The organism is Gracilibacillus kekensis (assembly GCF_900143085.1).
In the GTDB taxonomy this organism is placed as follows: domain Bacteria; phylum Bacillota; class Bacilli; order Bacillales; family Amphibacillaceae; genus Gracilibacillus; species Gracilibacillus kekensis.
Window position 1 is genome coordinate 173,015 of sequence record NZ_FRCZ01000005.1, and the last position, 57,671, is coordinate 230,685.

The window sequence follows — 57,671 nt, forward strand, 5'->3', positions numbered from 1 at the left end:
GACTTCAATTAGTGAGCTTTTTGATCCCCCACCGAGCTTTTTTACCTTTTAGGCTATTACTGACGTTCAGCGCTGTGATAAATAAATTGATTAATCACTTCTTTGGTCAGTTCCCATTCACGACACTTTTCCTGATAATATAGCAATCCTGTTTCGGTAATATTGTAATAGGTTCTTTTTTTTCCGAAAGTTTGCTCTTTATGAAAAGATTCAATGTAGCCCTTCTTTAACAGTCTATTAAAGGCTGAGTATAAAGTTGTTTCCTTGATGACATACTTTCCATCAGATAGCTCTTTAATTCTTTTGGAAATCTCGTAACCATAGGATGCTTTTTCTAATAGTAAATAAAGAATGATTGTATCATTGTAACCACGAATTACATCGCTACTTATCACAAAAAAATCCTCCCTCCTAAACCTCTACAAAATTTACTTCATCTGTCGTAGTAATTCAAGAGTAACATAATTACTACGACAGGTGAAGTAAATTTTTCAAAAAAAAAAGAAGCATCGTTAACATGAGCGTTCTCAATTATAAGAAGAACCCTAAGAATCAACTGGATAGCGAGACAGTTGAACAGGTTATTCGGCCCTTTTATCACAGCGATAATCGTCTGTATGCCTCCCATTTCAAGCTTCAAATAATGCAAGGAATAAGTAAAGGGTAAACAGATGCTAACACCCTGATAAGTTTCACTAATGATCAGTGGAGGTAAAAAAAACCCACTGATCATAGTCTCACTTTATTGTATTCTTTTTCTACTATGGCTTGTGATTAGATATGTGATAAGTCCCAGAAATAAGAGAATCCCACTTATTATTAACCAATTGTAGGTATTAGTCGCAGTAGCAGGCAATTGCTCTTCTGGCTTTTCATTCTCCATAGCTGTTTTTTCCGTTGAATCCATTTCGATCGTATCAGATTGTTTCTTTTCTGTTGTTACAGTTAACACCTCTTCCGTTTGATTGCCCAACTCATCAACAGCTATCACAGTATAGCTATATGAAGTCTTTTGGTCTAACCCTTCATCAACGAAAGACCTTTCACCATCCGAAAGAGTTGCAACCTTTTCTCCATCTCTATAAAGGATGTATTCAGCTATACCAGAAGGGTCCTGAGCTGAAAAAGAAAGCGTTATACTATTATGGGTACGACCATCCTCGGTAACTTCCAAGTTTATCGGCCCTTTTGTATCAGTAAATACACCGTAAGTTGAGAAGTCGCTTACCTCTGTAGTAATTCTCTGACCTTCAATACTTCCCACTCCGCCATCCAACTCCCATAATTCTGCTGCTTCATTAAAGTGGTAAATGGCGGTTTTCTCTTCGTCAACAACGTTATCCGTTCCCATAATTAATTGGAAAGTTCCGGTATAATCATCAAAACCTTCTGGATAAGTGAATTGAAAATCAAACAGTTCTCCTGCTTTTTGCAGTTCATTTGCTTGGGTAGTTGCTTCTATTACTTGAACAGTTGTTCCTTCTGGTAAATCTTCTGGCATTTTAATATACGTTTCCGATCCTTGTAACCAGAATAAATCCTTCGCTTGCACTTCCACCGTTGTATCGATCTCGCTATATTCATCTACAACCCGTAATGAAAACGATTGTTGCACACCGCCATAAGCTACGTCAACTGTCACAGGATTTACTTGTGCTTTCTCTCCAGTAATCTCTCCATCATTAACATGAAGAGCGTTTCCGTCATTTAATTGATACTTTGCATCCTGCGTAACATCTCGAGTTGTTCCATCTGAATAGGTGATCGTTACGTTAATTTCTGATGAATCTTCTCCTACTCTTACTGCAATTGGCAATTGTTCCAGGTGCATCGATTCCACAGATACCACATTTACATCTCGTTTCACTTGTGTTTCATTACCAGAACTATCCTGCACTTTGTACGTTAAAGAATACAAACCTTCATTAGCCGAATCGACTTCTCCTTCTATCTGAATGTCAGCTAATAAATCGTCATCATAGTTATCTGTAACGGTCACTCCTGGGTCTATATACGTTTTCCCTATTTCCCATCGCAGTGGGTTTTCCCCATTAAGTTCTATCCTTGGGGCGATCGAATCAACAACAGATACGGTGCGCACCTTTTCAACAGCTTCATTACCTTCTGAATCAGTTATATTATATGTCACTTCGTAGGTTCCAATTGTGGACGTATCTACTTCTCCTACAATCTCCAATTCATCTGATATGTTTCCGTCAAGGTTATCGGTTGCTTCTGCGCCAGTCTCTACGTACTGATCACCGACTTCTATTGTTAATTCTTTTTCTCCATTTAACGTGATCACTGGTTGCTCGGTGTCTACGACATAAACTTTTCGAGTTACGGTTGCTACATTGCCTGAGCTATCCTCAACAGAATAGATAATCTCGTATGTCCCCAATTGGGATATATCTACTTCTCCACTTACTTCCACATCCTCTGTTAGAATTTCCCCGGAATTATCGCTTACCTTTTTTACACCCGGATCTTCAAAAGGATATCCAGCCTCTATTGTCATTTTATTGTCTCCGTTCAAGTCAATTTCCGGTGCAATCACATCAGATATTTTGTATATACTTGATGCTTCGACATCCCCGACTTTTCCGGTAATTTCCACATCTTCAAATGAATTTGGTGCAATAAAAGTTAACTGGTAGTTCCCTGATTGATCAGTAATAACCTTAGTTTGCTTTAAGGTTCCTGCGGTGGTGTTAAAATGGATCGCCGCTCCAGTAACAGGTATTCCATTTTCGCTAGTGATTTGTCCCGATATCGTTAATATTTCATCTGGAAGTAACGAACCGTTAGTAGGGTTTAATGTCAAAAGGTGTGGTTTGTATAACATAGGGGCCGTTTCTGGATAGCTCGTTTGAACATCTACACTAGTAGATACTCCAAATTGCTTGGGAAGAGTAGCTTCCTGATTAGGGTTTGTTACATCCTGTAATTCGACTGTAACCGATGAATCGGCATTGATGTCTACAGGAGTAGTGATTATTAATACATTATCATTCCTTTGGATCTGATTAACCTCTTCACCATTTACACGATATGCTGTTTCATTTTCTGCAAATTGGGTAGCTTCTGGTGCGTGGATTGTTATCGTATCATTATCACCTTCTAATGAACCATTTAGGCTTGTAGTAAATGAAGTAGTCCAGTTGGCTGTGGCACCGGTTGCATTGACATCTGTTTTAATATCAATATTATTTACCATTGGTAATTGCTTAATCCAGACATCTTCAAAAACGAATATAAACTGTTTTCGATTACGATCAAATGCTATAGGTATATTTTTACCGGCAACACTGCTCGCATCAATGGGTAAAGTATCATCAACTTTACTCCATGAGTTTCCGTCCCATTTCCACCTATCATTTAATCTTGAACCACCAAAAACCTGCATACTGGTTCCATCATATATACTTCCCATATAACTTCTCTCCACTGGATTAACGTCTAGCGTTTTCTCTTTCCAATCGCTCCCATCCCATATCCAAGTATCATTAAAATTTTCAGATAAAGTTCCACCCCCAAAGAGAACAACCTCTTGATTTAATTCATCATAGACCATGCCCGATGCTTGACGATTACTAGGAGCATTAGCAGGATTTTCCTTGGTCCAATTTTCTCCATTCCACGTCCATGTCTCGTTAATGGTGTCTTCATTCTCAATCATCCCACCAAACAGAACAACCTCCTGATTGGCTGCATCATACGTAATGGATGCACTGTCTACTGGGGTCGGACTATCTACTGGATTTAATTGTTCCCACGTCTCCCCATCCCAGATCCATGTATCATCCAATCGATTATCATCATTATCAAGCCCGCCAAACATCAATACATAACCATTGGCTTGGTCATAGACTACACTAGGGTATGCGCGTACAGCAGGCCATTCTTCATCCGTACTTTTTGTCTTCTCTTCCCACGTATTTCCATCCCAAACCCACATGTCGTTAACGCAATCACCTTCACAAAGTGGAGAGCCAGAAGATCCTCCAAACAATACAACTTGTCCATTTTTTTCATCATAAACAATGCCTGGATATGCTCGGTCTGGAGGGATTGTATCAGATACTTTTTCCCAATCGAATGTTTGTCCATATCCACTAGCATTTACTTGGATTGGTACTATGCTAAATACCAATAGAAAGATTAGCAAAATCACAAAGAAACTACGATTTTTTATTTTCACTACTTTTACTTCCCCTTTCTTTTTATATTAATAGAAAGGAAGCTACTCTAAGTTGGTATGACAGTATTTCTATATACATTTATACTATCAATTCCTCCATCGGGTGAATAGTAACGAATAGTCATAAATAATTAATTTTATAAAGACAATTCGTAACTTAACTTAATAAAATTTAATAATTATTTTATAATTGTATATAGATGGAATACTTTTGTTCCTTGATAAGGCGCTCTATTAAGACCAGCTTTAACATAGCTAAATCTTCCTCGCCATCCTCTGTAAAAAAGTGCTACCTCTTTCTAAATTTATAGCCTAGCTAATTATGAAAAAATCTAATTTAGAGTTTAACAAATTGTGAGGAAGGAATAGGAATAATGCGAAAGAAAAAGAGTCTTCTTACAACAAAATACTAGTAGTGAGAATCATTATAAAAATTAATTTTAAGAGGAGTGTTTGTAAATGAGTAAAAATAATGGTATGAGCGATAAGATAAAGGGTGCTGTAAGTAAAGCGAAGGGCGAAGCAAAAGACCAAATAGGAAACGCAACTAACGATCCTAAAATGCAAGCCGAGGGTAAACTGGATAAAAAGAAAGGAAAAGTTCAAGACAACATTGGGGAAAGTAAAAATAAAGAAGATGAGCAGCATAGACATTAAAAGTTTATAAATAGCCCATTTGGTAATGCATATAAAATCGCATTGCGAAATGGGCTATTTTTTTGAGGTAACATAAGTATATGGATTAAGTGAAATGATTTTATAAGTTAAAACCACTTAGCTTCTTTGCAAAAGCTTAAATCTTTTCGCCTAAGATATCACCGCGGTAAACCTAATTTATTTATGGTTACATTAAAGGGATTTTCGTTATATATATAGAAATAACTATTAATCAAACTTTGGAAAGTAGGTTAAATAAAATGTGCTACACTAATCCAAACTGGAGAAATTCTTTCTTAGTTACTATTGACACACAAAATGACTTTACCTTACCAAATGCACCAGCCAAAATTGAAGGAACACTAAATATCCTTCCTAAAATGAAAAAATTATTAAATATTTATCGAAAATATGAATTACCTATCATACATGTTATTCGTTTATATAAACCAGATGGCTCAAACGTTGATATTTGTCGCAGAGAAGCAATCAAAAGCGGTTTACGTTTTGTCACACCTGATACAGAAGGTGCTGAATTAGTTGCTGAAATCACCCCTAATACTAGAACCAAAATAAACTCAGAGTTATTGTTACAAAATCAATTTCAACTTATTGGAAAGAATGAATGGGTTATGTATAAACCTCGTTGGGGCGCATTTTATAATACCAACTTGGAACACTTTTTGCGTAATAAAAAAGTGGATACTATTGTGTTTTCTGGTTGTAATTTCCCTAATTGTCCTAGAACTTCTATTTATCAGGCAAGCGAAAGAGACTTTCGAATAGTGATGGTAAAGGATGCAATGTCTCAAGTGTATGAAAAAGGTATAGAAGAAATGAAAAATATAGGAGTAAATATTTTAGAAGTGAATGAAATACAAGACAAATTACAAGAACAAGAAAGGCCATCGTACTAATGAAATTAAAGTACTGTGTTAGCGGTTGTATTCTAAACTATTACAAAAAGACTATCAGTAGGAGTGATAGATAGTAAAACTTACTTGGGTGTTAGCGTGAGTTTCTATCCACTTGAATCTTTTTGTTAAGGGTATTTCGGACGGTTTGTGTTAGATAATTGCTGAACCGCTTCCTCAATTCGACGTTTAGTTATTTTAAAATGTGATGTGTCCCACAGAATTTGCTGTTTGTCTATTAGCAAAATCTGTGGCGATTTATGAGGAATTTCTGTATCTTTAGCAATCTGATTGGATACTGGTCTATTTTCAATAACCTTCACGGTATAGCAATCTATTATATCTTCTTCCTGAAATGCTTCCACCTGCTTCAATGCTCTAGCACTAATCATACAGGAAGTACTGTGTTTATAAATTATTATCGGTGTCGTCATTGAATGCTTCCATATTTCGGACCATTGTTCAAGCGTTGTCAGTTCATTGATCATCTTCATTTTCCCCTCTCCATTCTACTTTAATCTACTGATTACGCTTATCTAAGATGACCCCAATGACTAAGCCCAACACAATGCCCAATGGAAGACTCATTGCTATTTGATCAGTGGCTACACCGACACTAGTGCCTATTGCGGCACCTAGAGCAATGCCCAATCCACGAAACTTGGATTTTCTCATATTCATTTTCCTCTCCGTGTTTATTGCTCACCTCAAAATTCTTATGCTAAAAATCATCCTTCAACTAATCCTAAATATCGTACTTCTTTACCGTCTGCTTTTACTATAAAAATGTTACTATTTTCAAGGGGTTCATATATTTCCGTTCCAACAGACAATTTAGTTGCTGCATAATTATCAAGCTCCTCTTTATCACTTGTTTGTTTTTGGATCTCAGCGACCTTTTTTCCTATCGTTAGTTCTTTTTCCTTCACCCATTCAATACTTTCTGCATTACTGTATACCACGTTATTTAATACAAATAGGTCTGCATTTTTATTTTCTGTTAAGATGTCTTCAGCAGTCGGATTCCCTGTTTGTTGCTCCAGATTTTCGGTTGTTTGATTATTACAAGCTGTTAAAATAATAATCGCTATCAAAAGTATTAATTGTCTTTTTATTAACATATCAAAAACCCCATTTCCATTTATACGGTTAACATATAATTTAGGTTTCATCAGTTTATTTTGCAGTTAACATTTAGTAATGTTAGCAAATCATCAACTTCAAAAAATCTGAACAGATACAATGACTCATCGTCCAGATTTTCAAAGTTGATACAAATATAATATTATAGCATTTGAATTATATTCACAGAATGTGGCTTCACTTCGATTTCCATGTTGTTCTCAAAATCATCTAATGCTTCTTTGTAGATAACCACTTCATTCTGGTCTACATCATTAAAGGAATTTTTAGATTCTCCATTTATGCCATATAACGTTACCTTATTACCATTGCCCACCATGGATACAGTGATGGTTTGATTGTTATCTGGATCCTTATTCACCACAGCTAAAGCAACACCATTTTGATCAGACCATTTGGTTGCCAGGATATCAAGACTCTCCAATTCTAGTTCTTTTCCACTTTTATTTTGAACCGTCATACTCGGAACTTCTGAAGACCATGAATCAATGATCGTATCCCCTAAATAATTAACATATAAATCAAATACATGATAAGTCGATCGTAATACAATGCCTTCATCATGACTGTAGATACAGCCGCGCGTATTCAAGATGGGGGCAAAATTAGCCATTCCGACAATATCGCAATTACGATTCATCGCATTGAGAAAGCTTGCGGTAAATACCGCATCCGCCATCGTATATTGGCTATTGTCATCATTCTTATCACGAGGATCAATATAATCTTTTTTATCGATGCCCTGTTTAATTGTATGTACATTAGGATGATGCCAGCTTCTTAGATTCCATTCATCAAAAGCAATTTTAATCTTTTTGTCCAGTTTCATTGCTTGAAGTAATCCCCTCACCTCTGTGACGGCATGATCAATATTCTGAGTAAAAGCGATCGACGCTTCATAGTCGGCAAGATCATTTACTTCAGGAACCATATCCCAATATTCATGAATTGAAATCCAGTCCAGAAACTCCCCGCAATGTTTTAATAAATTGAGATTCCAATCGACATCAGGCAAGGCTGCAGCGGAAAGCTCTACCTGAGGATCCACATGCTTCATCATTTTTGCAGATTCTAGTACTAATCGCCCCCACTCTTCGGCAGATTTCGCTCCAATTTCCCATGACCCATAATTTTCGTTTCCGATACTCCAGTATTTCACATTAAACGGCTCTTGATGGCCATTTTTTATACGCCATTTCGCATATTGGCCCTCATTTTCAAGGTTACAGTATTCTACCCAATCACTCATTTCTTCAGCTGTACCCGTTCCTGCATTCGTACAAATGTATGGTTCGCTTCCTATTTTTTCGCAGAGCTTGATAAATTCATCTGTACCAAACGTGTTCGGATCTTCAACTCGCCAGGCTTTATCGAAAAAAGGCTTTCTATCTTCTCCAACTGCATCCTTCCAATGATAGGAAGAGACAAAGCAGCCACCAGGCCACCTCAGGATCGGAACCTGGATTTTCCGCATGGCTTCAATAATATCGGTCCGAAAACCATCTTGATCAGACAGTGGTGAATTGGGATCATAGATGCCATCGTAGATCTGTCTGTGAAAATGTTCGATAAAATGCCCATATATCATTTTGTCCCTTGTGCCAAGAATTCTACTTTCGTTAATGGTAATTTGTACCATTGGATTCATCCTTTCAGGAAACATGAGTATGTACTATGCGTGACAACGCTTACTTATATTATAGCTTATTCTTTCTATATTAAAAAAAATCCCGCTTCAAAATGAAAGCGAGATTTTAATCCGTGAGAATTATCTCATTTTTTCTTTATAATTTTTCACCATTACTTTCAATTACGTCTTTGTACCAATAGAACGATTTTTTACGACTTCTATCTAGCGTTCCTTTGCCTTCATCGTCTTTGTCGACATAGATAAAACCATAACGCTTAGACATTTCACCAGTTGAGGCACTTACTAAGTCAATACAACCCCATGCAGTGTAACCCATGAGATCTACACCGTCTTCGATTGCCTCACCCATTGCTGCGATGTGATCACGTAAGTATTCAATACGGTAATCATCCTGTACAGAACCATCTTCTTCTACCTTGTCATATGCACCTAGCCCATTCTCTACAACAAACAATGGAATGCGATAGCGGTCATATAATTGATTTAAGGAAATTCTTAAACCGGTAGGGTCGATTTCCCAGCCCCAATCACTAGCCTTTAGAAATGGATTACGAACACCTGACATAATATTACCGTCTGCACCGTCCTGATCTGATTTATCTAATTTTTCTGTACGAGACATGTAATAACTGAAACCAATGTAGTCTACAGTATGTTCTTTGATTAATTCTAAATCGCCTTCTCTAATATCTAATTCAATATTATTCTCCTTAAAGTAGCGAGTCATAAATGCTGGATATTCACCACGCACCTGCACATCTGCACAATAATAATTAAAGAGACGCTCTTCTTCTAAGGCATACATCACATTATCGGGATGTGAGTCATAGGAATAGACAGGAGCATAAATAATCATACAGCCAATTTGAGCATCTGGAATAATTTCATGACAAGCTTTCACCGCTAAACTGCTTGCGACAAATTGATGGTGAAAGGCTTGGAATGTTGGAGTATATTTATCCTCTTCTTGTTCAATCGAAAAACCTAAGCCCATTATCGGCATTACTAATCCACTATTGATCTCATTAAAAGTCATCCAGTATTTCACTTTATCTTTATAACGGTTAAAAATCGCATGAACATAACTCTCAAAGAATGTTACCACTTCACGACTTCTCCAGCCACCGTGATTTTTCACTAAATCGACTGGCATCTCGTAGTGGGAGATCGTTACAACCGGTTCAATGCCGTGCTTGTGTAATTCGTCAAATACGCGGTCATAAAAAGCTAAGCCATCTTCATTTGGTTCTTTCTCATCACCTTTAGGAAAAATTCGAGTCCACGCAATTGACAAACGGAAAACTTTAAAGCCCATTTCCGCAAAAAGTGCTATATCCTCTTTATAACGATGATAAAAGTCGATTGCGTCATGGTTGGGATAGCTATATTTTTCTTTATCGATTTCAAAATTGAAACCTGGCTCTTTCAAAATATTTAAACGTCCTTTGCCACCTGGCAAGACATCGGCAATATTTAATCCTTTATTACCTTCGTGAAAACCACCTTCGATTTGATTGGCAGCTGTAGCGCCACCCCACATGAAATTCTCTGGAAACTGATATGTTTTATTAGACATTATGTTGCCCCCTATTCGATATTCTCTCCATTTGATTCAATCACTTGCTTATACCAATGAAAACTTTTTTTCTTACTTCTGTTTAACGTTCCATTTCCTTGATTATCACGGTCTACATAAATATAGCCATACCGCTTTTTCATTTCCCCTGTTGAGGCACTTACGATATCTATCGGCCCCCAGCTTGTATATCCAATAATTTCGACGCCATCTTTCAGTGCTTCTTCCATTTGTTTAATATGCTCTCGCAAGTACGCAATACGATATTCATCATTGATTTCTTTATCTTGACCGAACTGATCAATCGCACCTAAGCCATTTTCTACAACAAAAAGCGGCTTTTGATACCGATCATTTAATTGATTCGCAGTGATACGGAAACCTTTTGGATCAATGGTCCAACCCCATTCAGAAGCTTCTAAATATGGATTGGTGATCGAATCGAATACATTTCCTGCTGTATGATTCTTTAATATGTCAGGATCTGTACTAGTAGTGCGAGAACTGTAATAACTAAACCCAATATAATCTACTGTGTTTTCTTTTAATAGTTCTTCATCACCAGCTGCGATCTTCAGTTCAATATTATTCTCTTCAAAAAAGCGTTTAGCATAACCTGGATATTTACCTCGAGATTGCACATCAATAAAAAAGAAGGATTCACGGTCTTGATCCATTGCCTTTTGAACATCATCAGGATTACAAGCATACGGATAGGTCATCCCAGCTGCCAACATACAACCAATTTGGGCACCCGGAATAATCTCATGTCCCGCTTTTACTGCCAACGCACTGGCAACTAACTGATGATGTGCTGCCTGATACATGACTTGCTGTTTATCTTCCCCTTCTTTAAAGATCAGACCTGCCTCCACATATGGTAAGTGCAACAACATATTAATCTCATTGAAGGTTAACCAGTATTTCACTTTGTCTTTATACCGAGTAAAAACGGTTTTTGCATATTTCTCAAAAAAGTCTACTACTTTTCTATTCTTCCAACTGCCATATTCTTTCACCAAATGGACAGGAATATCAAAATGTGCCAATGTCACTACAGGTTCAATTCCATACTTAATAAGTTCATCGAAAACATTGTCAAAAAATTGCAATCCTGCTTCATTCGGTTGATTATCATCACCGTTTGGAAAAATACGTGCCCATGAGATAGATAGACGGAATGACTTCAATCCCATCTCTGCAAAAAGGGCAATATCTTCCTTGTAACGATGATAAAAATCAATGGCCTCGTGTGATGGATAGAATTCCTTTTTGTCTGGTGTATAATTTTCTATCTCACCAAACATCATCGGAAAGCGCTTCTCACCAGTTGATAAAAGATCGACCGTTGTTAATCCTTTTCCGTCTTTCAGGTACGCACCTTCTACTTGATTTGCGGCTACAGCTCCACCCCAAAGAAAATCCTTTGGAAATATAGTTGTCATTATCCAGTCCCCCTATGGAAAAAGGAGCCCTTGACAGCTCCTTTTTTTATTTAGTTGTTAATTCCAAAACTTTGCTCTCTGGAGTAACATTTGAATGGTCGATTACTTTTAATTGATATTGATCATGATTGGTTACCACTACGGGTGTTGTTATTTTAAAGCCCGCTTTTTCAATATTATCGATCTCAAATGTTAATAATTCTTGTCCTTTTTCCACACGATCACCTTGTTGTAGGGAAGTTTCGAAATATTTACCATCAAGCTGCACCGTATCAAGTCCTACATGGATCAGAATCTCCGCACCGTTATCAGAGGTAATACCAATTGCATGCTTTGTTGGGAATAAAGCAGAAACTGTACCTGATACAGGCGATACTAATTTACCTTCTGTCGGTTCAATCGCTATACCTTTTCCTAATGCTCCAGATGCGAATGCGGTGTCTTCGATATCTTCTAATTTTTTTATTTTTCCAGTTAGCGGGCTTGTTAATATTTCGCTTTTTACTTCTATTTCTTTATTGCTCTGAGGTTCTTGTTTTGTTGATCCTTCAGATGTTGCCGTTGCTGCTTCCGCTTTGCTAATACCTCCAAAGAAATACGTAAGCACAAACGCCAATACTCCTGCAACAATCATAGCAATGATCGAAGCAAAAAAGGAAAGATTTAACCCTTCTTCAGGATGAATAAAACTTGGCATTTGGAAGACACCTAATCCAGCCATTTCATAACCAAGTGTTCCAAAGGCACCTAGTATGGCACCACCAACAGCTGATGATATAACAGTAAAAATAAATGGCCATTTAAGTGGTAACGCAACACCATACATACCTGGTTCTGTTACACCAAATATCGCAGAAACAATCGCAGGTGGTGTTAATGCTTTTGTTTTTTGATTTTTAGTTTTTATGATAACAGCAGTTAAAGCACCTGCTAATGCAAAGGAATGTGCAAAAATTAGCACTAAAATTGGATCTTGGCCTAGTGTTGCGAAGTTATTAAGTGCAACAGGTACAAGTCCCCAATGTAAACCGAACATAACAAACACTAACCAGAATCCACCAATAAAGATACCAGCAATAATTGGACTTAACTCATAAATCCCAACACTTGCTGACCCTAATAATTGACTTGCCCACGTGGCAATCGGACCAATGATAATAAAAGTTAATGGGATAATAATAATCATTGTTAACAATGGTACTAAGAACATTTTTAAGACATTTGGAACAATTTTTGCAAAAGCTGTTTCTATTTTAGCCGCAAAGAATGTTGCAACGATTATTGGAATAACGGACATCGAATAGGTCATTAAAATGACTGGAATACCAAGAAATTCAATATATACAGGTGATTCAAACATCGTTCCTGCAAATAACGTGTACAATGGATCACCTGAAGCAGGTATTCCTTCTAAGTCAGGATATACTAGCGCCATTGCTATAACCATACCTAAAAACGGAGTACCACCAAACTTTTTCATTGCGGAATAACCTAAGATGATCGGTAAGAAATAGAATAGTCCGTCACCAATAGCATTTAAAATTTGATACGTTCCATCTGTTTCTTCTAGTAATCCAAGTGCTACAAATAGGGCATTAAACCCTTTTAGAACACCTGACGCTACTAACACAGATAGAATCGGCGTGAAAATACCTGAAATCATATCGATAAAGCGATTTAATAGATTTCCTTTTTCTTCATCAGGATCTACCTCACCTTTTGCTTCAAATCCACCTTCAGCTGCCACTGCTTTATAGACATCTGCGACATGATTACCAATAACCACTTGATATTGACCACCACTTTTACGAACGGTTACAACATCGTCCATATTATTTAAAGCTTCTGTATTCGCTTTACTTTCATCTTTCAATTTAAATCGAAGTCGTGTAATACAATGAACCACACTGTTTACGTTTTCTTTGCCACCAACATGCTGAATAATATCTTTTGCTAACTGCTGATATTTCATCTCACTTTCACCCCTCTAAATAATTTTATGAAAGCTTTCATTTTTAGCTGTAAGGAAGCTACTTTGGGCAAATAAAAAACCTGAACGAACTGGTAGCTAGACACGCAAAAATAGCGAGTGCTTCCAATCCATTCAGGTTATGCCCAATAAAGGTAACATTCCTTACTTGTCCTATAGGTTTTGTTAAAACAAATGTAACATCTCAATTTCAAAATGTCAAAACGTTTTCTTATTTTTAATTCATCTTTTTTTGTCGATAGGTGACACGGTGAATATGAATTGTCAAATACACCATATCGTCTTTGGATAATACCCACTGATAATTCTTCTCTAAAAAGGTTGCAATTTTTTCTGCACATTTAAATGCGGGACTGTATTTACTTTGGACTTGTTCATAAAAGAACGTATCAATAGTTTCTTCCATTTGCTCTTTACGTAAATAACGGATCGCAAAAAAGCGTAAATGTGTTAAGAATCGTTCATAGTTGATCGAGTTTTCATCTAATTCTGTTTTATAATGATATTTGACGATATTGAGAGTCTTGTTGACAACCTCTGTAACCTGAACTGCCATTTCCATATTTTCACCAGATAACTGACTGTTTACTAAATGCAAGGCAATCGATGCTGCTTCATCCTCGTCCATTCTTATACCTGTGTATTCTTCAATTATAGTCAATGAGTGCAAACCAATTTCAAATTCTGTTTTATAATATTTCCTAATTTCAAATAGCAAAGTATTTTTTAGTTGAATGCCCTCCTTCATTCTCGTGATCGCAAAACTGATATGATCGGTCAAGGCAATATATAAGTAATCATTAAGCTTGTATGGTAATTTCGAACGGGCATACTCATAAATTTCTGAAGCAATATCCAAATATTTATCAGAGGTATTTTGTAATAGCTGATTCAGCTTTTCACTTGTATCTGTATCTTGGAGGACAAAATGCTTTTCGATATTTTCTTCCTCAATAGTTTGTCCTACTTTCTTTTGAAATGCCAAGCCTTTCCCCATAACGACCATTTCCTGGCCATGCTGGTTCGTAGTAACAACGACATTGTTATTCAGCACTTTATTGATTTTCATATCACACATCCTTCTATTCAATATTTTGGACGCTAGTCTTATCTTACCTTATTATTTAAAAAGGAGGAAACGCTTTGCAATAAAAAAACCTAAGCTATTGAATAGTACACACGCCTCTATGGATGATGAGACATGTATCATTCAATAACTTAGGTTTTGCCTGCCTGACCAGTAACAATCCTATAATTATCTAGTATATTGTAACCGCTTTTATAATCAATTATAACTACTTTTTATTAGATGTCAAGGAGGAAAGAAGGACTTTTCAATTAGCTAGTATAGCAAAAGTATTAATAACCGCACGAGTAGTATAAACTATATCTAGCGATAACTTTACTTTTAATTTTGCAAAAATAGGAATTTGCCAATACTTGACGTATTATGAAACTTTTAATGCTTTGAATCGTAAATATAAGTAAGTATCAAGTTAGGAGTCGATAAAGATGCATAGGTTTCTATCCATAGTCATTGGGTTAATTTTCACCATTCCTTTAATGACTATTATATGGTTGATTAGTTTCTTCGCAATCGATCTATCCTTTTGGCTATCATCATTGATATCTTTGATCGGTGCTGGCCTAACGATGTCGTTGATTTTTACTTCTATCTATTTTCGTTTTCTGAAAAAGAATCAACTACGTATGAAAGATTACCACTATATTCGTAAAAATCTAGCTGAAGCGAATCTTAAAATTCGACGGATGCAAAAAGCGCTGTATTCAGTCCGTAATGTATTCTTTTTGAAAGAGAACATGGAGTTATTACGCGTGATTAAAAAAATATATCGAGTTACGAAGAAAGAGCCACAGCGCTTTTTTCAAGGTGAGGAATTCTATTTTTCCCATTTGGATTCTGCAGTAGAATTAACGGAGAAGTATGCACTTCTTTCTACACAACCTAAGAAGAATGAAGAAATGGAACAAGTTCTGAATCAAACACGTCATACACTAAAAAATATTAAAATCAGTATAGAAAAAGACCTCTACCATATTCTCTCTGATGATATTGAACAGCTACAGTTTGAAGTGGATTTTGCTAAGTACTCTACAAAACAAAAAGAAAGGTTGGAAGATAAATGAAAAATAATGAAAATAACAATTTAGTCGACGACCTGCTAACAAATCCTTTTGATGAACAAGATAACAAGAATGATATCCAGATAAATGAGAATAAGAAGCTGATCGATGTCCTTCCTGAAGAAGATCAGGAAAGAGCACGTACCCTTGCTACACAAATTGATCCAAAAAATCATGAAGCAATCATTTCCTATGGAACTCAAGCCCAGACAAAGTTATTAGATTTTTCTCACACAATGCTTGACCATGTTCAAAATAAGGATGTCGGTGAAGTCGGACAAGTTATCAGTGACCTAATGAAGAAATTTAATGATATTAACCCAGATGACTTAAATCCTGAGAAAAAGGGACTCAAACGTTTATTTAGCAAGCTTTCCAGCTCAGCACAGGAAACTTTATCAAAGTACCAAAAAACGGGTGCACAGATTGACAGGATTACCGTAAAGCTAGAGCGAAACAAAGATGGACTTCTATCCGACATTTCTATGCTTGAAAAACTTTATGAACATAATAAGGAATATTTTAAAGGACTGAATGTATATATTGCAGCTGGTGAACTCAAGCTTGAAGAAATTCAATCAAAGGAAATTCCTGTTCTAAGAAAAGAGGCGGAAGCTACCAATGATCAAATGAAATTTCAAGAAGTGAATGATATGCTTCAATTTAGCGATCGCTTGGAAAAACGACTTCATGATCTCAAATTAAGTCGTCAAATCACTACTCAAAGCGCACCACAAATACGATTAATCCAAAACACTAATCAAGTACTAGTTGAAAAGATTCAATCATCTATTCTAACTGCTATTCCGTTATGGAAAAATCAGATTGCCATAGCTCTTACAATGCTAAGACAGCAAAGTGCTGTAAACGCTCAGAAACAGGTATCCAAAACAACTTATGACTTGTTACTGAAAAATGCAGAGATGTTAAAAACAAATGCCGTTGAAACGGCAAAACTAAATGAACAGGGGCTTGTTGATATTGAAACGTTAAAGACAACACAAGAGAATTTAGTTTCTACATTGGAAGAGGTATTAAAGATACAGGACGCTGGACGAAAAAAGCGGCTTGAAGCAGAACAGGAAATCAGCACGATGGAACAGGAGTTGAAGCATAAACTGTTGGATATTAAAGAACAGAAATAAGATTAACTAAAAAAGTAGTTCATTACGAAGAACAATAACAATGAACTACTTTTTTTTAGTGAGTAGCATTTCTTTAGTACTCTTCCATTAACTAGAGCTTGAGATGCTTGGTTATAATAAATTATTTCATGTAAAGCTATACGAAACGGTATTCATCTATTAAATGAAATAGCCAAACCAAAAATAACTTCCCATTTGTGCTTATTTAACCACAGCATTTCTTATATTTTTTCTCACTACCACATGGACAAGGGTCGTTTCTTCCAACTTTATCTTCATTAACCACTTTAGATTGAATTTCTTGATCTGATTCTGATTCCACATATTTCTGTAAATAATACTCTGGAAGCTTGTCTAACTTTTTGCAATATCGCTTTTCATTGTACACTTCATTATTTTTCATGACATCGTGCATTTCTTCTACTAAGATAGCTGCAATCATTTCCTTTGATTCCGTTTCAGAATAACCAAGGTCTAGCAAGCGATGTAATGTTCGTTTCGTGGTTTTAGGATCATTATCACGTAATTGATTGTCAACAACATCAAGCAGCTGAGCCTTAAGTTTATAATTAACCATTCTCATCACTCCTCGTTTAGCTCTGAAATTTATAATATTTACTATTCATTATTAGAATAATTTTATCACAATGTTACATGTTAAAGATAATTATACAATAGTAAAAAAAGTAAGAACATCAATATGATGTTCTTACTTTTTACGATAATCATATATACGGCTTGCAAATGTATCATTCATTTCTATACGTAGCTTACATCCTCATTCTTAGTCTCAAATTCCTTAAGCAATGCCCGAACTTCATCCGTTGATTTGGTCTCCATCAGTTGATTTCTTAAGCCGCTTGCACCACGAAAGCCACGCACGTAAATCTTAAAGAAGCGACGAAGAGGTTTAAATAAACGAGGCTCAACCTCTGTATATTTATCATGAAGATCCAAATGTAACCTTAAGAGATTTAACAATTCGGTACTATTCGGTTCTTTTGGTTCTTTAGCAAATGCGTATGGATTCGAAAAGATTCCTCGCCCAATCATGACACCATCCACACCATATTTTTCGACAAGCTCCAGGCCTGTTTCTCGATCAGGAATATCACCATTGATCGTCAAAAGAGTGTCAGGTGCTACCTCGTCACGTAGTTTCTTAATCTCGGGGATCAGTTCCCAATGCGCATCGACCTTACTCATTTCTTTTTTAGTCCTTAGGTGTATAGAAAGGTTAACAATATCCTGCTTTAAGATATGTGTAAGCCATTCTCGCCACTCCTCTACCTCTGTGTAACCAAGCCTTGTCTTCACACTTACAGGTAATCCCCCTGCTTTTGCCGCCTGAATCAGTTCTGCAGCAACTTCCGGCCGACGGATCAGACCGCATCCTTTCCCATTTGCCGCGACATTCTGAACAGGGCAGCCCATATTAATATCTACTCCGCGAAAACCCTCTTTTGCCATGCCAATACTCATTTCCCGAAATAGTTCAGGTTTATCTCCCCATATATGGGCCACCATCGGTTGTTCATCTTCAGTATAAGTTAATCGTCCACGTACACTTTGATGCCCATCTGGATGGCAATAACTTTCCGTATTTGTGAATTCTGTGAAAAACACATCCGGTCTTCCTGCCTCACTCACTACATGTCGAAACACTACATCTGTTACATCTTCCATTGGTGCTAATATAAAAAACGGTCGTGGTAAATCACGCCAGAAATTATCAGTCATATAAATCAAAATCCTCTCACTATGGGTTATACTTAAACAATGAATTAAATTCATTCCTTTTTACACTTATATATTTATACCATGCTTAAGCGGTATTTATCAAACAGATTTTAATAATTACTGTTTTTTTATCATATTTTATTAAATGGTGTTCTTCACTGGATATGTAATGTTGTAGACGGGATAATCATGCCTCTTTACGGGATATACTGATTGCTTCACTGGATAAGTATAGTTATCCAGTGAAGAGGAGGAATTATCCCGTGAAGAAGTCCTATTGTCCGACGAAACTCACTTTTTTAATAGTAGAACTTTAGATATTCTTAAACTTATAAAAAAAACGAATATGGTTGCCCACATCCGCTTAACTACTCGTTTTCTTTTAATAAAAAGGTTTCGGAATATTTTTATCCTCTATACCTAACCGTCAACCCTTTCAAAAAGTTCCGAGCATACTTATCGCCACACTCTTTAAAGTTTTTATGGTCTTTTTTCCTTAATAAAGCACTAAGTTCACCTTTTGTTACAGTTATTCCAGCATTTTCAAAAATGTCAATAACATCTTCGCTAGTCAACTGCAATGCAATTTTCACTTTTTTAAGCAAGCTATTATTAACTGGGTCATTGGTTAGTGGTGGTGTGTCAGGTTGCCCCGGCTTTTGTTCTTGTTTTCCTCTTTTGTAGATAATTAATCCATTTAAGAATTGTTCGAACTCTCTGTTATTTATATGTACTCCCTCGTTGTCCTCTTCCACTTGTGAGCCATCTTCATAAGAGGGCTTTGTGAGTATGCTTTGCACATCTTCAATGGTCACACTTATTCCACCAAGTTCAAATATCTTGACCATATCCTTGTCCTTAATATCTAACGCATATCTTAATCTAATTAATATATCATTATTAATCATTCTTAACCCTCCTCAAATATCCAAAATAAATACCTACGTTTGTGATTGATCATAAGTTCCATTTTGTTACAAATAATCGTTTCATAAAGATATTACTAACATAGAAGGCAATTAATTGCGATCACGTTGGCGTAAATAAATCGTTTCATTACATTTATCTATCTCAAAGCACAGTTCTTTTGGGGCATGTTCCCATCTTATCAAATCAAATTTTAAGAGAGTTTCCAAATTTTCAATCTCCTCGGTAAATAGAAACCAATTAGTTTCTGTTAATTTAGGTGCGATAACTGCGAGATCAATATCTGAACGATCTTCATGGTCATTATGCGCTCTTGAACCAAATAACACTATCTTTTCAATCTCAAAATAATGCTTTGCAATATTCTGTATCTGGTTATAAAGCTTTTCCATTCTCATAACTTCCCTTTCCCTCTTAAATCAGAAAACGTTTTCTTCATTTCCGGAAAATACTCTTGTATATTTTCAACAATTTGTAATGCTAGTTCTTCATTGTATGTATGAAATGTTTCATTCCTATCACGCAACATTTGTAGCCAAGCTTTTTCATTTTCTAACCAGCCAACTTGATAAGCTTCTTTTAACGTTTCTTTAGGTGTTTTGACTACTATTCCCTCTACTTGTAACAACCGTTTTAAAGTCTTCCAATAAAGTTCAATTGTAAATTCAAAGCGTTGTATCGTTCCATCCACAATCAAACGGTTATCATGATTCTCATGTAGTGCTTCTTCTAATCGTAAAAGAGACTTTTCTAAATTACTTGCACTTTGTTGTAGTTTTCGATCTTCAGTTCCCATTCAAGCTCCTCCATCAACTATTGTGTTTAAAAAAACTTCAATTGAATCTCAAGTATATGTTGTTAATCCGAATAATCTAACATTGATCTCAATGCTTATATTATAGCATGTGACATACTGAGTAGCCATCTTGTGTTAAACGATAGATTGGAAAATACATAATACACAGTAAACTTCACATGTTAATCTGTCAGTCCAAATAAAGAAAGCGTAAATTTATTCACATTAAATTTACATATCACTTCTACTTTTATAAAAATAGAAAAGCCAATCCCAAACTTACCCCTTTCTAATTAACCCACTCAAAAAATAACCCCACAAACAAATTTACAAAGTATTAATCAAAAAGCTAATTCTAGTTAAAACCAGCTTAATATTCATCCCTTATAGTGTTAGGTGAAGGCAGGTGATAGGAATTGGACTTACATATCCATTCAACAAAATCTGATGGTGAATTAACTCCAAAAGAGATTGTGGATGAAGCAACGAAAGCTGGACTCCACATGATATCGATTACGGACCATGATCAAATCGAAGGATATCATTTGGCAAAACCTTATGCAGAGCAAGCAGGCATTTCACTAATTCCAGGTATTGAATTAAATACAGATGGTATAGACGGTGAGCTTCATATTTTAGGTTATCACTTTGATCCGCATCATGAAGAACTTATCAAACACATCACTTGGCGAACAGAAGATCGAAGACAATGGGCAGATAAAATCGTAACTCAACTACAGACAATGGATTACGATATCGATTTTGCATCCTGTATCAATCGGGCCAAAGGAGGCATCATCGTTCGAACACACATTGCAGATGAATTAGTAAGTCAAGGGTATTTCACTAATTCGATAGACGCTTATACTACCCTTTTACAAAAAGGGGCACCTGCTTTCATCGAACGGAGCAGTTTTACAGCGAAAGATGCTATTTCACTGATTCACAAAGCAGGTGGCGAAGCTTATTTAGCTCATCCGGGGATTTATCCATTTGAACTCTCCATTGAGCGTATCGCAGGTTATGGTCTCGATGGAATCGAAGTCTACCATTCGAAACATTCCGACGAGCAAATAAGCTATTGGAAAAATCAAGCTCGAGAATTCGGTTTAAAGATATCTGGTGGCAGTGACCATCATGGACCAAATTCCAGGAACCCCTATCCGATCGGAAGTGTTCGTATTGGTGCTGAGTGTATCAAGCAATGGAGCAAGGAGGTCTCACTCTCATGAAAATGTATTTGGCTTCACCACTATGTTGGAACTATCCCGTTGATGAAGTGATTCGACACGCGAAAGCTTTTGATTTTGATGGTGTAGAAATTCGCGCGGAACATGTTGAATTATATGAAACTGAGGTGTGCTCGATTCTTCAGGCAAAAGAAGAAACAGGAATGGAATTATCACTGCATGCGGCAACCTGGGACCTTAATTTATCTTCAATTAATGAAGGAATCGAAAAACAGTCGATTATGGAAACGATAAAATCGATGAAACTCGCACAACAAATAGGGGCAGAGAGCATGACCATTCATCCCGGTAGACATTCGCTTGTCGATCAATTTCAAGCTTTAAGTAAACAAAAATTAATTAGGAATCTGATTTATTTAGCAGAACAGGCAAATCAATTAAATGTCACGCTATCCATTGAACAAATGGAGCCGATAAAAAAGGAATTCATTACAACGCCTGAAGCGACAAATGAGCTGTTAAATCATTTGCCTAAAACTGTTAAAACAACACTAGATATCGCACACATTCCTCTTGATCAAAAGCCAGAACAGGATTTTCAAACACTAAAACGAATTAACAACATACATATTAGTGACTCTACACCCTCTACGTATCATGTAGCCATAGGTGATGGAAATATACAGTTTGATGGGATTTTAGAAAAATTAAAGCAAACCAATCTTCCTGTCGTATTGGAAGGCTTCGATAATAGTCATTCTTTAGATGTGTTAAAGAAAAACATCACACAATTAAAAGCGTTTCAATTATTAAGGGGGGAAACTCTTGAGAATTTTAGTTACCAATGATGATGGCATTTTCCATCCAGGAGTAGAGGCAATGGTTTCGGTGCTTCAGCATTTTGGAGAAGTATATGTCGTTTGTCCTGATGAAGAACGGAGTGCTATCAGCCATTCCATCACATTAAGAAATCCAATTAAAGCCGTACCGACCAATATATTTTCAACAGGTATTACCTCCTGGCTGGTCAATGGCACACCAGCAGATTGTATCAAACTAGGAGTCGAAGTGTTAATGAAGGAACCACCGGACATAGTTTTTTCAGGTATTAATATTGGTCCTAACCTAGGACGGGACATTTATTATTCTGGAACGATTGCGGGTGCAAGTGAAGCAGCATTGTATGGCATTCCCTCTGTTGCTGTATCATTAGCATCTTTTGATAAAGCAAGTGTTAACTATCAACAAATCAAAGCGTTATTTTATCAAATTGGGGAGGTGATTATCCAAAATAAGATTCCGAGCGGGATGTTGCTGAATGTTAACTTACCCTATACGTCAAAAGAATTATGTCAAGGTGTCAAAGTTGTCCCTTTAGATATGTCTGTTTCCAGATACCGTCATGTCGGTTTAAATGATCCAAATGGAAACATCTATTATTGGTTAAAGGATACGTATCAAGAATTAGACGAATTAGCCAAAGGAAAAGACTTTAGTTTGCTAAGGCAAAATTATGTCACGATTTCGCCGATTGAAAATAAGACGATCACCAAACGAAGAATCGATTATGTAAGCAGATGGTTTCATACATTCAATCAAAATAAGGAGGATTTCTTTCATGTCAAACATTAAACGATCCATTTTATTAATCAGCATTATTAGTATTTTAAGTATACTCGCAGCTTGTGGTGGCGAATCAGAGGGGAATGCAAGTGAAGGTGTTTCCGGTGAATTAAACTTCTACACGTCTCAACCTGACGCAGATGCAGAACAACTGGTTAGTGCATTTAATGAGCAATACCCAGATGTAGACGTAAGTGTTTTCCGTTCAGGTACAGAGGAAGTAATTAGTAAAATTCAAGCAGAACAGCAAGCAGGCGACGTTCAGGCTGACCTTTTATTGGTTGCCGATGCAGTTACTTTTGAAAGCTTAAAAGAACAAGACATGTTACTGGAATACAAGTCGAGTGAGACCGAACAAATTCCAGAAAGCTTCGTTGATTCGGATGGCACGTATACTGGAACAAAAGTAATGTCTACTGCTTTAGTAGTGAACACAGATAAAGTAAATGAGATGCCAACATCGTGGAAAGTACTTTCTGATCAAGCATCTAATGGACAAGTCATCATGCCGAGTCCCCTATACTCTGGAGCAGCTGCCTACAATTTAGGTGTTTTGACTCGAAATGATGATTTTGGTTGGGACTTCTATGAAAATATTCAAGCAAATGATCCAATGATTACTCAGGGTAACGGTGACGTGTTAAAAGGTGTAGCAAGTGGTGATCAATCTTATGGAATGGTCGTCGATTTCATTGTCGCTCGTGCAGAAGCAGATGGTTCACCTGTAAAGCTTGTTTATCCTGATGAAGGAGTACCAGTCATCATAGAACCAATTGGTATCATGAAAAATACAGACAATGAACCTGCTGCAAAAGCATTTGTTGATTTTGTTCTATCTCAGGAAGGACAGGAATTAGCAGCTGAAATTGGTTATACCCCAATTAGAGAAGGTGTAGCAGCACCAGAAGGCTTAAAAACGATTGACGAAATGAATGTACTTGAAGCAGATATTAATGAGTTATATCAAAACCGAGAGCAGGACAAAGAGCAGTTCAACCAACTATTTGGAGAATAAGGGTGACGTGCAACATGAAAAATAATAACAATAGAGAAGTAATGCCAAATCTGGCATTACATTCTCTTTTTTCTAATAAAAATATCTTTAAGCTATTAGGAATTATCGCGATATGTGTGTTCTTTCTTTTACCGATTTTTCGCTTGATTATGCTCAGTTTTACTTCAGATGGAACGATATCATATGGAAATTACACAACGATTTTACAGGATGCTAGCACTTGGAAAGTTGTGTCCAATACACTTATTGTTGTCGCAGGTTCAACGGTTATTTCTCTTGTTATCGGTATTTCACTAGCTTGGTTAGTCGCGTACACAGATATAAGAGCAAAGAGACTGATGCAAATTTTTATTATTTTACCATTTGTGATTCCATCGTATATCACAACTCTAGCATGGACTCAATTTTTAGGAGCGAATGGACTTTACGTCAAACTTGCGTCTCTTTTGCCTTTTGAAGTAGAAGCTATTAATCTATATAGTTTGGCAGGGATTATTTTCGTCTTAGGCTTTTCTCATTATCCGCTTGTCTATCTACTTACAGTGAGTGTCTTTCGCAAAATACCCCGGGAGCTTGAGCTCGCTTCTCGTGCTTCAGGCGCCAAGCGTTGGGCCACATTCCGAAAAGTAAACATGCCCCTTGCATTACCGGGTATTGTTAGTGGAGGATTTCTTGCATTTTTAGCCAACCTTGATAACTTCGGGATACCGGCGTTCCTTGGTATACCAGCACAAATTAATGTGTTAAGTACATATATTTATCAGCAAGTAGTTGGATTCGGCCCTTCCGCTTTTGCAAGAGCTGCAACTTTTTCCGTAATCTTAGGTATTGTGGCTTTACTGGGGACGGCAATTCAGTGGTTCTTTTTACGAAAATCAAAACGCTTAGAAACGACAATGGAAGATAAACAACCTCGCTACTATTTAGGTAACAAAAAATTACCCGTAGAGATATTTATATGGCTGTTTTTCCTTGTTACCGGAGTTGTTCCATTGATTTCGATGGGAATGACATCACTAGTTACTGCTTACGGTGTTGATTTTTCCTTAAAAACGATGAGTTTCGAAAACTATCAATTTATTCTAACGACAAGCTCAAAAGCAAAAGAAGCTCTGGGAAATAGTGTAATGCTAGCAGGAGTTACAATGATCATTGGCATCATATTAGGAACATCTATTGCCTACCTTCGGGTGCGTAAGCCTAATTTCTTAAGCAAATTTACAGAGGTTTCAATCAGTTTACCCTATGCATTACCTGGAACAGTGATGGCATTAGCAATGATCTTTGCCTGGATGGAACCTATCCCCGGTTGGAATCCTGATATTTATGGATCGATTATCATTCTTTTTATTGCTTATATTACGAGATTTCTCATTTTACAAGTACGAGGCAGTATTACCGCTTTGATGCAGGTCGATCTTTCAATAGAAGAGGCTGCACATGTAAGTGGTGCAAAGGGATGGTCAAAATGGCGTAAAATCTTAGTGCCACTGCTTACTCCCGGTGTATTAAGCGGTGCATTCCTTGTTTTTTTAAGTGCCTTAACTGAGTTAACAGTGTCGTCGTTGCTATGGTCCTCTAATTCAGAAACGATTGGTGTTGTGATCTTTGGCTTCGAACAGGCAGGTTACACCACGTACTCGACAGCTTTTTCCAGTTTGATCGTTATGCTGATCATTCTAGGCTTTACGATTCTTTATTTGGCACAATCCTATTGGAACAGAAAGGTTGGGAAACGAACATGACTACTATTATTGAAAATCTGGTGAAACGCTTTGATCAAACAACCGCATTAAAGAAAATAAATGTAACGATTGAAGACGGAGAATTTATTGCCATACTCGGTCCATCTGGTTGCGGGAAAACAACCTTACTCCGTTTGTTGGCAGGATTCGATTCGCCATCAAGTGGCAATATATCGATTGGAGACCAGCGAGTAAGTGATAATAAGATGACTCTCCCACCAGAAAAACGAAATATCGGAATGGTCTTTCAATCATTCGCTCTCTGGCCACACCTGAACGTGCGTAAACATATTGAGTTTCCGCTTCTTCATCATGCATATGTACCAAAAGACACAAGTGTCAATATATCGAAGCGCGTTGATGAAGTCATGGAAATTATTGAATTAACCGAACTAGCAAACCGTATGCCCAGTGAGCTATCTGGTGGCCAAAAGCAGCGCGTCGCATTAGGCCGCGCCATTGCACCAAAACCAGAACTGTTATTGATGGATGAACCACTAAGCAATCTGGATGCAGAGTTACGGATGGAGATGCGCAAGGAAATTCAAGAACTGCACCGATTGACAAATGCAACGATTGTCTATGTCACCCATGATCAAGGGGAAGCATTAGCAATGGCAGATCGGATCGTTGTCATGAATAAGGGCGAGATCGAACAGATTGGTACACCTCAGGAAATTTACAGTCGTCCCAACACACCTTTTGTTGCTAACTTTGTTGGCAAAGCTAATTTAATAGATGGTATGTGGGAGGCAGATCAATTTACACCAGCGTCCAATCCAAACCTGACTTGGCCTGACTTGGGTGTTTCGGTCCCATTAAAGAAAAAAGGAATCTACCCAATCCGACCAGAACAATTAACCCTTATGGAGGATGACCGGGGAGGTATCCATGGTGTGATCACAAGTGTTCAATACCAAGGGAAAGAAATCCATTACACAGTGCAGGCGAATGGTCAAGCTTGGCTTGTGCATACAGATCTTATGCAAAAGTTTCAATTAGGGCAACAAGTTACAATCCAGTTAAAAGTGAGTGTGCGTGAAGATAATCGGAATGTCGTTTATTTGTGATTCTAAAATGGAGCGAAGTAGTGGTACTAGAAGCGATTATATATATTTATGTTAAACTATAACTGATAATGTTTTAGTTGCAACTAATAAGGCTACTAATCTATATGAAACCTTTTCCGCTATATAAACGTAACAAAATTGGGTGATTCTATGAGAAAAATAATAGGGATTATAATAATCGTAATAAGTGTCTTATTCGGAGTAGCATCTGCCACTTTATTCTCTGAAGATGGCATTGCAGCCTTAATCGGCATCTTGGTATTTTGCCTTCCACTCTTTATCGTAGGGCAAATCATACGAAGTTCTTGGGAAGCTTTTAAACGTAAAAAAATGTATTGGATCTGGCTATATTTATTTTTCTTTCTGTTTGTGCCTGTATGCTTTAATTTTCTTATATCCATGGATGAATTAAAAAAACATGTATTTCACGCTGAAGAGTATATTATATTTCGCCCCAAATCCAGCAGTTTAATCGGAGGATTACAATTATTTAGTTTTTTTGCTTTTATCACACTTTTCTTTTACCGATTTTTTGTATCTCATTCAAAGGGTAAAAAAATCGTCACTAAATTAATTATTGGTCTCGCGGTATTTTTAATCTGCTTCAGCTATTTAATGTTTAAAGATTATCGAGGTGTTCACCCTGAGGATGGACTTGTCAGAAGTAATTGGTTAGGGAATAAAACGACCGTTTCATTTGAACAAATAGACTCTATTAATCTGGAACCTGATTATTCATCGGGTGGCCATGCAAGGTATGGAGGAACTCCTCATTTTATTTGGTCGATTGAGTTCAAACATGATACCGAGCAATCGACTTATAACTTTACATTGATTGATAAATCAAACCTTGATAATACTATCAAGATGAAAGACCTTGCAAGTAAAAAACAAATTCCATTTACAGTAGAAGAAATGAATAAGGAAGCGTACGACTTGTTAGCACTTGATCTGGAGTTTGAGGAACTAAATGAGGATAAATACTATCAGCTATTTGAAGTATCAAAAAAGTAAACTAAAAGCTTTACCGTACTTGAGCATATCAAGTACGGTTTTTTATCTCTCACACGTTTTTTAACAAAAAATGTTTGGATCGTTTAAATCCAAATATTGTCATATTTATATATTTGTTTCCTTCACTGTAATGGCTTGAGATAGTTTATTAGTTTTGCAACTGTTGAACTCATCTTCATTGACTATATCTATCTTCATTGCCGCTTCCAATTTTTCAATATCTGGTTGTTTTACTTGTAAGATAAAGTCTGCTAAATGTAATTCTTCTAATTTTTCTACTGTTTTTTCTGGATCGTAATTAACGGAAGATCGAATGATACGCTGAGCCTTATATTTCCCTCTTTGTACTTCACCTTTTTGTTCATTGCCAAAAGTTACATCTAGATAATGGTGTATCTGCTTTTTAATCTGATTGATTTCTTTCTCTAATTCTTTTTTCTGAATGTTTAAATGATAGTATTTCTTTAACATTTCTTCAGAAAGTTCAGAAGATAATTCGATTTCTGTTGCCTTTGACATCATTACTCCCCCAGTAAGTTAAGATTAATTCATTTATATGAAACTGGGGCAATTTTATGCGTTTGTTATGATAAACATTATTATGAAAATTAGGTATTATCTGACCTTATTCAGTCTTTATTTTCGCTTTTTTCCTCTCCCCTCTTCTTTCTAATGTACGTATCAGCAACAGTGAAAATCCCTTGCTCCCTTACATCATAATTGAATAATAATTAACATATTATAACATTAATAGCATTTTATAAATTATTTATTCTTTTTAATTATGATAAAATAGGACAAAATTTGTTTTTGAATTAAAATGATTTTTCAGCGAATACGAGGAGTGATTTTGTTGTCCATAAATCATACCAATAACTATTATATAATGCTTATCGATACTCCTTGGGCAGGTCCAAACACAGAGGTTCGTAACGGTCCAGGTCTTAAGCTTTTAAATGGAACAGAAGTAACATATCAGGTGATAGAACCTTTTGAGATTAAATTGGCTGTAGATGACGCAGCTGGTGATCCCCTGCAGTTTAAAACGTGCGACATTCACGGACCGAATCGAACAACCCTTTTCTCCAAACGTTTAATCGAACTATTAAAACAACACGGGGTCGAAAACGTTCAATACTTTGATACGAATGTAGTGTATGAACCCACAGGAGAATTCTATGATTATAAAATGGTGAATATAATTGGCCTTGTAAAAGGATTAAATGAACAAGAATCAGAATTATTAATTAGTGAAAGAGGAACGGTGCTTGATATTGAAAAAATGGTTTTCGATGAGGAGAAATTAGAAGGTTATAAGTTATGTCGTTTGCAGGAAGATTCCATGTTAGTTGTCGTCCACAGGAGCATTAAAGAAGCGATTGAAAAAGCAGGATTAACCGGATTTCTCTTTGTCACAGATGATGAATTTGAACCTGGAATGATTTAGTCTGCTTTCGAAAAAATCGGCTCCGACATTTATAAATACGATCGTATATTCTAAATAGTTAGACCGCAAAAATACAATGACTTTTGCGGTCCCTTTAATGTCTTCAAGAATTATATTTTATTCATTAATATGTCTTATAGACTCTTCTGTTGCTTCAATCAACTCTTCAGCTTGTTCTTCCGTTAGCTTACCAGGTTTCACAAAATTATTGACCTGTTTGATAAAGTTGTCCAATTGTTTGATAGCTTGTGCAGATTTGTCATGTTTAGTATCGGACAGAAAATCCTCTGCCTTATTTAGCTTAACCATTAATGCATTTTTATTGCCTCGCACAATATCTAAGTCTGCTACCGTTTCTTTAAGGTCGGCAATACGATTTCTGTATTCTACTGTCACAGTTGCTGTCACCTTTTCAACTGCTCCCTCTACAGTTCCCTCAACCTCAAATACTCCTGGGCCATCGTTGCCATAATAATCTGGGTCAACTTCTTCCCAATCAACTGCTCGTTCTTCTGATGCAATCCCTGTAGCGCTGTAATTGACATCAACAGTTACTGTTTCAGGTAACGTTGGAGCAACACCAGAAACAGTATTAACTTCTACATCAGATATATCTCGAATTTTGCTTTTCGAAAATAACCAATCAATAAGCATGCCACGTTCTGGGTGCTCATATTCATTATAGACCGGAAGCCACACTGCATGTCCGTCAAATACGTGGCCATTATATGGTGGTTCATCCAATCTGTTTTCTGGCAGTATCGTCAACAAGGAATCGTTCATATACGGTCCATAAGTTTCGTCAATTTCAACAACAGCGTCATAAAGAAAATCCCCTTCATCTACAAAAGACCAAACAGGCAAATATGCTACTGCTTCGGCATCTTCGACATTATCAGGTCCACCGGCTGGACAAAGTGGTGCAGCCGCTGCAGCAAAATCAGGGTAAGTTTTCATAAAGGTCCATGTGGAGCCTCCACCCATTGAGAATCCTGTAATATAGACTCGATTAGGATCAACTTTTCCTTCCGCTATCATGTCATCGATGACACCCTTAACTTTATGCATGTCTTCTGGCGTTGTTGCATTACGAGGGGCCAATACATGACTCGGATATTTCTCTTGGTTCTCCGGGTTAGCCCAAACAGTCCCACCATTGCTAAATCTGATAGGAGTATAGATATCGTTACCCTGTCCACCCCCATGAAAGAAAACTACTAAGGGTAGCGGTTCATCCACGTCCTCATTATAAAAATAACTATAATCAAGTCCTTCATAGTTTGCATATTGATACTTGTCAAGAACAGGACTGACTATATCATCCTGAGTAAATCCTTCAGGTACTAGGGAGGATCCATCCACAAAAGTAATTTCATCTCCCTTATAAGTGATCGTGTACTCTAAGTCAAATGTATATCCGTCAGCGATGGTGGATCCACCGTCCTCCCAACCAACGTCAGGAAAATCAACAACAATATATCTTCCACTATCGGAAGGTGAACCAGAGTCATTTACTTCACTGGTATACACATCAATTACCTCGCGAGGTCCGTCATATCCCACATAATCTGGATCGACTTTTCTTGTAGTGGTAACATGCACATCAAAATCTGATATATCCAGTGTTGAGTCATCTACTTCTTTGCCTGCATCAATAATGAGCGCATCCGTACGCTCGTGAAAAGCAAAATTTTCATTTTTGAGTATAAATGGTAACATTGTTTCGGTCACTTCCTCAGATGCGAAGGCTGAAGGTACGTTTAATAACACGATAAAGCAAACTAGCAAAAACAAAACTACTATTCTCTTTAACATTTTTCATAAAACTCCCTTCGTTAATGTAAGCGCTTTTAAAAACAGTGACTATCTTACAACAACAACCTATTTATACACCTCCTAAATTTTGATAGATTCAGTATAACATGTAAATTTTAATTATTATGTCGATTATTGGAATTTTTTCATAAAAAAATGGACATTTATTTAAGATTCTATGACACATTTTGGCTAAATAGTGTAATAGAGTAGGCAATTGCCTGAGACAAAGTAATAGAGTATGATTGTGCTAGTAATTGATAAGTTAAGGAGGTTTGATTGATGGCTGAGTTGTTTGGAGTAGTTATTCCGTTATTTGCGATCATTTTGTGTGGTTTTTTAGCTGGACGTTTTTCTTTATTATCATTTGAAAGTACGACGGCATTAAATAATTTTGTTTATTACTTTTCGTTACCTGCATTACTTTTCCTGTCGATTTCAACGGCACCTGTTGAACAATTATTAGATTGGAACTTTATTTTATTAAATATTTGTATCGTTTCCACTATGTTTGTGTTTTCTATGTTCATTTTTCGTTTTGTATTCAAAAAAACATTCCCGGAACTTAGTTTGTATGGGATGATCACTACATATGGCAACACAGGATTTCTAGGAATTCCTCTATTGATCACAGCTTTCGGACAAGCTGCTGCAATTCCAGCTGCCATTATCAATTTTGTCTATGACGTGCTTATTATTTCTTTTATTATCATTTCTATCGAACTAGTAAAATCTAGGAAAAGCCACAAAAAAAATAGTCCAATAAATTTGTTGCAATTAATAGTAAAATCGATATTTTTAAATCCCATTAATGCTTCCTTAATATTAGGTGTATTGGTAGCGTTAACTAGTATTCCTGTCCCTCAGCCAGTCTATGTATTCACTGAAATACTTAGTCCTGCCGCAGGACCAACTGCTCTGTTTGCATTAGGTTTGGGTTTATCAGGTGAACGAAACGTACTAAAAAATAAAAACTATCAATTTTCTGAATTGATGACGTTGGTAGTGTTAAAATTAATTGCGTTACCGCTATTAGCTATATTTTATATTTATTTTGTTATTCAACCTGAGAATGCAATGTGGGCGAAATCTGTGATTCTGCTCTCTGCCGTACCAACTGGCGCATTAGTGTATGTATTTGCCGAAAAATATAATACGATGGCTAAGCAAGTACCTCTCTATATTTTGATCACAACGGTTCTTTCTATTTTCACGATTGCATTTGTATTAATTTTCTTATAATAAAAACTGTAAAGGGTTGAAACTACTCTCTCAATCAATTCATACAAAAAATACTCCACCTTAATTTCTAAGGAAATTTGAAGGTGGAGATTTTATTGGACAGACTACCTCATCATTTGCGAGACACACAAAGTCCGTAGTCTACTGCTGATACAAAATCGTTTGGGCAACGCCGATAAAATACTCAGATTCAACAATAATATGGTTCAAAACAACTTTGGCTGTTGGATTGGTGCTAATAGGTTCACTTTCTTCCATCATTGTACTACAAAAGTTAATAAATTGTTGGCTCTGCTGTAAACAAAAAGTGATAAGCTGGATAATATCTTTGTAGAGTGCCGGAGAAACTTGTCCATTTGAACGATTTACGGTTTCAATATACCTTATAACTCTATGATGTGCATTGGCAAACTCTTTTTCCCATTCCTTTAATTCTTTTACATATTTCTGTTCAAGATTATCTACAAGTTCTCTAATAACAACCGTATGTTCCTCTTCTTGGTGTTTCCAAAATTCCGCTTCATCTAGAACACGTAAAGGCATCTGGTTACCATAATAATACTGCATTAAACAACCCTCCAAAAGTCTTATTCCTTATAAATATATATTCGAAGGTTGTGTAATAAGAACTTTTAATAAGACTTCCATTCGGAAACTTATTATTTATTTTATAGTATTATTTTACTGGTTGAAGTGAGTTTCTTACTGTCTTTTTGTTAATGAATTAATCGCAGTTTTTATTTCTTCTGGCTGACGAGTACCAATCACAACAGTTTGATCTTTTATAACCATTTCTATTGCTTTGTTACCATCCATATTATAAGCCTTTTCCCCATTAATATTTAATCGAATTCCCCAACCACCAAAACGTTTTAAGGGGCTATAAGTGATGGATTCATAATCTTTTATCTCCCTAAACAAAAACTTTTTATAGTGGAGATGGAAAGGCATATATCGAATATATAGCCCATCTTCACGTACTTCTATTATAAGTTTTGTGAAGAATAGCAAAATTATCGGTACAATAATACAAAGAAATAACCAAAGAAAAATTAAAAACACATCAGGAGCTGGTTTAGTACCAACTGGGTTACCTAGAATTATTTGTTCAATAAATGTATACCAGATAGAAAAAATAAACAGAGAAATAAATATCCATAATAGTATTGAGCGTGGTTTTTGAATTTCTTTAAATACAACTTTATATTGCTCATCTATTTTCAACACCCCATTGGATTAACAATCCGTACTGCTTGTTCATGATAAATTACTCCACTATAATAATACCAAAAAATAACAATATAATGTTTATAAATTTAATATGCAGGAACTGGTTAAGTCCCTGCTTTTCTCTTTAAAAAAGTTACATATTCTACATGCATAAAGGTACGAAAGTAGGTTTGTTACGTAAAAATTCTTACTCTATCACGCATTCTCCAACAATCTTTAAAACTTTTGAATTTTCCTTTTGCCAACTAGAAGTTAAATTTTAAGATGTTATGCTATGGTTATTCAATGTTTGAAAATATCTATATACTTTATTCATTTTTTCTTTGTGCTTCCCCTTTGGATTTTCCATATTCCCAAACTCAAAGAATTTTACCTTTTTAATCCCTACATATTGAAATAATGCCTTACGCATTAAAACTTTATGTGCGTTATTCAGCCAAAACATTGGATAAAAGGTCGGCCCCTTCATAACAGAAACACATACGACTGATTTCCCTTTCAACAAACCGACCGGTAACATCTTACCGTTATCTTTGTAGGCAAATCCAGATGCAAACATTTTATCAATATAACCCATTAACATAGCAGGTGGTCTTCCCCACCATATAGGGTAGATAAAAATAATCTTGTCAGCCCATGATAGTTGATTACGATATTTTTCCATATCCGGATCTTTATACATATCTCTTCTTTTCTTTTTCTCTCCAAATTTAAGGACAGGATCAAAATTTTCATCATATAAATCTAATACTTGAACTTGTTGTATATCATGGTTTTCCTCGCATCCTCGAAGTACTTCTTGTAAAAATGCGTAGCTCAAGCTTTGATGATTTGGATGTGTAAAAACAATCAGAACATTCACTATTAAACACCTCATTTGTTATCATTTGATAACTAAATAATACCACCTTTTATATTTAGTTGTCAATTGATAATTGTTTTTTGATAATATATTTGATACTTTGTAATTGAGGTGATTTATATGGATAAGAGTAAGCTTTTCCAGCAGTTTGTTCGATTTACTACATCTGTACATCAAGTGACAAATGATTTGACAAAAGAAATTAATATTGAAAATATAACTACCGTTCAATACAAAATATTAGAGTTCATTACAGTTAGCCAACCGGTAACGCTTAGTGAAATCAGTGAATGCTTGCATTTATCTTTACCTAATTCCAGCCGTGAGCTAAAAAAATTAATTCAAAGCCAGCTATGCGAAAAGATTGTTGATTCGGATGATCGTCGCAAATTTGACATTCTCCTAACCGAAAAGGGAACAGAGCTAATGGATAACGTTTTTCATCAGCTTGAATTAAAATTTCAAGAGCAAATTAACCATTTAACAGAGTCCGAACTACAAGAAATTGAAGAGGCAATGAAAATTTTACAAACTAAATTTTTTGCATAGGGGGTAATGGAAAGGACCAATATGAAACAATTAATCGTCTATATGTTAATTTTGAAAAGTTAAAATATAACCCATATTTCAATAAGGAATTATTCAAGTAACAGTTTTTCTATCACCCTTTATATGGCAAAGATCTGTAATAGTTCGTGATAATTGGGACATACACCGAAGGCTGTCTAATAAAATCGGTGCCTGTCTCTCCTCGAATATTATTGATAATTGGCGAATGAATATTAAGGTGAAAATCGATATAATCCGCCAAACCATTAGTCCGAGGGAATATAAAACACACTTCAATTTTTAGTTGAAACCCTTTAAACCTATTGCCACCAAGTTATTTTAACTCTATCATCGCAACTGTCTCGACATGTTTTTTGATAGAATGATGATATCGAAACAGATAATTTTTATTTTGCTGAAAGATGCGCTCCCCGGAGCAAAGTATGGAACAGTTGGCGAATTTAACCCTATAAGTGAGTAATTTTACTTAGTATAAAGGCAGGTTATAATTTCTTATAAATCCTGATAGCAAATATATACGCGACAACTATTATTGCTATACACCAAGTCAAAGCAATCCATATTTCATTTCCTACAGGCTGGTTTGATAACAAATTGCGAATAGCTTCCACGATGGGAGTTACAGGTTGATTTTCTGCAAAAGCACGTACTACTGAAGGCATAGTATCTGTTGGTACAAAAGCAGAACTGATAAATGGTAAGAAGATGATTGGATAAGAAAATGCCCCTGCACCATCTGGTGTTTTAGCTGAAAGCCCTGCAATTACAGCTATCCAAGTCAATGCCAGTATAAAGATCCCGAGTATTCCAAATACCGCTAACCATTCTAAAATTCCTGCTGAAGAACGAAAACCAATTAATAGTGCAACTAATATAATCACTACTACAGAAATAACATTTGAAATTAATGAAGTTAATACGTGTCCCCATAATATTGTAGAACGAGCAATAGGCATTGAGTGAAAACGTTCAAAAATTCCACGTTGTTTATCTAGAAACAAACGGTATGCAACATATGCAATCCCACTACCAATTGTCATTAACATTACACCTGGTAGCAGATAATCTATATAATTTTCTGTACCTGTTTCGATCGCACCACCGAATACATAAACGAATAATAACATCATCGCAATCGGTGTAATACATACTGTCACAATTGTATCCATACTTCTAAAAATATGACGCATAGACCTTCCAAACATAACACTCATATCTTTGAAAAAATATTTATTGATAGATTCCATTTATTTCTCCTCCTTATCATCAATGATTGCCAGGAATATTTCTTCTAATGTAAGCTGTTTCTCGACATATTCAACTTTTGCAGGTGGAAATAATTTTTTCAAACCCTCTAGTGTATCTTGAGCAATGATTTTACCATCATGAAGAATAGCGATTTTATCAGCTAGCTGTTCCGCTTCCTCTAAATATTGAGTCGTTAGAAATATTGTCGTTCCTGCAGCTGATAACTCTTGTATAATCTTCCAAACCTCTAAACGTGCTTCTGGATCAAGTCCTGTTGTTGGCTCATCTAGAAAAATAATTTCTGGATTTCCCACAAGACTCATTGCAATATCAATTCTTCTTTTCATACCGCCAGAGTAAGTACCTACTCTTCGATCTGCAGCCTCTGACATACTAAACCGATTAATTAGCTCATCTGCTACTTGATTTGGGTTTCTAAGATGTCTAAGCTTTGCTATCATTTGGAGATTTTCACGTCCAGTCAATATTTCATCAATAGCAGCAAACTGACCAGTAAGACTAATAGAATTTCTAATCTCCGCTGGATTTTTTTCAATCTTAAAACCATTGATTACAACACTTCCAGCATCTCGTTCAAGTAAAGTCGCCATGATTCTAATCATCGTTGTTTTTCCAGCTCCATTTGAACCTAGTAATGCAAAAATTTTTCCCTTCTCTACTTCAACATTCACTCCTTTGAGTACTTCTACATCTTTGTAAGATTTTCTTAGCTTTTCAATTTGTATGACATTTTCTATCATTTTCATTTCCTCCCTCAAAAAAATAAGAGCCGACAACTGTAATGTAACTCACAGTTATCGGCTCTGCGTCTTAGCGTCTGGCTCTTTAATAATTGATATATTCAGTTGTTTTACATTGATAATTGTTTCCTGTTTACACTTGGGACAAAATATTGGAAAGTTTTCAAGTACCGTATCAGCACCTATCTTGACCCGTGTTTTGTTACTGCAGATCGGGCATAATATCCACTCGTATTTACTCACTATGCACTCCCCTTTTTAGTGATTATTTGGTGACCACCATCACCTTTACTTTCTTCTATTTATAACTTTTTTCATGGCCTTGTTAACTTCCTGGTTAGCAGACTCCTGATAGATGTCAGCGTAAGTTTTGGAATCTTTAATTAAATCATCACAAAAAGCAGCTACATCCCTTCCCGTCACTTCGAGCACGTCTTTTCCCAAACCGGCACCTTCTTCAAAGAGATCAACGATCCCCGAGAGTAAACCCGTCCCGTTAGTCAACTCAACAGGGCCTACCTTAAAGAGATATTTTTGAATCTCTTTATATACAATCTGATAATCATTTGGGAGTGCTTTGAGACGCTTCACATGCGCTCGCCATTCTTTTTTCCCTTCGATAATATCTTTTATGCTCATATTCATCCTCCTATTTGCCTAATTTTTTTGCGATATTATTGTTTAGTTGCTCGCGCCACTTGTCTCTTATTGATTTTGCACCTTCTTCGCCTGTCAAAGCTGAACAGAATTCTTTAATATCGTCACCTAAAGTTTCTTGAATACTTTGTCCTTCCGCTGCTGATTCTTCGAGTAGACCTAGCACACCATCAAGAATTGGCATGAGGTTACGTCCGGTAAAATCTGAATTGGCCCAAATATTGGTGTTAATTTCTTCCCAGGCCACATAATAATCAGCAGGCAGCTTTTGGGCTCGTAATTCGAAACTTTTCATCTCTTTAGTCATTTCGCTTCCAGTGATCTTTTTCCAAAAATTCATTATTTTCTCTCCCTTAACTCGTTAATTTTCGAATCAATAAATTCCCACTTTTCCCAGAATATCCGCAACTCCTCACGCCCTGCGTCGTTGAGCATGAAAAACTTTCGCGGTGGTCCCTTATCAGATGGCTTTTTCGTAATCTCCACCAATTTATTTTTCTCAAGCCGGACCAAGATAGTATAAACTGTTCCGTCCACAACTTCTGTAAAACCGAGATCATTGAGGTGTCTCGTAATTTCATAGCCGTACGTTTCCTTACGGCTTATAATTTCAAGGACACAGCCCTCAAGCACACCTTTAAGCATTTCCGTTAGATTTACCAGAGCAATCACCTCTCCCTATTCTGTATGACTGGTAACAAGTATCACTTAATACTACTATATAGTATCACGAGGTAGTTGTAGTGTCAATAAGATATATAGTTATTTATTCAGAAAAGATGAATTTTCTAAATAAAAAACTCCCCCAAACTAATCAGTCCGAGGGAACATACAACACACTTCTATTTTTAGCTAAAAACAATAAATATATTGATACTAACCTATTTTAAATCTATCAACGCTACGCACTCAACGTGTACAGTCTGTGGAAACATATCCACTGGCTGCAACCCTTTTACATCATAACCATTCTGTACTAAATATTTTAAATCGCGTACCTGTGTCACCGGATTGCAGGATACATAAACGATACGCTTTGGTTTAAGCTTCACAACGCTAGACAAGAACGCTTCATCACTCCCGCTTCGTGGTGGATCCATAATGACTACATCCGCTTTCTCACCACGCGCTGCCATCTCCATCATGAATTCACCAGAGTCTCCCTGGTGGAAACGCGCATTCTTCACTCCGTTGCGCTTTGAATTGCGGATTGCGTCTCGAACAGCATCCTTATTCAACTCTACGCCAATGACTTTACCAGCCTTCTGACTTGCTATCAGACCAATGGTACCGATCCCGCAGTACGCATCGATTACGGTTTCTCTTCCAGTTAACTGAGCCATTTCAATCGCTTTTGCATATAGCTTTTCTGTCTGGACCGGATTAATCTGATAAAAGGATTTAGCGGAAATTTCAAACTTCATTCCACAAAGGGTATCTGTTATCGTTCCTTTACCAAACAACACTTTCTCTTGATCCCCTAAAACCATGCTTGTCTTCCGGTTATTCACGTTCATAAGGATAGTCGTAATCTCCGGGTGAGCCTTCCTTAGAGCTTTTACAAAATTATTACTACCTTTAAAAATAGTTGATGCTACAACCAACACTACCATAATCTCACCACTTACCTTGCCCACCTTCACCAATACATGGCGCAGGAAACCTCGTCCAGTGTCTTCATTATACGGCTGTATTTTAAACGACTTCATCATGTCCTTAATCGTATTCCAAATCTCATCTGCTTTTGGATCGTGAATCAGACACCGATCCATTGAGATAAGCTGATGACTATTTTGTGCGTATAAACCACCAATAATCTGTCGGTCCTTATTCAAACCGAATGTGATATGGCTTTTGTTCCGATAATCATATGGGTTGTCCATCGTTAAAATGGGTTCCGGTTTACCGAATGGCTTCATCAGTTGATCGATTGTGTCCTGCTTGAAACGTTCCTGAGCCTGGTTGTTCATATGCTGCAGCTGACATCCACCACATTCATAGTAATAGACGCATGGTGGCTTTGTTCGGTCATCCGACGTTTTAATGATCCGCTTCACTTTTGAATGCACATGTTGACCGTTGGTAGATACAGTAATTTCAGCAATTTCACCTGGCAAAAGATGCTCAACTTCCAGCTGTTTTCCTTTCCATTGAACGATGCCTTTCCCTTCTTGAGTCAGACTGGAACAAGTCACCTCTGCTGTTACAGATTGCTTATTACCATGACGCTTATTAGTTTTTGTGGGCTTACCTTGGGATTTTTCGTTCTTTTTAGTAGTCTGTCCGGAGCGCTTTTCTCCATATGTTTTATTTGAATGATTGTGTTTATTTCCGGGCTTATTTCGATTCTTTTTGTTTTTATTCATAGACTCTTCCTATCTCTTATTCTTTAATTTCTCATTATATACTATCTCATAGCAGTAGTAAAACTAACGAAAACAAATAGACTGAAGGGAGAGCCCTGCTACTTTCTAATAATCATGTGATACGACTATTCAACAAACAAGATATTCTCGATTACCAAGGGCCTAAACCCCTAACTCCGATAAAGCACTGCAAGCAATTTTTTTACATAAATTTCTCCATCTTGTTAATTAAAGATCAAAGGAAACGCACCTTTCTTTATCTTAATATCTATTCATTTTTGATATGTGTCCGGTACTCTTTCACAATATTTTTTTCAAAATGGATTTTAGTTAACGCTAATGTAAAAAGCAAAAATAACTCGAATCCATTTGTTACAGCACCGCTTGGCAAGAAAGACGACAAAGCACTACCGACTCCCATGATAACTGTTCCAATCAACATCCATTTCCACTTTGTTTTCCTATATACAATAAAGCCTCCAATTAACAGCACACAAGTAACTCCTATGATCATATATGGCGGATGATTAGTTGAAGAAGTTGATATGTATTGAAGAACACCGTTATCCCATATTGGTTTTAACTCTAACTGAAGAACCATCAGAATTTCAATCACACTAAGCATTATTGCTACAATGACTGAAAGCCATTTTACGATATTGTGTTTCATCCAACTTACTTCTGCTAATTTTAAGATGCCATAACTAAATAGTACTAAAGTTGGTGTAACTAAGGCGTGTATCCAGTAGCGCCCTAAATTTAATATTTCCAGTAACTCACCTGTACCAACAAATCTCCCAACCGCTAGGATCAAGTTGTCATATAATAAACCAATAATGATAAGATAGAGAAAACTTCGATACGTTAACTCTTTCTGTGATGACTTAAAAGTCCAGATCATTAGTATCATATAAGCAAATACAAAAAATGTGTAAAAAAAAGTATCCATAATAACGCCTCCTATGTAACAGGTGCGAATCAACTAAGATAAGAAATCACGGAGAATTTGCAACCCGATGATGACTATCAAAGGGCATAAGAGTGACTATATCTTTAAAGTCAACTAATTTCTAAGATCAAAGCTAGATAATCGTGAGTTTTCATTTCTTTACAAAATAAGACTGAATCATAGATGATCCAGTCTTATCCGACAACTTTTTTAAGGTAACAACACTTTATCAATAACATGAATGACACCATTAGACGTTTCTAAATCAGCTTTAACAACATTTGAATTATTGACCATTACAGGATCTAATGATATTTCCACTTTTTTATCTGCAAGCGTTTTGACCTTCATTCCATCCTGTAAATCTCCAGACATCACTTTTTCTGGTACCACATGATACAGGAGAATGTTCTTCAAATCATCCCTTGCTAATAGCTCTTCAGTAGTTATGTCTAGTTCCTTGAGCAGCAATTCAAATGCTTCATCTGTCGGTGCAAATACTGTAAAGGGCCCTTCTCCTTTTAATGTATCAACCAAACCAGCTTTTTCTAATGCTGCAATCAATGTATTGAAGTTACCTGCTTCTTTTGCAACATCGACAATATTTTTTTCAGTTTCAGCATTCTCCGAAGCAAATACACCACTTTCAAATGAGAGAAACAACATAACAGCAAAAAGAATTAACGTTAATTTTTTCTTTAACATAAGTAAATTCCACCTTTTTTCATCTTTATAAAGCTTCAATACATTATTACTACTAAATTCTGCAAACCTAAAATTCCACCCCCAACTATTAAAGATCTAAGTGTAGTATTCTAATAATCGATATATTTATCCTAATTTCAACCAAAAACACTGTATTTTATGCTGTTTCAAAATAACTTTAAAGTTAGGTAGTCCGATAGACAGGGATACTCAAACCAATAAAAAAGGTACCTTATATTTTTATATAGGGTACCTTACGAATTCATTAATTATAGAAAACTTGAGATTGATTATGGTACAGTATGATCTTGGTCTTATGTCTGAGTACGAGTCATTGCAATTACCTCACTTAGCTTAAACCCTTCCTGCTTATTGTGATTTTAACACGGAATACTTTTGATAAGCTTTATAGTAACTCCTACTAAAAAGAACTACCATAAGTACAGGGAGTAATTTTAAGAGAACAAATGGCGTTTCAAATACTAATGCTTTCCAAAATAATGACCCTTCCATACGCCATAGCCCATCATGGTATAATAATGAATTATTAAACAGCATAAAAGAGTACGCCAAACAGAACGATCCCAACAAAAGGGAATAACCCATCAATCTTTTATAATAATTACTTTTTGATTGATTATCTGAGAAAATTTCATTTTGGTCACTATCTTTCTTTTGCCAATACCGTATTCCACCAAGCCAGGAACCTGTTATATAACTCCAACCAAAATCCTCATATATCTCTTTATATTCCACAAACTTTTGCTTTGGGAAATAATCTCGACAATCTAGCCGAATCACATATCTCTTATCCGTTTTTTCGAAACTGTATATTCCTAATTTACTAATATTTGTGCAACGGTAACCTCTCTGTAATTGCTCGTTCAGCCATTGTTCTTCTTTTTCAATATTAAAAAATACTTTAAACCTCTTCATTTAATTCACTTCCTTCATATAAAGATAAAATATGGGTTAATCTTTCTTGTTCCATTTTCAAAATGGCGCTTCCTTCTGTTGTAATCTTATATATTTTTCTTCGACCAGAATGTCCAACAGGTTCGATCCAACCATGTTTGTTCAAGTTTTCAATCGCACCATATAATGTACCAGCAGCTAAAATCACGCTGCCCTTACTTATTTCTTCTATTTTCTGCATTACAGCATAGCCGTGGAGTGGTTCACGTAACGCTAATAAAATATAATGCATCGTTTCAGACAACGGCAATAATTTGTGTTTCATATTTTCACCCTCTATTCAGTTTGACTGTATATTTCAACTTAATAACTAGAGTAATACAGTTCAACTGAATAGTCAACATTTTTTTTGAATTCATTATAAGAACCTAAAAAAGCCGATTTCCTACTAAAGGAAAGCGACTTTTTATGATGTACTCTTATGTTTTTGATTAAAGGGTACAGACCTATCCACGGACAATTGTCTATACGGATTGCCTGACACCATATTACTTCGATAATATTAAACTTCCGTTAATCATTTTGAGGGACATCTTCATTAGTAATTAACATCAGCGATTCTTTAGGTATATGTTCCTTCAATTTTGACAATCTCTTCGACTGATTCAGTGTTATAGTATCGAATAGGTTTCTAACAAGACGACCATTTGAAAAGTATTCCTCTTTTTCATTCAATTTCTTTTGCAACAAATCACGAACCGCTTCAGTAGCCTTATCTTCAGCAACATAGTCATTTCGATTGCAGATGTAATGAAATATTCGAACAAGTTCATCGAGTGAATAATCATTAAATGAAATAAAAGTATTAAATCGTGAATTTAAACCTGGATTAGATTCAAAAAACTGATCCATTAAACTTGTATATCCAGCTACGATTACAACTAGGTCATCGCGATAATCTTCGAGAGCCTTTGTTAGCTCAGTAAGACTCTCTCTGCCATAACTGTCACTCTGATCATTCTCTGTTATGCTATACGCTTCATCAATAAATAGAACTCCACCTTTGGCACGATTTATTAACCTTTTTACCTTGATCGCTGTTTGCCCTTGATACTCAGCAATTAAATCCGTCCTACTCGCTTCAATAAAGTGTCCTTTACTTAGTAATCCAATAGCTTTATACATTCTCCCAACAATACGCGCCACAGTAGTTTTAGCTGTTCCAGGATTGCCTAGAAATGCCATGTGCAACGTTTTGTCAGACTTTTTTAATCCGTTTTCTACTCGCAATTGTTGTATTTGATTATAGACAATCAAATCTCGGACTTGCTGCTTCACATTTTCGAGACCAACTAGTTCGTCTAATTGATTAAGCAGCTCATCTAATGAAACATTTGATGACTCTTTCAGTTCCTGAAAAAGTCCATCAACTTTTGAGGATCCTAAATATTTATATAATATCTCAATAATTTTTTCCTGCTTTTTCTCCATTCCAGGCAGGGATTGTTTCTTAGTTAAGATACCCAGGTTTTTGATCAGCTCTAAAATGGCTTTATCCATTTGTCCGTCAGTTATTTCCTGAACTAATTTTTCAAACTCTGATGCTTTACCTAAAGAAACATCTATCTGCTTAGCTTCTTTAATCAGCTGTTGTTTATAATGCTCTGAAATCATCATAGTACCCCACTTATTATCAAAATCACCAGCGTGCAGATGATAGCAATACTAGAAAATGCAATAACCTGAGTAGTCTTCAACACTTTTGATAAACTTCCTGTCAATAGACTAAGCTCTGTAATCTCATTGTTCGCCTTAGCTAATTCAGTTTCAAAATAGGAAGTCATATTTTCTGCTTGTTGCTCAATTTCAACGTTGATTTCCTTAATTGTATTTTCAAAATTTGTCTTGTTTTCTCTGACTTCGTTAGTTGTCGAGGTGAGTTTGACAACAAAATCAGCATTGTGATGATCGACTTTTTCAGATAAGGTTTGGATATCAAATTGAAATAGTCGCTTTAGATCACCGAGTTTCTCTCCATGATTAGCAACTTCTTTATTGAGAGCTTCTATATTTGTTTTGTTTTCTTTACTTATCGCTTCGATTGTAGATATGTTATCATTTTGATGGGAAATCAGCTGTTCCACTTTTTTAACTTGTTTTAAATGAGCGTCTTTTAGCTGATTCAAATCATCTTGAAAAACGGACTGCGAAGCTAATAATGATTTTATTTCATCCGTCAGTTTAGCTACTGTCCGTTCTTGAGATTCAACCTCCGTTTCGATTACTTTCACCTTACTTTGCATGGTAGAATAGACGGCATAAATTTTATCTACATCACCCAGGTGTTCGATCTTCTCGACCTTATCTTTAAAGTTTTTCAAAACCTGAATAACCTGTTTTTGTTGATTAATGATGTGTTTGATCTCGGTTTGATTCTCCTGAACACCTTCAATTCCCTTTAACGCTTTTGCATTAGCTTCTTCAGCTGCTTTCAGTGAGACTAAAATGCCTTGAATGTACTCTTTATCTAATGCTGAAAACGTATCATAAATAGTATTAAACTCCTGAATTGTTCTCACCAGAACTTTATTCTGTTCAATCATTTTATTCTGAATACTATCCGTTAGTCTATTTAAATCACTACCCGTCACATCATAATTAAATAACCCAAATAAGCCCCCGGTAATGGGTACGCTAGGCAACTCAGCTTCTTTAGGTAATTTCTTACTAAAAGCTTTTAATTCATTTTTCTTTTTATTGAAACCATTATTTCTAGTAGACACAATTACTGTCTGTTCATTGTCTGTGTTGTGCTCTCTCGTCTGTATATTTGTCATTTTACATCACCTTTAAAGTAAGCCTTCTAAGTCATTTTGCATTTTCAATAATTCACGTTGGTTCTCACTAATTTTGTCCTTATTTTTAGCATTACTAGCATTTTCCTCATCAAAAATCTTATTAAGCGATTGTCGCATTATATCGTTCGCTAATGCGTGATTCTCTGAAATTTCGCTCATCACTTTTTCTTTGGATGCCTCTAGACGATTTTCAGCTACAGAAAATTGTACCTGTTGTACATTCATAATTCCATTTTTCTTATCAATAATTTGCTGATCCTTTTCTTCTTTTAACTTATTGGAGATAAACTTATCGATAAGATTTAAGACGATTGCACCAACTAATCCAGATACTAAACTGGACAAAAATAAGCCAATCATATTAGCGAGCGTGCCAAGTAGAGGTATTTCAATTTGCATTCCAGGAACGGTTAGTAGGAACTTCTCAAAAACCTCCCCTAAAAAGATGGCACTGCCCCCAACTAGTCCAACTGTTATTATTTTTCCAACTTGCGCCACCTTTACAGCAAACGGTTTGTCCTTATTCTTTTTATCACCAAGATATGTAACGGCATCCATAACTGAGGATACCCCTTGTTTAATTAAACCAGACAACTTCTTAAAAAGACTTACAATTGGGCCGAATATCTCAGATATAATTGTAGTAATGAATGCAGAAGTTCCTGTCTGCAAAAAACTGAGAATTTTAGAGAAAAAGTTTTTTATAGATTCCTTCATTTCTGATAAAAATCCTTTAAATGATTTAGCTTTTTCTTTAAAAAAACGAATTAGACCATTCATAATCTCTTTCAACAATGAAAAAAGTGCGGAGATCGCCATCGTTTTTAGAGCATCTTTTCCAGCCTTTTTTCCGGCTTCTTTTGCTGCGTTTACTCGGATATCTTTATTAATTGCTTTTCTGGATTCTTTATCAGCTTTCATCATACGATCGTCATCAGCAGCAAGCTTATCGTTCAAGCGTTTATCATTTTTTTCTTTTTCCATACGCTTTTCAACTTCTGATTTGTTTGATTCATCGACTTTTTTATTTGCTCGTTCGTTTTGTTCGAGAAGAGATTTTTCTCTTGTTTCTCGAGTTTCTACATACTCTTTGTTCGACTTTGCCCCTTTGCTTTTATTTAAAGATTCGTTTGTCGGCTTTAAATTTTCATTTTTGTTGGCAAGGTCAGCTACATCTAAATTAGCTTGCTTTCTTCTCTGATTTTCAAATAATTCTTTTCTAGTTACTACATGATCTAAATTAGCTTTTTCATTACGCTTTAAGTCTTTTCCCGTATATTCATCCTTTAGAATTCCAGCTTTTTGCTGTTCCCTCATTTCATTATTGGCATCTTTGTACCGTTGATCCTTTAAAACTGAATCCGCAATATCCTTATACTGCTCAGGATGCTCTCTATCATATTTTTGAATTAATGTCTCCTTAGTCATGTCAATTCCAATTTGATTACCAAACTGATTCCACACTTCATCCAAGACTACTTTCCCTAACGCCTCAGGATCTGATATGGTTGCTCTATCCTTTTCCAGGAGTTCTAAATCAGAAAAACTTTCTTCCAACTGTTTTGATAAAAAACCTTCTACTTCTTCAAAATTAAAGTCTGTTTCAACATTATTCATTTCCATATTTTGAATTGCATTCTTATTATCCATATGTATCAACTGTCCTTCCAAATAATTTCAATAAGCATTACTGTATGGTTTACCGGATTTTATGAAAAGTGAAAGAAGATTTCTACTGTCCACACTGCCGTCCTAATTGATAAATCTTACCTATTACAATAATATCATAAAGTAAGTAAATTACTATGGAATTTTGATGCACAAAAAAGCTGATTTGAAAATGAATTCAAATCAGCCATGATCTCAATTATAAACATATCTAACCTTTCAAAACAGTTCACTTACCATATTCAAGAAGAAAAATTAAAAAGTATCTAAGTTATCTAAATTATTTTCTTTAATACCATCAGGTTCACTCCGGATAATATCTCGACCATACTTATGAAATACGTCGACATGTTCGAGGTTCCCTGCTTTTGCTTCATCAATTGCGGTGACGTAGTCTAACTCTCTACCGCTATTCGTTTTAAATGCAATAATATCGCCATCATCATTTTTCCGAACAGCAACAATTTGCTCTTTTTCAAGCTCTCCTGATGCAGGTGCTTCCTGCTGAGCTTGTTCCGCACCCTGTTGTTTATAATCTTGATATATTTTCTCAAATTCTTGATTATCCATATTCCACACCTCCAAAAGATATACTTAGTTTGTGACAAAGGAAACATTATTATGTGTAATCTCTCCAGCCTATGGATTGCACATAATCGATTTAAATTATCACAAAATAATAGTACAAGTTGACGTATCTAGTAATCCGCATTACTCTGAATAGAGATGCACCAATTGATGCAATAAAAGGAGACGTAAAAATGAATAAAACGCAATCATTAAATGAAATATTACCTGATCTCAAACCGTTTCTGCAAACCGCTTGGGATAAATCTGGATTCGAAAATCTAACTGCCATTCAACGCCATACGATCCGTTTTATAATCGAAGGAAAAGATATCATTGCGGAGTCACCAACTGGAAGTGGTAAAACGTTGGCTTACCTGTTACCACTTTTACAGCAAATCGACCCAACACAAAAAAATGCGCAGGTTGTTATCGTAGCCTCTTCCCATGAACTTGTAATGCAAATACATCAGGAAGTTCAGGAGTGGTCAAGGGATAGTGGAATTGGTTGTGCGACGCTGATTGGTGGAGCGAACGTCAAGCGCCAAATCGAAAAGTTAAAAAAGAAACCGCAAATCGTGATTGGAACACCTGGAAGAATGAACGAACTAATCAATCAGAAAAAATTAAAGATGCACCACGTAAAAACGGTGGTATTGGATGAAGCAGATCAACTGTTCATACCCGAACATATAGCTACGATCGAAAAAATTGTAAAAAGTACCTTAAGTGAACGGCAAGTGCTCGTCTTTTCTGCAACTCTACCTGAGATAGTTCAATCAAAGGCAGAAGAACTAATGAATAGCCCTGAAGTAATTCGAGTTGGTAAAGAAGAGGATGATCGACCGAATGTCGAGTATATGTACCTTGTTTGTGAAGCGAGAGATAAGATTGAAACATTACGGAAGCTCATACGAAATCAAGACATGAAAGCACTCGTTTTCGTCAAAGACATTACAACGCTTTCGATACTGGCAGAAAAATTAGACTATATGGGAATTCATGCAGGAGTTTTACATAGTGACGCAAAAAAACAAGAGCGTGCTAAGGCAATTAAAGAATTCCGCGAAGGAAAATCGGAACTACTACTAGCTTCTGATGTTGCTGCAAGAGGCTTAGATATTCCTGATATAACCCATGTTATACATATGGACTTGCCTAAAGAGACGAACCAATTTGTGCATCGCTCTGGAAGAACTGGACGACTGGGGTCTAACTCAGGAACCGTTATAGCAATTGTTACGGAGAGTGAGGAGCGACAACTGCAGAAGTTTGGTCGTCAGTTAAATTTTACTGTTTTAAAGAAAACTTTAATCAAAGGGAAATTAGTTGATTCCAAATAAATCTTTTCCCCATTAAAAAAATTCTTCCTTCACGGATAATGGGACAGCTTGACAGATAACTTTAAGCAAAGAGCAATCTCTCGTGAAGTGAAGAATCCTTGTTCTAACCATACTCAACCTTTTAAGTGACACATTGTCACCACTAAACTTCCACCGCACTTATGTCTATAAGAAGCTCCACTAAATCACTTCTCCGCACAAAGTTGTTGCAATGCCTTAAGTTCATTTCAATACTCTTGAACATAACTTTGCAAAATGCTAGTTACATTGACAAATTTAGCTATTGCTCGTATATTTATAATAGTCAGAATTTTCTTAAAATAATCATTTAAGGCGGAGATAGATTATGAGGGAGAATCATAAAAAGAGCGATAATATAGGGACTGCCATCCAAGAGATTGAAAAAAACTATTTTATTGGTAGAGTAACGGAGTTGACCTTATTTGAACAGCATATTCGCGAAGACTCTTCTGTTAAGAAAATCATCAATATACATGGTACAGGCGGAATTGGCAAAACATTTTTATTAAATCAATTTAGTCGAATAGCAAAATCCAATGATTGTTGGTGGTTTCACCTAGATAGTAGTGTTTTTTCTCATACACCACGGTCACTTACGGAAAATTTGGTTACACAAATTAGCCTTCACAATGATCCCTCCATAAGGATAGATAACTATTCCATACAGAACTGTCTGCAGGTATTACACCAGTTAGCAACTTACCGAAAAGTAATCATTACGATTGACTCCTATGAAACAATTAGAAATCTTGACAATTGGCTTAAAAATGTCTTTATACGTGAACTCCCGCAAAATTCCATTATCATAATAGCTGGGCGTAAAAGGTTAGAGTGGAACGAATCACCCGCATGGCGAAAACTAATTACTACGATGCATCTCAAAGATTTCAATTTCACCCAAACAAAGACATACCTTCACCAACACAACGTGACTGATAAAGCACTTGTTAACCAAATATGGCAGTTTACTAAAGGGCATCCACTTGCAGTTTCTTTGTCTGCTCTTACAAATAAAACAACCGATTGGATGAGAACGAATACCAATATTCTTAACCAACTTTCACGATCATGGTTACAAGAAGTTGGTAATAAACAGTTACAAGCTATCATCGAAGTTGCAACGATTTTACGATGCTTTGATCAAGCTAAACTAGCTTACATAACCAAAATGCAAGTGCCTGTTGATCTTTTTCATGAACTAACTACATTATCATTTGTAAAGAAAACTAGCAACGGCTGGACGATTCACGATTTAATCCGTGATGCAATTAAATTAGAGCTAAAAGATAGAAACCTAGAGAAATTCGAACAGATAAATCAACATTGTATTGCTTATTACCAAACAAAACTAGCAAATAAACCATCTTCTCGGGATATAAGGGAATTATTTTACCATATAGGAGATAAATTAATTCAATCGGCATTTTTCCAGGATGGAATGGAAACAAATTTATACCTAGAAGAAGTAGATAATCATAACTTTAATGAAATTAAACAATATTTTCAACATCGAAAAAATAACTTAATCGAAAATCAAGTAGATTTCGTTCATCGTGAAACAAACCAAACCTATCACTATTTTGTTTCATTACATCATAATAAAAAGGAATCTGAACTAGTGGATGCTAATTATATAGCTAAAATGGGGTACAATTCTACGAGGTTATTAAAAAATGATGTTGGTCAAACAATTGGATTATCCACTGTTGTTCCCATTAATGCTCAAACTATTCAACATCTCATGGAACAGCCAGTATCAAGAACTTATTTCCAACAATTAAGTTCTTCTGAATATAGTAGATACAATGATAAGGTTAATTCAGGTTACTTCATCCGTATGTTGGATTGCCTTAACCCTACAGATCAGGTTGCACGTTCTTTTCTCTTATACAGTTTATTCCCTTTACTTCTTTCGGGTGGGAGGATTATTACTTCAACCCCTTTGCCATTTTTTCAACAGCTTTTAAAAAACTTTGGTTTTCAGGAGGTTCCGAATTGTGAAAATTATGATTTTGGCAATCAAATACCTTCACCTACGTATTTATTAGATGTAAGAGGTGAACGCCTAATCAACTATATCAATAACTTCACCAAGAAAATAACAGAACAATATCATATGCAAACTATCTGTAGTGCTTACACATTTACTGAAAGAGAAAAAAGCATTGTTGAACTTATTCTCAATGAGCATAGCAATGCTGAAATCGCTAGTGAGTTACACCTTGCAGAAGTTACCGTTAAAAAGTGTATAAGTAAAATATTAAAGAAAGTAAATGTCAAAAATAGAGCACAATTGATAAAAAGATTAATGGAAATAATTTATTTAAATGATTTAATCTAATTTTATTCGCTTAGGAACAGTTTTTCCAATCCTTAGCGAAGGCTTATTTTATTAATTGATACTGACCTATCAATGGTAGTGTTTTGCCAGCTACTCAGTCTATTTAAGACTTACACCTTTTGGCGCTGCCACTCGCACGGAAAAGAGGTGGATATTTTATTAGTACCACCTCTTTGTTTCCTGCAAATTCAAGAAGATTGAATAAAGAATCTATGATACTATTGGGTAATTTCTTTTATTGGAAACAAAATTGGAATTTTCCATCCCTTATAAAAGATACTATAAGCTTGTTCAATAGTTAAAATGCAAAGTGACTTCTTCTGTTTCAGTAGACCCCCATTGTTTATATGTTGGTAACCCGTGTTGTTTACGATTGAACCGAAAATCGAGCTGCAAGCCGTCTCCTTGTTGTATTTTAGACACTTCTTCTGGAAGAAGAAAAGCTGCAGTACCATCTGCGGAAGGAATGATATCCATTTTTACTAGATTTGGATTTATAGCAATAATCCCCTCCATTTTATTTTTAGTTAACCTCACCATAAAGCTTCTCTCGTGGACAATTCGTCGGTCAGCATCCATCACTCGAAAACGAAGTAATCTATCATTGAGCTCTTCCTCCCTATCACCACTCTCTTTCAAACGATCCAAAATTCTCTCCTTAAGCTTACTCTTTTCCTTCCTGACTTCACCCTTTTCCTCCTTGTTTTTACCTTTATTTGTAATTCTTATCGTTTCACCTTCGTTATATTGTTGAGTTGTGAAGGAATGGATCGTTTCCCAGTTTAGCTTTTTGCTATGCTTCACATATTTAGACAGTAATTCTTTACGAACTATAGTTTCTTCTGCCATTTCCACCTGCCATCCCGCAGTATTGACTGTTTCCCTCACAAATAGGTCTAAGTTCATTTTATATGCATATTCATCAGCCTTATAATTGAAATCTATGATCTTAATATTTCCCGGTATTCCTAGATCCATTACAAAGTCGTGCTTTGTAGCATTCATTTCGACTCGTTCCCATTCAACCGGCTCTGGACTTCTTAATAAAAATCCAACACGTTTTTCTTGCTCTTTAACCACATCGATTGTCACCCGTTTGGGTAGATGTAATGGTTCTGGCCAAATATTTTGGAACTTATTTGCAGCCAAATCTCCTTTCGATGGTAATTTTATCTCTTCGACGACGCCATTGAATGAATGAAAATGATGAAAAAAATTAATAAACTTGGAGGTAATAAACTGAACGTCATATAATGAAACTGTCTTGGCACTTAACTCCTCCACCGTGACCTCATAAAATTGTGCATCATCGTTACCCCAGCAATAAAGGGCAACTTTCCCACCTGAAAAATCGTACTCCTGTACTTCTACTATTTTTTCATCATCTATGTCAATTCGTATGACACCTGCAAACACCGTAATGGTTACCGTGTAGATCCTGCCCATTTCGAACGATTCATTATCCTCAGCCAAAATATTTGGGATTCCGTCCTTGATGTGAATAAGACGACGGTATTTTCGTTCACTGTCCATAGAAAAACGGTAATAATTGCTGTCGTCCCTATATCCGAACATAACGCCAATTGCATCATTATCTGCACCAGCCATTCGAACAATAATTCGTTGATCATTCCAATCCTCTTTTTCGTACAAACAATAAGTACCACGGGCAACAGGTAAGTCATAGCTACCGTCTGTACTTGTATGAATATTACTCGTTTGATGCAGGTAACGAACTTTTTTGCCGTCTCTCCGTGTTTCAGCTATCTTCCAATGATCCCCGCTTGGTTCTTCCATATTACCTTCATTTATTACTCGCCAATCTGAAAAATCGAAGCTGTCAAACGTTTCTAATAGAGGAATCGGCTTGATCTTTGCCATATATTTTTCACTTGGCAGTAGGATACGCTTCTGTATACCACTTTCCAAGATCGATGACCCTGATTTATCATTAATCTGAATACAGGATGCCTGCTCGAAAACTTGCTGCAATTTTTGCTGTTCACCACTCAATACAACTTCGGATGTCTCATTCCAATCACGGTTCCAAGCAATAATACGATCATCTTCATCCCGTACAGGCTGTCCATTACTATCAAACACATATTGTGCTAAGTCATGCTTAGCCATCCTATACATTAATGGCACATATGTATCTTTTTTAAATTGGATTCTAAAATCATAGGCCCGGTAATACGGAACTTGTCCATGAAAAGGAATGGTAGTTTCAACGTATTGATTTAATGTTTGCAATGGATGGGATTGCGATGCTTCCGTCTCCTGTTCATTTGTGCTTTTGTTGTTACTGGAAAGGTTAGGTGCAAATCCTGGCGGTCCTTCTGTTTGGAATTTATAATTATTCATAAAGGTTTTTTCTGTTTCATTTTCACCATTGACTCTTTGCAAAACCTTTGTTTTCACTGTAATACTATAATCGCTGTATGGTTCTAATAATTGACCTTCACCACTCCAGTCAGTTGTTGATTGACGTTGATTGTACATGTCATACATTGCCTCTTTTTCGTATTCATTGAACGTAATGTAGCATATTTTTTCTAGCTTAAGACCGGGATCCAGTTGTTCTCCTTTTTCATACGTCCGCTTAAGAGGATTGAGTTGATAACGAATATAGCGCACATTGTCCATATCTTTTAAGCTTGTATTGACGTTTTCAAACATGATTTCTTTAGAAACCGAAAGTATTCTTTGCCCGTTCTGTGGTGAATATTGAACAGGTGTACCGACAGCCTCCATTTTATTATTATAAAAGAAAATAACCATCTCTGTATCTTGTAATTGGAAAGACATCTCTATATATCCTGTTAATTTTGGCAAGCGACAGATCATTGAATTTTTATATCCTAATAAATGAACTGTCTGTTGATCTGTAGCAAGATAACTATTTGCATCTAATATTTCAAATCGCAATCCTTCATACTGGAACGACTGCAATCTTCTTGCATTGTGTGCCTTTCCAAACGTAATACACGTCTTTTCTTTCTTATATTCCGGTAGGCAAGGGAAAGTTGGGTGATTTTCTACAATAGCATCAAGTGCATCACGTGATGAATAACGGGAATAGGCAAATGCATTGGTTGTAAAAAGCATTAGTTTAGTTGGTGCCAGTTTTCCACTTTCACTTTCCGTTGGTAGCCACACCCCTTTTAGTTCCTGTACAACACTGTTGTTTGTTTTATTTTCTAGGGTAATATCGGATAACACATACTTAAACTCATAATTCTCCTGATTTTCCTGTTTATCTGCATAAAACTCCACCTGCTGCCAGACTGGATCCGGTGGTTGCGGATCGAGCGTGACAATTCCCGCATCATCACAAACTGGTTTTTCAAAAGTGATTACTGGTTTACTGTCTACAGGAATTACCGGTGTCACTGATCCATCTTGTGGCAGCAACAATTGATTTTGGATCAGCTCATGACCTGCCGCAATCTCTTTTAATGGCTGTGGAAATGGCAATGGCTGTGGGTCACTCCACTCCAAATCAATCTCCACATTGAAGTCTGGCAACGGCCATGGGAGTGATATGCCAAATCCCAAATGGGCGAGTACGGAAAATGGGGCAGGAGTATTCACCTCAATATCTGCATCGAGATAAAAGCCAAATCCAAACCCGTAAACACTCACGTCTAGTTCACCGTGAAGTCCAGCCTTCCCCCAAAATTGACTTGGGTTTACCGACGCTTTTAAATGTGCTTCCGACCAGGCCGAAGCTTTTACACGCACAGGCCCAAATTTCCATTTTTCATCAAACCCTTGCCAATATCCAAATGCCAGTGCATTTGGATCTAACATAAAATACGCTTCAGCAGAGAATAAACTTAGAATCTCTGCATGAATCCGTTTATCTCTTGGTTCCCTTTCTCCTAAATATAAGTGCCAATTATTTGCTTGATGATAGTCAAAGAATGCTTCTACTCCAGCATGGATATCGAGCACCTTGCCCTCTTCATCCAACTCATACGCTGCGTCCATATTCATAAGGAATTCACCTGCACGATTATCGATCACCGCTAACGCCTCAAAGGAACCTTCCTCTCCTCCAGAATGGGATGGCCGGTTTTCCATAAAGTTGGCTTTCCCTTGGATTAATACAATTGGTCCCGGTAAAATTAGTGCAAATAAAGTTTTCGCTGAAACTAGATAACCACTGTCTGAAGCTGTTCCCAAAGTCATTCCTGCTCCAAAAGCTAGGGCTTCTTTTTTATTGATCCATTTATCTGTATGAGTGACACCAGTTACATCACGTTTATACCAATCATACCATTCTTCATCAGTTTGTTTATCTGGCTCCATATGGTAGGCAAACAACCCGCTTAATCCATATAAGGATAAACCTGTCGGACCGAGTGGGAGCCCTGTGGAAAGTTGAGAATCAACCGTTATATAATAAAAATTATAAGCTGGTTCTGCTTCTTTTCTTCCGATAATTAGCCCTGCATCCATTTCCATAGCAAGAGTAGGGAGCTTCAGTGCGATAAAACCACTAAAACCTCGGACACCATTGTCATCCATAAAGGCGACTTCTCCATCAAATGAAAGGATTCCTGGCAGTTCCAGACTTACACCCACTCCTTTTAATTCAAAGTCAATCGTTCCGTCTTCATACCATTTCAACTTAAGTCCTTTTACCGATCCACCTACTTCTAAGGTCTCTACCAATTTCACATTTCCAGACATTCCAATCCATTTGTAAGATCCGTAGCTATCTTCATCCTGACCAAATCCAACTTGTGCCACTTCTCCTTGAAAGCCGTATAAATCAAAAGCTCCTTTTTCAGGAATATCGAGCCAGCCACCGTCAATACGCACATTACCTTCTGAATCTATCGTCATTTCCTCGACTTCAAATGCCGGCCAATCCATGTCTGCACCAATTAGTGGTCGTATATCGCCGGACAAAGCGACAACCCAAAGGTCATCTTCATGCCCAAAAGAAAGTGAAGTTATTTTTGCATCTAGGACATCTTCCTTCTCAAAATGGTATAAACCATCTTCATCGGTATCCTTGAGACTTACCATATATTCACCGTCTACCCCTGCATTTACGGTGACATCAACTGGTTCATCAAAAAAAGGTAGCAGCAAACATCCCTCCATTTCCGCTTCGACTGGGATTGTTTCGACAAATTCGAATGCTATCGAAGAAATACCACCTTCCATCCCCATTAATTTTCCAGAAAAATCTCCAGAAAAGTGCTGACCAGCCGGTTTTTTAGGGTCATATACCAGTGGCCACATCCCTTCAATACGACCGTATACACCTCCACTACCAATCCCAAAACCTTCTGCAATGACAACCCCATCCATGACTTCTGGTATGTAGATTTGTGCTTGACTCATATACACTCCCCGCCAATCCGCAGGAGCTTCTTCTGGACGATCACCCTCCCCACTAAAGTTAAAGGTGAGGTTATCTGCTTCAAGAATAACGCCCGTATCTCCAATCATCACAGGTCCGAAATCAAATTGATTGTCATTCGGATGGATATCAAAGTGAACCCCATCCTCAAGATCAAAGGATAGAGTGATATTAACATCAGCTAATTCAATTTCCGCCGGTTTTAGCTGACCTTGCCTGTCTTTGTCTTCTTCAAAATCCCCATTAACTCGCTTCATCTTTTTAAGCACAGCTGGAGGAACCCTCAGTCGAATATTAAAGTGTTCCAAAGTAAGTGTTGTCTGTTCACCGAAAGTCAATTTTGCATTTACTTGAGTCATTCCATCTTCATTTCCAAAAACAAGCTCCCAGCCTTCCAGTCCTGAATAACCCACTGCCAATTCTTTCATGACGACAGCATCTACAGAAATTTCAGTGCCTTTGTTTACATTAGTATAAGAAAAATCTTCTATACCAATCATATCGATTACAGATGTTCCATTTTCGACGTTAACTGCGGGAAACAAATCATAAGGCCATGGAATTACAAAACGCAATGGTATGAATGATTTTACAGACATCACAAAACCTCCTTTGTTTAATTTGAAATATAGGTAAACGCGTTGACATTCAAAAATGGACCCTTATTACCATCATGGATCGGATTATTTTTGCGATGAACCATATCTTCATAATAGAATTCTCTGAAATTTACCGTTGG

52 protein-coding genes and 1 pseudogene (1 of these 53 cut by a window edge) are annotated in these 57,671 nt (G+C 36.3%); 16 read left to right on the forward strand and 37 right to left on the reverse strand.

The window, feature by feature from the left end:
* Positions 1-56: 56 nt before the first annotated feature.
* Both BUC25_RS13180 and BUC25_RS13185 read right to left on the reverse strand, forming a co-directional pair.
* Positions 57-395 (reverse strand): PadR family transcriptional regulator, encoded by a 339-nt coding sequence (locus tag BUC25_RS13180; protein WP_073202340.1) that lies wholly within the window; start codon positions 393-395, stop codon positions 57-59.
* A gap of 347 nt (positions 396-742) precedes the next feature.
* On the reverse strand, positions 743-4,201 hold the full coding sequence (locus tag BUC25_RS13185; RefSeq protein WP_073202341.1) for an immunoglobulin-like domain-containing protein: 3,459 nt from the start codon (positions 4,199-4,201) through the stop codon (positions 743-745).
* A gap of 459 nt (positions 4,202-4,660) precedes the next feature.
* Between BUC25_RS13185 and BUC25_RS13190 the strand changes: the two genes are divergently transcribed.
* Positions 4,661-4,858 carry a CsbD family protein gene (locus BUC25_RS13190; protein WP_073202342.1) on the forward strand — a complete coding sequence of 66 codons (198 nt, stop codon included), beginning with the start codon at positions 4,661-4,663 and terminating at the stop codon, positions 4,856-4,858.
* 260 nt (positions 4,859-5,118) lie between these two features.
* Positions 5,119-5,775 carry a cysteine hydrolase family protein gene (locus tag BUC25_RS13195; RefSeq protein WP_073202343.1) on the forward strand — a complete coding sequence of 219 codons (657 nt, stop codon included), beginning with the start codon at positions 5,119-5,121 and terminating at the stop codon, positions 5,773-5,775.
* A 125-nt stretch (positions 5,776-5,900) separates the two neighbouring features.
* Here the strand turns inward: BUC25_RS13195 and ytxJ are convergent, their stop codons facing one another.
* The 8 genes from ytxJ to licT all read right to left on the reverse strand — a co-directional run bounded on the left by ytxJ (position 5,901) and on the right by licT (position 14,646).
* Positions 5,901-6,266, reverse strand: a complete 366-nt coding sequence (ytxJ, locus tag BUC25_RS13200; protein ID WP_073202344.1) for a bacillithiol system redox-active protein YtxJ — start codon at positions 6,264-6,266, stop codon at positions 5,901-5,903.
* 25 nt (positions 6,267-6,291) lie between these two features.
* Complete coding sequence (locus BUC25_RS19405; protein ID WP_170862696.1) at positions 6,292-6,447, reverse strand: glycine zipper domain-containing protein; 156 nt, start codon at positions 6,445-6,447, stop codon at positions 6,292-6,294.
* Positions 6,448-6,500: 53 nt separating this feature from the next.
* The gene (locus tag BUC25_RS13205) at positions 6,501-6,893 is read right to left on the reverse strand and encodes a hypothetical protein (protein ID WP_073202345.1); all 393 of its coding nucleotides are present in this window, start codon (positions 6,891-6,893) and stop codon (positions 6,501-6,503) included.
* 164 nt (positions 6,894-7,057) lie between these two features.
* Positions 7,058-8,554, reverse strand: coding sequence for an alpha-L-arabinofuranosidase C-terminal domain-containing protein (locus BUC25_RS13210; RefSeq protein WP_073202346.1), 1,497 nt, complete (start codon positions 8,552-8,554; stop codon positions 7,058-7,060).
* Positions 8,555-8,699: 145 nt separating this feature from the next.
* A complete protein-coding gene (locus tag BUC25_RS13215; RefSeq protein WP_073202347.1) occupies positions 8,700-10,142 on the reverse strand; it encodes a glycoside hydrolase family 1 protein in 1,443 nt (480 codons plus the stop codon).
* An 11-nt stretch (positions 10,143-10,153) separates the two neighbouring features.
* Positions 10,154-11,590 carry a 6-phospho-beta-glucosidase gene (locus BUC25_RS13220; protein WP_139251831.1) on the reverse strand — a complete coding sequence of 479 codons (1,437 nt, stop codon included), beginning with the start codon at positions 11,588-11,590 and terminating at the stop codon, positions 10,154-10,156.
* 43 nt (positions 11,591-11,633) lie between these two features.
* Positions 11,634-13,559: a beta-glucoside-specific PTS transporter subunit IIABC gene (locus BUC25_RS13225; protein WP_073202349.1), complete on the reverse strand. Its 1,926-nt coding sequence runs from the start codon at positions 13,557-13,559 to the stop codon at positions 11,634-11,636.
* 235 nt (positions 13,560-13,794) lie between these two features.
* Positions 13,795-14,646: a BglG family transcription antiterminator LicT gene (gene licT, locus BUC25_RS13230; RefSeq protein ID WP_073202350.1), complete on the reverse strand. Its 852-nt coding sequence runs from the start codon at positions 14,644-14,646 to the stop codon at positions 13,795-13,797.
* A 443-nt stretch (positions 14,647-15,089) separates the two neighbouring features.
* Here licT and BUC25_RS13235 point away from each other — a divergent pair, with 443 nt between their 5' ends.
* Together BUC25_RS13235 and BUC25_RS13240 are read left to right on the forward strand one after the other, a co-directional pair.
* Entirely contained in the window at positions 15,090-15,725 is a 636-nt protein-coding gene (locus BUC25_RS13235; RefSeq protein ID WP_073202351.1) for a 5-bromo-4-chloroindolyl phosphate hydrolysis family protein, read from the forward strand.
* Positions 15,722-16,867, forward strand: a complete 1,146-nt coding sequence (locus tag BUC25_RS13240; protein WP_073202352.1) for a toxic anion resistance protein — start codon at positions 15,722-15,724, stop codon at positions 16,865-16,867. Before BUC25_RS13235 ends, BUC25_RS13240 begins: the two co-directional genes overlap by 4 nt.
* Before the next feature lie 205 nt (positions 16,868-17,072).
* On the opposite strand, the pseudogene BUC25_RS19885 reads toward BUC25_RS13240, so the two are convergent.
* The 5 genes and pseudogenes from BUC25_RS19885 to BUC25_RS13265 form a co-directional block, all read right to left on the reverse strand.
* Positions 17,073-17,150: pseudogene (locus BUC25_RS19885) on the reverse strand (SEC-C metal-binding domain-containing protein); the annotation flags it as partial.
* Between the two features lie 476 nt (positions 17,151-17,626).
* Positions 17,627-18,607 carry a tRNA dihydrouridine synthase gene (locus BUC25_RS13250; RefSeq protein ID WP_073202355.1) on the reverse strand — a complete coding sequence of 327 codons (981 nt, stop codon included), beginning with the start codon at positions 18,605-18,607 and terminating at the stop codon, positions 17,627-17,629.
* A gap of 407 nt (positions 18,608-19,014) precedes the next feature.
* The gene (locus BUC25_RS13255; protein WP_073202356.1) at positions 19,015-19,515 is read right to left on the reverse strand and encodes a YehS family protein; all 501 of its coding nucleotides are present in this window, start codon (positions 19,513-19,515) and stop codon (positions 19,015-19,017) included.
* Positions 19,516-19,626: 111 nt separating this feature from the next.
* A complete protein-coding gene (locus tag BUC25_RS13260; RefSeq protein ID WP_211619578.1) occupies positions 19,627-19,926 on the reverse strand; it encodes a nucleotidyltransferase domain-containing protein in 300 nt (99 codons plus the stop codon).
* Positions 19,927-19,928: 2 nt separating this feature from the next.
* Positions 19,929-20,330, reverse strand: a complete 402-nt coding sequence (locus tag BUC25_RS13265) for an HI0074 family nucleotidyltransferase substrate-binding subunit (RefSeq protein ID WP_073202358.1) — start codon at positions 20,328-20,330, stop codon at positions 19,929-19,931.
* A gap of 416 nt (positions 20,331-20,746) precedes the next feature.
* Here BUC25_RS13265 and BUC25_RS13270 point away from each other — a divergent pair, with 416 nt between their 5' ends.
* The 7 genes from BUC25_RS13270 (at position 20,747) to BUC25_RS13300 (ending at position 27,987) form a co-directional block, all read left to right on the forward strand.
* Positions 20,747-21,562, forward strand: a complete 816-nt coding sequence (locus tag BUC25_RS13270; RefSeq protein WP_073202360.1) for a PHP domain-containing protein — start codon at positions 20,747-20,749, stop codon at positions 21,560-21,562.
* Positions 21,559-22,368, forward strand: a complete 810-nt coding sequence (locus BUC25_RS13275; protein WP_170862702.1) for a sugar phosphate isomerase/epimerase family protein — start codon at positions 21,559-21,561, stop codon at positions 22,366-22,368. Before BUC25_RS13270 ends, BUC25_RS13275 begins: the two co-directional genes overlap by 4 nt.
* A complete protein-coding gene (gene surE / locus BUC25_RS13280) occupies positions 22,346-23,152 on the forward strand; it encodes a 5'/3'-nucleotidase SurE (protein WP_073202361.1) in 807 nt (268 codons plus the stop codon). Before BUC25_RS13275 ends, surE begins: the two co-directional genes overlap by 23 nt.
* Positions 23,139-24,158, forward strand: a complete 1,020-nt coding sequence (locus BUC25_RS13285) for an ABC transporter substrate-binding protein (protein ID WP_073202363.1) — start codon at positions 23,139-23,141, stop codon at positions 24,156-24,158. The genes surE and BUC25_RS13285 overlap by 14 nt, the downstream gene beginning before the upstream one ends.
* A gap of 14 nt (positions 24,159-24,172) precedes the next feature.
* Positions 24,173-25,903, forward strand: a complete 1,731-nt coding sequence (locus BUC25_RS13290; RefSeq protein ID WP_073202365.1) for an ABC transporter permease — start codon at positions 24,173-24,175, stop codon at positions 25,901-25,903.
* Positions 25,900-26,973, forward strand: a complete 1,074-nt coding sequence (locus tag BUC25_RS13295) for an ABC transporter ATP-binding protein (RefSeq protein ID WP_073202366.1) — start codon at positions 25,900-25,902, stop codon at positions 26,971-26,973. Before BUC25_RS13290 ends, BUC25_RS13295 begins: the two co-directional genes overlap by 4 nt.
* A gap of 150 nt (positions 26,974-27,123) precedes the next feature.
* Positions 27,124-27,987 (forward strand): hypothetical protein, encoded by an 864-nt coding sequence (locus BUC25_RS13300; RefSeq protein WP_073202368.1) that lies wholly within the window; start codon positions 27,124-27,126, stop codon positions 27,985-27,987.
* 105 nt (positions 27,988-28,092) lie between these two features.
* Here the strand turns inward: BUC25_RS13300 and BUC25_RS13305 are convergent, their stop codons facing one another.
* Positions 28,093-28,506 (reverse strand): hypothetical protein, encoded by a 414-nt coding sequence (locus BUC25_RS13305; protein WP_073202369.1) that lies wholly within the window; start codon positions 28,504-28,506, stop codon positions 28,093-28,095.
* Between the two features lie 334 nt (positions 28,507-28,840).
* On the opposite strand from BUC25_RS13305, the gene BUC25_RS13310 reads away from it, so the two are divergent.
* On the forward strand, positions 28,841-29,434 hold the full coding sequence (locus BUC25_RS13310; protein WP_073202370.1) for an imm11 family protein: 594 nt from the start codon (positions 28,841-28,843) through the stop codon (positions 29,432-29,434).
* 117 nt (positions 29,435-29,551) lie between these two features.
* On the opposite strand, the gene BUC25_RS13315 is transcribed toward BUC25_RS13310, so the two are convergent.
* Positions 29,552-31,249 carry an FIMAH domain-containing protein gene (locus BUC25_RS13315; protein ID WP_073202371.1) on the reverse strand — a complete coding sequence of 566 codons (1,698 nt, stop codon included), beginning with the start codon at positions 31,247-31,249 and terminating at the stop codon, positions 29,552-29,554.
* A 282-nt stretch (positions 31,250-31,531) separates the two neighbouring features.
* Here BUC25_RS13315 and BUC25_RS13320 point away from each other — a divergent pair, with 282 nt between their 5' ends.
* Positions 31,532-32,491 carry an AEC family transporter gene (locus BUC25_RS13320; RefSeq protein ID WP_073202372.1) on the forward strand — a complete coding sequence of 320 codons (960 nt, stop codon included), beginning with the start codon at positions 31,532-31,534 and terminating at the stop codon, positions 32,489-32,491.
* Positions 32,492-32,632: 141 nt separating this feature from the next.
* On the opposite strand, the gene BUC25_RS13325 is transcribed toward BUC25_RS13320, so the two are convergent.
* From BUC25_RS13325 to BUC25_RS13335, 3 genes are all read right to left on the reverse strand, one after another.
* Entirely contained in the window at positions 32,633-33,058 is a 426-nt protein-coding gene (locus tag BUC25_RS13325) for a DUF2935 domain-containing protein (protein ID WP_073202373.1), read from the reverse strand.
* Positions 33,059-33,193: 135 nt separating this feature from the next.
* Positions 33,194-33,709, reverse strand: a complete 516-nt coding sequence (locus tag BUC25_RS13330; protein WP_073202490.1) for a DUF6141 family protein — start codon at positions 33,707-33,709, stop codon at positions 33,194-33,196.
* A gap of 271 nt (positions 33,710-33,980) precedes the next feature.
* On the reverse strand, positions 33,981-34,583 hold the full coding sequence (locus BUC25_RS13335; RefSeq protein ID WP_139251837.1) for an NAD(P)H-dependent oxidoreductase: 603 nt from the start codon (positions 34,581-34,583) through the stop codon (positions 33,981-33,983).
* Positions 34,584-34,703: 120 nt separating this feature from the next.
* Between BUC25_RS13335 and BUC25_RS13340 the strand changes: the two genes are divergently transcribed.
* The gene (locus BUC25_RS13340; protein ID WP_073202375.1) at positions 34,704-35,132 is read left to right on the forward strand and encodes a MarR family winged helix-turn-helix transcriptional regulator; all 429 of its coding nucleotides are present in this window, start codon (positions 34,704-34,706) and stop codon (positions 35,130-35,132) included.
* 503 nt (positions 35,133-35,635) lie between these two features.
* Here the strand turns inward: BUC25_RS13340 and BUC25_RS13345 are convergent.
* From BUC25_RS13345 to BUC25_RS13415, 15 genes are all read right to left on the reverse strand, one after another.
* Positions 35,636-36,400 (reverse strand): ABC transporter permease, encoded by a 765-nt coding sequence (locus BUC25_RS13345; protein WP_073202376.1) that lies wholly within the window; start codon positions 36,398-36,400, stop codon positions 35,636-35,638.
* On the reverse strand, positions 36,401-37,162 hold the full coding sequence (locus tag BUC25_RS13350; protein WP_170862703.1) for an ABC transporter ATP-binding protein: 762 nt from the start codon (positions 37,160-37,162) through the stop codon (positions 36,401-36,403).
* Positions 37,163-37,216: 54 nt separating this feature from the next.
* Positions 37,217-37,405 carry a cysteine-rich KTR domain-containing protein gene (locus BUC25_RS13355; protein ID WP_073202377.1) on the reverse strand — a complete coding sequence of 63 codons (189 nt, stop codon included), beginning with the start codon at positions 37,403-37,405 and terminating at the stop codon, positions 37,217-37,219.
* A 45-nt stretch (positions 37,406-37,450) separates the two neighbouring features.
* The gene (locus tag BUC25_RS13360; RefSeq protein ID WP_073202378.1) at positions 37,451-37,801 is read right to left on the reverse strand and encodes a DUF1048 domain-containing protein; all 351 of its coding nucleotides are present in this window, start codon (positions 37,799-37,801) and stop codon (positions 37,451-37,453) included.
* 10 nt (positions 37,802-37,811) lie between these two features.
* Positions 37,812-38,159, reverse strand: a complete 348-nt coding sequence (locus BUC25_RS13365; RefSeq protein WP_073202379.1) for a DUF1048 domain-containing protein — start codon at positions 38,157-38,159, stop codon at positions 37,812-37,814.
* Positions 38,159-38,482 (reverse strand): PadR family transcriptional regulator, encoded by a 324-nt coding sequence (locus tag BUC25_RS13370; protein WP_211619582.1) that lies wholly within the window; start codon positions 38,480-38,482, stop codon positions 38,159-38,161. Before BUC25_RS13370 ends, BUC25_RS13365 begins: the two co-directional genes overlap by 1 nt.
* A gap of 218 nt (positions 38,483-38,700) precedes the next feature.
* A complete protein-coding gene (rlmD, locus tag BUC25_RS13375; RefSeq protein WP_073202380.1) occupies positions 38,701-40,185 on the reverse strand; it encodes a 23S rRNA (uracil(1939)-C(5))-methyltransferase RlmD in 1,485 nt (494 codons plus the stop codon).
* Between the two features lie 268 nt (positions 40,186-40,453).
* Complete coding sequence (locus BUC25_RS13380) at positions 40,454-41,134, reverse strand: hypothetical protein (protein WP_073202381.1); 681 nt, start codon at positions 41,132-41,134, stop codon at positions 40,454-40,456.
* A gap of 210 nt (positions 41,135-41,344) precedes the next feature.
* Positions 41,345-41,839, reverse strand: coding sequence for a fasciclin domain-containing protein (locus BUC25_RS13385; RefSeq protein ID WP_073202382.1), 495 nt, complete (start codon positions 41,837-41,839; stop codon positions 41,345-41,347).
* Between the two features lie 369 nt (positions 41,840-42,208).
* Positions 42,209-42,775: a DUF2812 domain-containing protein gene (locus BUC25_RS13390; RefSeq protein WP_073202383.1), complete on the reverse strand. Its 567-nt coding sequence runs from the start codon at positions 42,773-42,775 to the stop codon at positions 42,209-42,211.
* Positions 42,762-43,079, reverse strand: a complete 318-nt coding sequence (locus BUC25_RS13395) for a PadR family transcriptional regulator (RefSeq protein ID WP_073202385.1) — start codon at positions 43,077-43,079, stop codon at positions 42,762-42,764. Before BUC25_RS13395 ends, BUC25_RS13390 begins: the two co-directional genes overlap by 14 nt.
* Positions 43,080-43,327: 248 nt before the next feature.
* Entirely contained in the window at positions 43,328-44,428 is a 1,101-nt protein-coding gene (locus BUC25_RS13400; protein ID WP_073202386.1) for an AAA family ATPase, read from the reverse strand.
* Positions 44,428-45,591 carry a coiled-coil domain-containing protein gene (locus BUC25_RS13405; protein WP_073202387.1) on the reverse strand — a complete coding sequence of 388 codons (1,164 nt, stop codon included), beginning with the start codon at positions 45,589-45,591 and terminating at the stop codon, positions 44,428-44,430. The genes BUC25_RS13400 and BUC25_RS13405 overlap by 1 nt, the downstream gene beginning before the upstream one ends.
* A 12-nt stretch (positions 45,592-45,603) precedes the next feature.
* Positions 45,604-47,262 carry a phage tail family protein gene (locus BUC25_RS13410; RefSeq protein ID WP_073202388.1) on the reverse strand — a complete coding sequence of 553 codons (1,659 nt, stop codon included), beginning with the start codon at positions 47,260-47,262 and terminating at the stop codon, positions 45,604-45,606.
* 273 nt (positions 47,263-47,535) lie between these two features.
* A complete protein-coding gene (locus BUC25_RS13415; protein WP_073202389.1) occupies positions 47,536-47,850 on the reverse strand; it encodes a DUF3892 domain-containing protein in 315 nt (104 codons plus the stop codon).
* Between the two features lie 191 nt (positions 47,851-48,041).
* Between BUC25_RS13415 and BUC25_RS13420 the strand changes: the two genes are divergently transcribed.
* Positions 48,042-49,190 (forward strand): DEAD/DEAH box helicase, encoded by a 1,149-nt coding sequence (locus tag BUC25_RS13420; RefSeq protein ID WP_073202391.1) that lies wholly within the window; start codon positions 48,042-48,044, stop codon positions 49,188-49,190.
* A gap of 346 nt (positions 49,191-49,536) precedes the next feature.
* Positions 49,537-51,552 (forward strand): LuxR C-terminal-related transcriptional regulator, encoded by a 2,016-nt coding sequence (locus tag BUC25_RS13425; protein ID WP_073202392.1) that lies wholly within the window; start codon positions 49,537-49,539, stop codon positions 51,550-51,552.
* A gap of 291 nt (positions 51,553-51,843) precedes the next feature.
* On the opposite strand, the gene BUC25_RS13430 is transcribed toward BUC25_RS13425, so the two are convergent.
* Positions 51,844-57,531, reverse strand: a complete 5,688-nt coding sequence (locus BUC25_RS13430; protein WP_073202394.1) for a hypothetical protein — start codon at positions 57,529-57,531, stop codon at positions 51,844-51,846.
* A 17-nt stretch (positions 57,532-57,548) separates the two neighbouring features.
* A protein-coding gene (locus BUC25_RS13435; protein ID WP_073202395.1) for a right-handed parallel beta-helix repeat-containing protein crosses the window boundary here: on the reverse strand, positions 57,549-57,671 show its final stretch. It continues 2,244 nt past the right edge of the window; only the last 123 of its 2,367 coding nucleotides appear in the window; its start codon lies off the right edge, out of view — the gene reads right to left on this strand; it ends in the stop codon at positions 57,549-57,551.

What these genes read in the sequence shown, in the direction of transcription:
- BUC25_RS13365 (WP_073202379.1), bottom strand. Translation starts at nt 38,159, where the DNA reads ATGAATTTTTGGAAAAAGATCACTGGAAGCGAAATGACTAAAGAGATG.
- BUC25_RS13415 (WP_073202389.1), bottom strand. Translation starts at nt 47,850, where the DNA reads ATGGATAATCAAGAATTTGAGAAAATATATCAAGATTATAAACAACAG.
- BUC25_RS13225 (WP_073202349.1), bottom strand. Translation starts at nt 13,559, where the DNA reads ATGAAATATCAGCAGTTAGCAAAAGATATTATTCAGCATGTTGGTGGC.
- BUC25_RS13265 (WP_073202358.1), bottom strand. Translation starts at nt 20,330, where the DNA reads ATGGGAACTGAAGATCGAAAACTACAACAAAGTGCAAGTAATTTAGAA.
- BUC25_RS13340 (WP_073202375.1), top strand. Translation starts at nt 34,704, where the DNA reads ATGGATAAGAGTAAGCTTTTCCAGCAGTTTGTTCGATTTACTACATCT.
- BUC25_RS13405 (WP_073202387.1), bottom strand. Translation starts at nt 45,591, where the DNA reads ATGACAAATATACAGACGAGAGAGCACAACACAGACAATGAACAGACA.
- BUC25_RS13320 (WP_073202372.1), top strand. Translation starts at nt 31,532, where the DNA reads ATGGCTGAGTTGTTTGGAGTAGTTATTCCGTTATTTGCGATCATTTTG.
- BUC25_RS13345 (WP_073202376.1), bottom strand. Translation starts at nt 36,400, where the DNA reads ATGGAATCTATCAATAAATATTTTTTCAAAGATATGAGTGTTATGTTT.
- BUC25_RS13205 (WP_073202345.1), bottom strand. Translation starts at nt 6,893, where the DNA reads ATGTTAATAAAAAGACAATTAATACTTTTGATAGCGATTATTATTTTA.
- BUC25_RS13410 (WP_073202388.1), bottom strand. Translation starts at nt 47,262, where the DNA reads ATGGATAATAAGAATGCAATTCAAAATATGGAAATGAATAATGTTGAA.
- BUC25_RS13360 (WP_073202378.1), bottom strand. Translation starts at nt 37,801, where the DNA reads ATGAGCATAAAAGATATTATCGAAGGGAAAAAAGAATGGCGAGCGCAT.
- BUC25_RS13190 (WP_073202342.1), top strand. Translation starts at nt 4,661, where the DNA reads ATGAGTAAAAATAATGGTATGAGCGATAAGATAAAGGGTGCTGTAAGT.
- BUC25_RS13240 (WP_073202352.1), top strand. Translation starts at nt 15,722, where the DNA reads ATGAAAAATAATGAAAATAACAATTTAGTCGACGACCTGCTAACAAAT.
- BUC25_RS13260 (WP_211619578.1), bottom strand. Translation starts at nt 19,926, where the DNA reads ATGGAAAAGCTTTATAACCAGATACAGAATATTGCAAAGCATTATTTT.
- BUC25_RS13290 (WP_073202365.1), top strand. Translation starts at nt 24,173, where the DNA reads ATGAAAAATAATAACAATAGAGAAGTAATGCCAAATCTGGCATTACAT.
- BUC25_RS13295 (WP_073202366.1), top strand. Translation starts at nt 25,900, where the DNA reads ATGACTACTATTATTGAAAATCTGGTGAAACGCTTTGATCAAACAACC.
- BUC25_RS13250 (WP_073202355.1), bottom strand. Translation starts at nt 18,607, where the DNA reads ATGACTGATAATTTCTGGCGTGATTTACCACGACCGTTTTTTATATTA.
- BUC25_RS13380 (WP_073202381.1), bottom strand. Translation starts at nt 41,134, where the DNA reads ATGGATACTTTTTTTTACACATTTTTTGTATTTGCTTATATGATACTA.
- BUC25_RS13195 (WP_073202343.1), top strand. Translation starts at nt 5,119, where the DNA reads ATGTGCTACACTAATCCAAACTGGAGAAATTCTTTCTTAGTTACTATT.
- licT (WP_073202350.1), bottom strand. Translation starts at nt 14,646, where the DNA reads ATGAAAATCAATAAAGTGCTGAATAACAATGTCGTTGTTACTACGAAC.
- BUC25_RS13235 (WP_073202351.1), top strand. Translation starts at nt 15,090, where the DNA reads ATGCATAGGTTTCTATCCATAGTCATTGGGTTAATTTTCACCATTCCT.
- BUC25_RS13215 (WP_073202347.1), bottom strand. Translation starts at nt 10,142, where the DNA reads ATGTCTAATAAAACATATCAGTTTCCAGAGAATTTCATGTGGGGTGGC.
- BUC25_RS13425 (WP_073202392.1), top strand. Translation starts at nt 49,537, where the DNA reads ATGAGGGAGAATCATAAAAAGAGCGATAATATAGGGACTGCCATCCAA.
- BUC25_RS13385 (WP_073202382.1), bottom strand. Translation starts at nt 41,839, where the DNA reads ATGTTAAAGAAAAAATTAACGTTAATTCTTTTTGCTGTTATGTTGTTT.
- rlmD (WP_073202380.1), bottom strand. Translation starts at nt 40,185, where the DNA reads ATGAATAAAAACAAAAAGAATCGAAATAAGCCCGGAAATAAACACAAT.
- BUC25_RS13325 (WP_073202373.1), bottom strand. Translation starts at nt 33,058, where the DNA reads ATGCAGTATTATTATGGTAACCAGATGCCTTTACGTGTTCTAGATGAA.
- BUC25_RS13315 (WP_073202371.1), bottom strand. Translation starts at nt 31,249, where the DNA reads ATGTTAAAGAGAATAGTAGTTTTGTTTTTGCTAGTTTGCTTTATCGTG.
- BUC25_RS13400 (WP_073202386.1), bottom strand. Translation starts at nt 44,428, where the DNA reads ATGATTTCAGAGCATTATAAACAACAGCTGATTAAAGAAGCTAAGCAG.
- BUC25_RS13430 (WP_073202394.1), bottom strand. Translation starts at nt 57,531, where the DNA reads ATGTCTGTAAAATCATTCATACCATTGCGTTTTGTAATTCCATGGCCT.
- BUC25_RS13395 (WP_073202385.1), bottom strand. Translation starts at nt 43,079, where the DNA reads ATGAAACACAAATTATTGCCGTTGTCTGAAACGATGCATTATATTTTA.
- ytxJ (WP_073202344.1), bottom strand. Translation starts at nt 6,266, where the DNA reads ATGAAGATGATCAATGAACTGACAACGCTTGAACAATGGTCCGAAATA.
- BUC25_RS13420 (WP_073202391.1), top strand. Translation starts at nt 48,042, where the DNA reads ATGAATAAAACGCAATCATTAAATGAAATATTACCTGATCTCAAACCG.
- BUC25_RS13255 (WP_073202356.1), bottom strand. Translation starts at nt 19,515, where the DNA reads ATGATTAATAATGATATATTAATTAGATTAAGATATGCGTTAGATATT.
- BUC25_RS19405 (WP_170862696.1), bottom strand. Translation starts at nt 6,447, where the DNA reads ATGAGAAAATCCAAGTTTCGTGGATTGGGCATTGCTCTAGGTGCCGCA.
- BUC25_RS13305 (WP_073202369.1), bottom strand. Translation starts at nt 28,506, where the DNA reads ATGTCAAAGGCAACAGAAATCGAATTATCTTCTGAACTTTCTGAAGAA.
- BUC25_RS13210 (WP_073202346.1), bottom strand. Translation starts at nt 8,554, where the DNA reads ATGGTACAAATTACCATTAACGAAAGTAGAATTCTTGGCACAAGGGAC.
- BUC25_RS13275 (WP_170862702.1), top strand. Translation starts at nt 21,559, where the DNA reads ATGAAAATGTATTTGGCTTCACCACTATGTTGGAACTATCCCGTTGAT.
- BUC25_RS13350 (WP_170862703.1), bottom strand. Translation starts at nt 37,162, where the DNA reads ATGATAGAAAATGTCATACAAATTGAAAAGCTAAGAAAATCTTACAAA.
- BUC25_RS13285 (WP_073202363.1), top strand. Translation starts at nt 23,139, where the DNA reads ATGTCAAACATTAAACGATCCATTTTATTAATCAGCATTATTAGTATT.
- BUC25_RS13390 (WP_073202383.1), bottom strand. Translation starts at nt 42,775, where the DNA reads ATGAAGAGGTTTAAAGTATTTTTTAATATTGAAAAAGAAGAACAATGG.
- BUC25_RS13300 (WP_073202368.1), top strand. Translation starts at nt 27,124, where the DNA reads ATGAGAAAAATAATAGGGATTATAATAATCGTAATAAGTGTCTTATTC.